Source organism: Corynebacterium sp. c8Ua_99 (genome assembly GCF_039907185.1).
Classification (GTDB): domain Bacteria; phylum Actinomycetota; class Actinomycetes; order Mycobacteriales; family Mycobacteriaceae; genus Corynebacterium; species Corynebacterium jeikeium_D.
On the sequence record NZ_JASBOG010000001.1, the window covers coordinates 230687 to 288357 of the forward strand.

The following is a 57671-nucleotide window of genomic DNA, read 5'->3' on the forward strand; positions in this document are numbered from 1 at the left end:
TACGCGTTCTTGAACGTAGACCTCGAGCCCGCAGTGGGTGTCGCGGAGCAGCAACACAGTCGCAGCCAGTTTCGGCGACGCGGGTGTATTCGGGGTTTCAGGTGTCGGAACCGCCATGAGCGTCTACTTCTTCCGGTGCTTTCCAGCAGGCCGTGCCCGGCGCGCAAAGTAGCGATCATCGATGCGATCGACGACGATTTCCTGGTGGAAAGCCTTGGTCAGGTTCTCACTGGTCAGGACGTCGTCAATAAGCCCCTGTGCGATGACATTGCCTTCGTCGAGGAGCATCGCATGGGTGAAGCCGTACGGAATTTCTTCCGGGTGGTGCGTAATCATCACCATCGCCGGCGCATCCGGGTCGAGTGCGAGTTCGCCTAAGTAACCGACGAGGTCCTCGCGACCGCCGAGGTCGAGTCCGGCTCCCGGCTCGTCGAGAAGCAGCAATTCGGGGTTGACCATCATGGCTCGTGCGATGAGTACGCGCTTGCGCTCTCCCTCACTGAGAGTGCCCCAGGTGCGGTCTGCAAGATGCTCAGCACCCATGCGCTCGAGAATCTCGGAGAGCTGTTCGAAATCCATCTCTTCATAGGTCTCACGCCAGCGCCCCAGGACGGAGTAACTGGCGGAAATAACAAGGTCCGCGACCTTTTCATCATTGGGAATGCGGTGAGCAATCGACGATGATGTCAAACCAATCATGGTGCGCAGATCACGCATGTCGGTGCGCCCAATCTGCTCGCCCATCACATGAGCCACCCCTGAAGACGGGAACTCCTCCGCTGCAGCAATGCGCATTAAAGAAGTCTTGCCTGCGCCGTTCGGCCCCATGATGACCCAGCGCTCGTCAAGTTCTACTTGCCAATCCACCGGCCCGACCAGCGTACGGCCACCACGGATGAGGTTTACGTCGCGAAAGTCGAGTAGCAAATCTTCGTTAAAGTCTTCTTCCAATTCAGCCACACATCCATGGTGCCCTAACTTTGCCCAAATGTGCGCTTGGACATTCTCATCTATCCTCGGTAGAGAGCAAATCGAGTTCACTCGAGATGGTTTTGCTTCGATTTTCACCTAGCTCGCCGACAATTAGGAGAACGTCTTTTATGACTGGTCGAATCGGTATTGATGACATCCGTCCTCAAATCAACGGTGGTGCAACTCCATCGAAGGCCGTAGTGGGTGAAGTCGTCCCAACGTTCGCCGTCATTTGGCGAGAAGGCCACGACGCGATGAACGCCACGCTCAACGTCAAGGGGCCGAAGGAATCAGCTTTTGCGTCCCGCTCACAGCGCATTCCAATGCACTTTTCTGACCATGATCCAAATCAGGTCAATGCCACCTTCGTCCCAGATGTTCCCGGGCTGTGGACCATTCGCATTGATGCCTGGTCCGACCCGATGGCAACGTGGCGCAACGCTATCACCAAGAAGTTCGAGGCAGGTCAGAGCGAAGCTGAACTCGCTAATGATCTAGAAATTGGCGCCGCTCTCTTCGACCGCGCCGCCGCTGGTGCCGCTGCTATCCACCGCAACCACCTACGCTCCATCGCCGCAGGTCTGCGCGGCGACGGCGATCTTCGCGCCCGCATTGCAGCCGCGCTTTCCGACGAGACCCGCGCCATTTTGCAGGCGCACCCGGTGCGCGACCTTTTGACCCGCGGAAAGACCCGCAAGATCAAGGTTGACCGCCGCGAAGCCCTGTACTCCTCTTGGTATGAGTTCTTCCCTCGTTCCAACGGTGGTTACGGCGAAAATGGCGAGCTGCTGCACGGCACATTCAAGACTGCGGTTGCACAGCTTGATCGCGCTCAGCGCATGGGCTTCGACACGGTCTATCTGCCCCCGATTCACCCAATCGGTGAAATCAATCGCAAGGGTCGCAACAACACCCTGACCCCGGAACCGAGCGATGTTGGATCTCCGTGGGCTATCGGCTCCGCAGAAGGTGGCCACGACGCCATCCACCCGAGCCTCGGTGACGAGAAGGACTTCAAGGAATTCATTAAGGCTGCTAAGGAGCGCAACCTCGAGGTCGCTATCGACCTAGCGCTCCAGTGTGCACCGGACCACCCCTGGGCTAAGGCTCACCCGGAGTGGTTCACCGTGCTGCCGGACGGCACCATTGCCTACGCCGAGAATCCGCCGAAGAAGTACCAGGACATCTACCCGCTGAATTTCGACAACGATGCCAAGGGCCTGTACGCAGAGGTTCTGCGTGTAGTGAAGTTTTGGGTCAAGCGTGGAGTCAAGGTCTTCCGCGTGGATAACCCCCACACCAAGCCGGGCAACTTCTGGGAATGGCTGATTGAAACCGTCCACGAAACCAACCCGGAGGTCATCTTCCTCGCCGAGGCCTTCACCGCCCCGGCCCGCCTCTACGGCCTGGCCAAGGCTGGCTTCACTCAGTCCTACATCTACTTCCCGTGGAAGACTACGAAGGAAGAGCTGACCGAATTCGGCGAGGAGATTACCCGCCATGCGGACATCGCTCGCCCATCCCTATGGGTCAATACCCCAGATATTCTGCATGACTTCCTGGTCAAGGGCGGCCGTGGCGCCTTCGCCATCCGCGCCGCGCTGGCTTCAACCCTATCTCCGCTGTGGGGCATGTACTCCGGCTTCGAGCTGTTTGAAAACGTTCCGGTCAAGGAGGGCTCCGAGGAGTACCTCGACAGCGAGAAGTACCAGCTCCGCAGCCGCGATTACGACCAGGCACTGGCCACCGGCACCTCGCTGGAGCCGTTCATTGCCACGCTGAACAAGATTCGCCGCGAGCACCCGGCTCTGCAGCAGCTGCGCAACCTGCACTTCCACGACATCGACAATGACAACCTGCTGGCTTACTCGAAGCTCGATCCGGTCACCGGCGATGCCATCCTCGTTGTTCTCAACCTCGATCCGTGGAATGCCCAGGAAGCTACCGTGCACCTCGACATGGATCGCATTGGGCTCCGCAACCACGACCGCATGGATGTCACTGACCTGATTACCGGCAACCAGTTCAACTGGGGCAAGGACAACTACGTCCGCCTGGCACCGTGGGAAAACGTCGCGCACATCATCAAGCTGCCGGAAATCGACGTCAAGCTCCGCCACAAGTTGGCTTGGCGCGACGTCCCCGACTACGAGGGCTAGAACGCTTGCTGGGAACTTTCGGGGTTAGTGGGCCGCTGACCTGACCACTGTCGCAACGATTCGTCGTTAGGCTGGCGGGTGAGTTAGCAGCCCACTGTCCCCTACCTCCCTCTATTTCTTTAGAACTGAACTCAACAACTTCACATTCACCTACCTAGAAACGCTTCGGAAGGACCTTCCATGGGAGCCCACACAGATCCCCGCCTCGCAATTGATTCCGGCGATATGGATCGCCTGCGCTACTGCACCCATCACGATCCGCACAGCATCTACGGCGCACACGTCGTGGACGGTGACACGGTTATTCGCACGAGGGTCTTCGGCGCACAGGCAGTTACTGTCGTCAGCACGCGCGGCGAGTTTGAAGCGGAGAACCTGGGCGACGGTTTCTTCACCGCCCTCGTCCCCGGCGGCGATGACTTCGACTACCGTCTGCGCATTACGTGGGACTCCGGCGAGACCGTAGAGCGTGCCGACGGCTACCGTTTCCTCCCCACTATCGGCGCTGGTGACCTACACCTAATCGGCGAGGGACGTCATGAGGAACTGTGGAAGGTTCTCGGTGCTCACCTTCGCAGTTACGACACAGAGCTGGGTACGGTCGAAGGCACCTCGTTTACGGTCTGGGCTCCGAACGCACGCGGCGTCGCCGTGGTCGGTGACTTCTGTATGTGGAACGGCGCGCAGTACCCAATGCGCTCTATGGGTGGCGCAGGTATCTGGGAGCTGTTCATCCCGGGTGTGGGTGAGGGCGAAGTCTACAAGTTCGCGATCACGACACCGGAGGGACAGCGTCGCGATAAGGCCGACCCGATGGCGCGTGCTGCTGAGCTCCCACCGGCTACCGGGTCGATTGTTGCGACCTCCGACTACGCCTGGAGCGACCAAGCGTGGATGGAAAAGCGCGCCAACACAGACTGGACCGAAGAGCCCATCTCTATCTACGAGGTCCACTTGGGTTCCTGGAAGCAGGGCCTGAGCTACGAGGTTATGGCGGAGAAGCTGGTGCGTTACGTGGTCGACATGGGCTACACCCATGTGGAGTTCATGCCAGTATGTGAGCACCCGTTCACCGGTTCCTGGGGTTATCAGGTTTCCGGCTACTACGCTCCGACCAGCCGCTTCGGCACCCCAGATCAGTTCCGCGGTCTAGTTGATGCCTTCCACGCCGCTGGCATCGGTGTCATCATGGACTGGGTTCCGGGGCACTTCCCGAAGGACGAGTTCGCACTTGCCCGCTTCGATGGCACGGCTTGCTACGAGCACCCGGACTGGCGCCGCGGCGAGCAGCGCGACTGGGGCACCTACGTTTTCGACTTCGGCCGCAACGAGGTACGCAACTTCCTCTACGCCAACGCACTGTACTGGGCAGAAGAGTTCCACATCGACGGTCTGCGCGTCGACGCAGTGGCTTCCATGCTGTACCTGGACTACTCCCGCAATGAAGGCGAGTGGCTGCCAAACCAGTACGGTGGCCGTGAAAACCTCGATGCTGTTCAGTTCCTGCAGGAATTCAACGCCACTGTACACAAGCACAACCCGGGCTTCCTCACCGTGGCCGAAGAATCCACTTCTTGGCCGGGGGTGACCGCACCTACCGAACACGGTGGCTTGGGCTTCTCTATGAAGTGGAACATGGGCTGGATGAATGACACGCTGGAGTACTTCAGCAAGGAGCCGATTTACCGCTCCTACCACCACCATGAGCTCACCTTCGCTATGGTCTACGCCTACTCGGAAGAGTTTATTCTGCCGATTAGCCACGATGAGGTCGTGCACGGCAAGGGCTCGCTGTGGGAGCGCATGCCGGGCGGCGATTGGGATAAGGCCGCAGGCCTACGTACTTTCCTGACCTTCATGTGGGCACACCCGGGCAAGCAACTTCTATTTCAAGGTCAGGATCTTGGCCAGAACCACGAGTGGAACCACGATGAGTCCGTGGCTTGGGACAACCTCGAAGGTTGGAGCGGCGAATTCCACCGCGGCATTCAGCTGCTGGTTAAGGACATCAACGCCATCTACAAGGAAAACCCGGCGTTCTACACCCAGGATGACCGCCCAGAGGGCTTCCAGTGGATTAACGCGGATGATTCCACAAACAATGTTGTGTCCTTTGTCCGTTACGGCACCGATGGATCGGTCGTCGCCTGTGTCTATAACCTGTCGGGAACCACGCAGGAAATCTACAAGATTGGCGTACCGCGCGGTGGCCAATGGACGGAGATTCTGAACACAAACGCATCGCGTTACGAGGGCTCCGGCTACGGTGAAAACGGTACTGTGACCGCGGTTGAGCACGGTTGGAACGGCCAGGCTCACTCGATTGATTTGGTGCTGCCGGCCAACACCGCCATTTGGCTGAAGTGGCAGGGCTAGTACCGAATCAAGCCAAACAAAAGACAATCTCATAGGAATTGCCCGTGCTGCACGGTTTTCAGTGATCTGAGTTTCGGCCTGAAAACCTGACTCACGGGCAATTTTGTTTTAGGGAGCGTATCCAGGTTTTATCCTCGGAACGGATTGAACCAGTCAGGTTCCAAAGATTCGTTGTAATTCGCAGAATCTGAATCATCGGTGTACGCGGATCCATCCATGCTGTCGGTTCCGATACGATCCGGAATGCCGTCGCCATCCTCATCCGCGCTCCACGTCGCAGCCTGCTTGGCAGTCAGTGGCTTGCCATCCTTACCAAGGCGATTGTAATCCGGCAGAAGCGGGGCTATTTGGGAACCCAGCTGGCCGAGCAGTCCGTCGGTAAGCTCATTGAGCGGCACCTCATCAAAGCGCGTCGTAATGGCGTAAGCGATGGGTCCGGCTGCGGTGTACAAAATACCGTGGTCATTAACGCCCTCGGCAGTGTCACCGGTCTTCTGGACTGCGGAGCCGACGTACATCACAAACTTCTGCGAACCACCGTAAGTGAGGTAGGTCAATGCAGTTTGTGCCGTGTCCTTGGTAATGAAGTTGTGCTTTGAGGTGCCATCGGCCACTTCCTGGAGACGTGCCATGAACAGCGCAGCTTGAGAGGGAGTAAACCAGGACCGATCACCGCTGGGATTGGGGATGTTGAACTTGTTGCCCAGGTGGTAGCGCTTGTCATCAACACCGGCTTCCTTGATGGTTTTGTTGACCTCGTCGAAACCACCGACAGCGTCAATCAACCCATTCGCCGCGGTGTTGTCCGAATACCGCATCACGTACTGCAACAGCCCGTCGAGCGTGTATTGGCCAGGGCCAATCACGCTTCCGCCAACACCATTGTCCCAATCGACCGTCACCGTCTTGTCTAGGTCATCGCCGAATTTCTTCAGCGCAGTAACCACTAACGGAGCCTTGATGGTCGATGCGGAGTACTCCTTCGTATCCTCGCCTACCGACGCCGTGAGCCCTTTGTATGGACCGTCAATGACACGCAAATAGACACCTAAATCAATGCCATAGTTGTCGGAGAAATTCTTAGCCGCAGTATCGAGGACGTCCTGTGCATCAGACCAGGTGACTTCCTCGGAAGCATCCCAACCGTTATCTGGAGCATTAGGTTTTGTGGTAGCAGTGGTGGCCTTGGACCCGGTGGTGCTTGGGACATCGATGGTGCACCCCGCCAACAGAGTCGAGGCCGAAAGCGCAACAATGACCGAGGCGGAAGTAGCGCGAAGGGCTTTGGGGCGAAGTCGCATGCAAAACTCCTGGCTGCAGAAAACTGAAGACCAAAGGCACCTAGCGCAGTATGAACTGTCTGAGGTGAACAGGTGGATGAGATGCAGTGGTAACTGCTGTAAACCACTGAGAACTGTTGGAAGATTACCACCTTCCGAAAAATCTCGTTGCACTGGGGCGCAGCTTTTGTGCAACAATGGATTAAATATAGACATGATTAAAAGAATCAATGTCCAACGGTGCACCCAGGCAGTTGAGCTGCACATTTGATGCTTAATGCTTCAACGATGCCTCGTCCGAGACCGCTGCTAGAAATAGCGCACGGCACCGAAAATCGGAGGAAGTGAATCGCAATGAAGGAAAAGGTACATCGCTTGATGGACCGCATGCAGATTCGCCATGCCCATATGCGCAACACCTGGTATGGGCCGGTACTCTCCCCGGTTCTTCTCGTCGCAGGCTTCGTATTGCTCATTGTTGGCATTATCATTTTGCCAACTCCTGCTCCCGGATGGCTCTGCATCTTTGTTGCACTGGGAATTCTCTCGTTGGTGCATCCGCCGACACGTCGCCTGAACATCTGGTTGGCAGCAAAATTGGACGCCTTTTACGCCTGGTATGCGGAGCGTCATGTGGCAATGAAAGCAACACTTTTCCTGTTGCTAATGGCGTTTATGGCCGCTGTAATGGGCAGCGTCTACTACTTCATGGCTCCGGATGACTGGCCATACACCGACGCTTCAAGCTAGGAGCCTGAGCGCTTTCCAGGCTCCTAGTACAGTGCCCCTAGTCCAGTACTCCTAGTACAGTGCGCTAGCCATCCTCCGGCGTGCATCCAATGCCACTGGATCTGCGGTATCGAATAGCACAAGCAGCTCTAGTAGACGCGACTTGATGGCCTCACGGTCATCGCCAAACACCTGCGGGAGCAACTTCAACAAACGATCGAGCGCCTTCGCTGGATCGTCGACAAGCATCGTGACATCCGCGGCATCGAGGGCGAGCGCGACGTCCTTCGGCGCAGCGTCGGCCTTTGCAATTGGATCTGCGCTGCGATCGATTTTGGCAGCGCGGGCGAAGAAGGACACATTCGCGTGAGCGCGCTTCAGCCCCTGATTTGCGGGCTCGGACTGCAGCATAGCGTCATACAGCTCCAACGCTCCGTCGAAATCGCCCTCCTCGAGCAACTCTTCAGCCTGCTCCAAACGCGGGTCATCGGTGGGTACGGGATTGCCGAAGAAGTCAGTCGGCTCCGGAGCCTCCGGCCCGCTGCCCTCCCCAGCCATACGAGTTCCCGCCGGCAACCCCTTGAGACGACCCCGAGTGGCCTCCATAACCTGCGCCAGCCACTGCTCCAGCCAATCCCTGGTTTTCTCGCCGACAAACATGCCAATGGGACTGCCCATAGCCACAGCCGTGACTGTCGGCACTGCCTGCACACCGAATGCCTGGGCCAGCTGCGGATGCTCCTCAGCATCTGCCCACGCCAGGATCCAGTTCAAATTAGCCTCACGGGCCATGCCTTCTAGCTCAGCCCGAAGACGCAACGAATCAGCTGCTCCAGCCATGCCGATCAAGACAATAACCGGGACCTGCTCCGAGCGCAGAACGACTTCTGCCTCAAGGGTCTGCGGGACAATCTCAACTACAGGAGGAAGCCCATTTCCCTGATCACTGGTTGCCCGCTCGATCTCCTCTCGGCGCTTACGTTCGGCTTCGGCGCGCTGGTGGAGCTGCTCCAAATCAACCGTGCCGGGTGGTGGCGGCGGAGTCGAGCACTCGCGGTGACCGTGTGCTCCATGCGAGTGACCATGAGAATGGCCATGTGCGTGACCATGTCCAGCTGGCATCGTCAAAGGGGTTCCTCTCCAGTGTCGTCGTAAAGCCTATGTGAAGACCTATGTAGAGCCTACGTGTCCAATCCGAACAAGAGACTAGTCGGTGGCTTTTAGCACATCCTCGACCGCATCCACTTTCGCACGCAGCTGCCCGGTATATCCGTTACGAATGTCCGCCTTGATGACCAGAGAAGTGCGCGGACTGACACGGCTGACTGCTTCCGTGGCTCGCTTAATGACATCCATCACCTCATCCCATTCGCCTTCAACAAGGGTGAACATGGCATTGGTCTCGTTGGGCAGGCCAGATTCGCGCACAACACGCACGGCTTCAGCAACGGCCTCAGCCATTCCCTGCTCAGGATCGGAGAAAGTGGGGGCAACAGAAAATGCGACAATCATGGCGCCGATAATAGCGAGTACCCTGGAAACTATGAGTGAGACACAGATTCCCGTTCCCCATAAGTACGTAGTCGCTGTCGATCACGTCGGCGTCGCAGTCCCGGATTTTGATGCCGCTATTGAGTGGTACCGCGCGAACCTTGGTTTCATCAACTACCACGATGAAGTCAATGAAGAGCAGGGCGTCCACGAGGCCATGGTCGGCCCGGCCGACAAGGTTGAAGGTGGCACTCTGGTTCAGATTCTCGCGCCGTTGAATGACCAGTCCACGATTGCAAAGTACCTGGACAAGAAGGGGCCAGGAATCCAGCAGTACGCAGTTCGCGTCACTGATCTGGAGGCGCTGATGGCGCACCTGAAGGAGCAGGGCACCCGCGTGCTGTACCCGGAGCCGAAGATCGGCACCGCAGGCTCGCGCATCAACTTCATCCACCCGAAGGATGCCGGTGGCGTCCTGCTGGAGCTCGTTGAGCCGGCTAAGTAAATCTATCCCCAGCGGCGCGTGATAGTGCGGTGAGCTCTATTGCGCCAGCAGTTGGTGTGCCAATGGCGCCGGTCATCGGCGCCTGCACCATAGTCCTGCGGCCATGCCACGATGTGCGAGGTCCCGGGCATGATTTCCTGGTCGCACCCCGGACAGCGATAAACCTTGTTCGACTGGCCAGCGCTGATGTTACGCACCGCAAAGTCCACGTCCTGCCAACCGGCAGGCCCAGATTCAGTGCGAGTGTTTTGGAAAGTACTGCCAAATGCGGGCAGGCTGCCGCGATTATGGCCGTGGTTATTACGCCCGCCGCGTTGATTACCTCGTTGATTACCGCGCCGCTTGTGGTTTCGCCTAGGCATGGCTAGAACAACCGCAATTCATTGGACTCCAGGCCACGCAGGGCGTCGTAATCCACGGTCACACAGCGAATCCCACGATCCTCTGCCAGAGTCTTGGCCTGTGGCTTAATCTCCTGGGCAGCAAAAATCCCTTCCACCGGTGCCAGCAGCTCATCGCGGTTCAGCATCTCCAAGTAACGGGTTAGCTGCTCAACACCATCGATACCGCCCCGACGCTTAACCTCGACTGCAACGGTGGCGCCGTTTTCATCGCGGCCAAGCAGATCCACCGGTCCGATCGGGGTTGGGTATTCGCGCCTAATCAGGGTGTAGCCCTCGCCAAACGTTGTGAACTGATCTGCAAGGAGTTCCTGTAGATGCGCTTCTACCCCGTCCTTCTCCAGGCCAGGGTCCTCTCCCAGTTCGTACGTGCTATCAGCCAGCACCTTGCCGATAGTGATACGAAGTTGCTCGCCCTTCTTATTCTCAACGACCCAGAGCTTTTCACCAGTGTCTTCCCCCGACTCGTCGAGAATATCCTTCTCCGTCAGCGTGCACGGCGGTGTCATCCAGTTCAGAGGCTTATATGCACGGTCGTCGGCATGCACAGAAACTGACCCATCTGCTTTCACCAACAGCAAGCGCGGGGCATGAGGCAGATGGGCATTCAAGCGACCGACATAGTCAACAGTGCATTCAGCAATCACAAGGCGCATTCCCCTACCCTAACGTGACTGCCGCGCGGGAGAAAACAATACCCACTAGAGCCTTAGCAATAGCCTGTCGTAAGAGACTAGTACTGACTTCCCCGGCCACGGTTATAAGCCGAACGGAAGCGTCGCTCAATATCTGTAGGAAACTCACGAGTCTGGCGTGACGACGGCTTCGACTCCACCCACGCCACCAGCGCAGTGTCCGAGGACGAGTCCACGGCAAACTCCCATTCGGTATTTTTCCCCGTTTTAATCCTGACTACCCGAAGCCCGGGCGCGAAAAAACCCGCCTCGATGTCAGTCGGATCTCGGCGATCCACAATAGTGACATCGTGACGGGCAAATTCGGCATCACAGCCAGGACGCAGCGAACGTAGCTTGTACATCTTCAACGTCGACTCTGAATAAACAATGACACCATGGCGCCAATGACTGCCATCACCTGCAGGAAGGCGACGAGCAATAACAGGAGTACCTTTTGCATGCAGGCTGGCGAAACGCCACAGGGCAAGGACCCCGCCGACGATCAACATCGCACCGATAATCATGAACATGATTGACATCATGGTTACGCTTGAAAACACTATCTGCCAGCCTCGCATCCGGGTGAATAGACGACGAACCTTGGTTCAAAAGCGCTTTAGAGGCTTTTTACAAACCCTACCCGATTGTTGCACTGACATGAAAAATAACTAAGAAAAACGGGGCGGGAAGCTGGCAAGATTTCTCTTGCGAGCTCCCCGCCCCGTTTAAAGAAGCAGGAAGAATACGGTCGTGCGACCGGATGTTCAGGCGAAAAGACTAGTTGGTGGAAGCGCGACGAGCCGCGCGGACCTCCGACTCAGCCTGTGCCTTTACTGCAGGGTCATCCGAAGTCAGGTTGGACTCGGCCTCGGAGAGGTTAACCTCGTCAGCCCAGATTGCCTTATCCGCGAGGATCGAAACCTTCGAGGTAGACACGGAAATGAACCCACCCTGTACCGAAGCGACAAGAACCTTGCCGTCTGCGGTCTTGATGGTCACCGTGCCGTTGTTGACCAGCTGGCCAAGCAACGGCTGGTGTCCGGGCAGCACGCCGATCTCACCCTCGGTGGTCTGGGCAGAGACCAAGGTGGCCTTGCCCTTCCAGAGCGGTCGCTCAACGGCAACCAGTTCAGCGGTGATTTCAGCCATGAGGATGCCCCTTACTTCTTCTGCATTTCAGCGTACTTCTTCTCGACATCGTCGAGGCCACCCAGGCCGTCGAAGGCCATCTCCGGGTAGTTGTCGAAGTCGCCCTTGCAGATGCGGTCGAAGGCAACAATGGTGTCCTTCAGCGGGACGTACGAACCAGGCAGACCCGTGAACTTCTCAGCAACGAAGAAGTTCTGACCCAAGAATCGCTGGATACGACGTGCACGCTGCACGGTCACCTTGTCCTCCTCAGACAGCTCGTCCATACCGAGGATGGCGATGATGTCCTGGAGTTCCTTGTTCTTCTGCAGGATGTTAATAACCTGCTGAGCAACGCGGTAGTGCTCGTCACCGACGATCGACGGCTCGAGGATACGAGAAGTCGAAGTCAGCGGGTTCACTGCCGGGTAAATACCCTTCGATGCGATCGAGCGGTCGAGCTCGGTAGTGGCATCGAGGTGGGCGAAGGTCGTTGCCGGAGCCGGGTCGGTGTAGTCGTCGGCAGGCACGTAGACGGCCTGCAGAGAGGTAATCGAACGGCCCTTGGTGGACGTAATGCGCTCCTGCAGAACACCCATCTCGTCAGCCAGGGTCGGCTGGTAACCCACAGCGGAAGGCATACGACCCAGCAGGGTCGAAACCTCAGAACCGGCCTGGGTGAAACGGAAGATGTTGTCAATGAAGAGCAGCACGTCCTGGTGCTGAACATCGCGGAAGTACTCCGCCATGGTCAGACCCGACAGCGCGACGCGCATACGGACTCCCGGAGGCTCGTCCATCTGGCCGAAGACGAGGGCGGTGTCCTGGAGAACGCCCATCTCTTCCATTTCCAGGAAGAGGTCGGTGCCCTCACGGGTACGCTCACCAACACCGGCGAAGACCGAAGTACCGGAGAACTCGCGTGCAATACGAGTAATCATCTCCTGGATCAGAACGGTCTTACCGACACCGGCACCACCGAACAGACCAATCTTGCCGCCCTTAACGTACGGGGTCAGCAGGTCGATGACCTTAATGCCGGTTTCCAGAATCTCGGTCTTACCCTCGAGCTGGTCGAAGGCCGGTGGCTCACGGTGGATGCCCCACTGCTCACCATCACGGCCCAAGCCCGGCTCATCCAGGCAGTCGCCCATTGCGTTAAAGACGTGACCCTTGACGACGTCACCAACCGGAACCGAAATCGGCTTACCGGTGTCCTTGACCTCTGCACCGCGGACAAGTCCGTCGGTCGGGGCCATAGCAATGGTACGAACCATGTTGTCACCGAGGTGCTGTGCAGTCTCGAGGACAATGGTCTTAGCGACCGAAGGAAGGGTAACTTCCACGGTCAGCGCGTTGTAAAGTGCCGGCAGTTCGTTACGCGGGAACTCCACGTCGACGACGGCACCGATGACACGCACAACACGGCCCACAGCCGTGGTGGTGTTCTGCTCACTTAGAGCTGTGCTCATATCTAGTCACTTTCTCCGCTGTCGTCGAGCGCACCGGCGCCACCGACGATTTCTGTGATTTCCTGGGTAATCTGTGCCTGACGTGCCTGGTTAGCAACACGCGAGAGGTCCTTGACCAACTCGGTAGCGTTGTCCGTCGCAGACTTCATAGCGTTACGACGGGCAGCAGACTCAGAGGCAGCGGCCTCGAGCATCACTGCGAACAGGGTGCGGGACACGTACTGGGGCAGAAGCTCTGCCAACAGGGTGTCTGCATCAGGCTCGAATTCATAGTCCGGCTTGAGGTCATCTGATCCATCGGACAGCATGTCCTCGCCCTGAGCAATCTCGACATCCTCGTACACAGGCTCAATCGGGAGCATCTGATGTGCACGCGGAATCTGAGAAAGCATCGACACGAATTCCGTGTAGACAACGTGGACCTGGTCGAAGCCCTGAACGGCCTCGCCGTTGGTGCCACGCAGGCCTTCGCGGTACTTGGCAGTGCCCTCGGCCGTAGCGTTGAAACCATCAATGAGGTGACGACGCACGTCGTGGGTTGCGGCGTAGTCCGGATCCTGGGAGAAGCCCTCCCACGTACCGGCGAGCTCGACACCACGGAAGTCGTAGTAGTCGGTGCCCTTACGGCCAGTCACGTAGAGAACGACCTCATGCCCCTGCTCTTCCAGAGCGGTACGCAGCTCTGCAGCCTTCTTCAGGACGTTGTGGTTGTAGCCGCCACACATGCCGCGGTCACTGGTGACAACCAGGACTGCAACACGCTGGTTACCCTCACGCTCTACGAGCATCGGGTGATCCAACGACGAAGCCGATGCGAGACGTCCGATGACCTTCTCGATTTCGTCGGCGTACGGCTGGGAGTCTGCTACGCGACGCTGCGCCTTAGTAATGCGCGAGGTTGCGATAAGCTCCTGGGCCTTGGTGATCTTCTTTGTCGAGTTCACCGACTTGATTCGGGCTCGAAGTTCACGAAGATTCGCCATGTCCTATTCCCTCCCTTCAATTGCGAAAACGGTCATTGAGTAGCTCAACCTGCCTAGTTCTGGGCAGTCTTGCGGGAGACCGTAATCTGCTGCTTCTTGAGCTCGCCCTCGTCGAGTGCCTCGACCGGAGCCTCGGAAGCCAGCGGTGCACCCTCAGAAGTCTGGAAGGACTTCTTGAAGTTAGCGGTAGCGGACTTCAGAGCAGCCTTGGACTCGTCAGAGAAGGCAACGCCGCCGTCAATCTGCTCGAAGACTGCAGGCTGAGTGTCCTGCAGGTGCTCAAGCAGCTCGGCCTCGAAGCGACGGACATCCTCAACGGGGACATCGTCGAATTCGCCCTCACCAGCGAGGTAGATGGAGGTCATCTGGTACTCGACCGGCTGCGGGTGGTTTTCCTTCTGCTTCAGCAGCTCAACCAGACGCTGACCGCGCTCCAGCTGACGCTTGGAGGCATCGTCCAGGTCGGATGCGAACATTGCGAATGCTTCCAGGTCGCGGTAGGACGCGAGGTCCAGACGCAGGTTACCGGAAACCTTCTTCATGCCCTTGGTCTGAGCGGCACCACCAACACGGGAAACCGACACACCGACGTTAATAGCCGGGCGGACACCCTGGTTGAAGAGGTCGGACTCGAGGAAGACCTGGCCGTCGGTAATGGAAATGACGTTGGTCGGAATGAAGGCCGACACGTCGTTTGCCTTGGTCTCGATGATCGGCAGTGCGGTCAGCGAGCCTGCACCCATGTCGTCGGAGAGCTTTGCAGCACGCTCCAGCAGACGGGAGTGGAGGTAGAAGACGTCACCCGGGTAAGCTTCGCGTCCCGGCGGGCGACGCAGCAGCAGCGAGATGGCACGGTAGGCCTCTGCCTGCTTAGTCAGATCATCGTAGATGACCAGGACGTGCTTGCCCTGGTACATCCAGTGCTGACCCAGTGCGGCGCCTGCGAATGGTGCAAGCCACTTGAAGCCTGCGGCATCCGACGCCGGGGCAGCAACGATGGTGGTGTACTCGAGTGCGCCCTGCTCCTCGAGGGTCTGGCGCACACCAGCAATGGTGGAGCCCTTTTGACCGATAGCAACGTAGATGCATCGCACCTGCTTGCTCGGGTCACCGGACTCCCAGTTAGCCTTCTGGTTCAAAATGGTGTCCAGGCAGACCGCGGTCTTACCGGTCTTACGGTCACCAATGATCAGCTGACGCTGACCACGACCAATTGGGGTCATTGCGTCGATGGCCTTAATACCAGTAGCCATCGGCTCTTCAACCGGCTGACGCTGCAGCACGGTCGGTGCCTGCAGCTCGAGGACGCGGTCCTCTTCAGCCTCAATGTCGCCCAGGCCGTCAATCGGCTGGCCCAGGGGGTTAATTACGCGACCGAGGAACTTGTCCCCGACCGGAATCGAAAGGACGTCACCCGTCCGCTTTACCTCGTCACCCTCTTTAAGCGACTCGAAGTTACCCAGCACCACAACGCCGACCTTGTCGGTGTCGAGGTTCTGAGCGACGCCAATAACGCCGCCCGGGAACTCCAGAAGCTCATTCGTCATGACCGACGGCATTCCCGAAACCTGGGCGATACCATCAGCTGCACTGATAACAACGCCAACCTCCTCGCGGGAGGCCTCCGGGGAGTAGCTCGAGGTGTAGTTCGCAATCGCGCTACGGATCTCGTCGGAGGAGATCGTCAGCTCCGCCATGTTCTTCCTGCTCTCGGTAATATTCTTCCAGTGATTAATCGTCTAAACCATCCGTCAGCCGAGGCCGACGCGCAGCTTCTCAAGCTTTGTTGAAAGGCTACCGTCGATGACCTCGTCGCCAACCCGGATGACCAGTCCACCGAGAATCGAGTTGTCGATCACGGTGTGGATGGACATCGCCTTGCCGTAGACTCGGCCGAGCTTGTCCGCCAGTGCTCGCTCTTGCTCGTCAGAGACGGCAGTGGCACTGGTCACGCGAGCGACGACGTGGTTCCGCAGGCCGGCGGCTAGCCGGGACAGGGAGTCAATGTCGTCCGCGGGGCGCTTGGATGGGCGACCAACAGCCTGCAGTGCCAGGGTCTCGGTCACGGAAGTGACCTTGCCGTACAGCACAGAGGCAAGGAGCCCACGCTTGGCTTCGGGGGTTGCGGCCTTGTCGGCCAGCAGCTGTTCAAGCTGCGACTGCTCAGCCAGGATGTGTCCCAGTTGGAACAGCTCAGACTCAACAGTCTCAAGCTGTCCCTGGCCTTCGGCAGAGCGAAGGAGGGCTCGACGGCCCAGCTCTACCAAACCCTCACGCATTTCACGCGGGGTGGACCATACCTGCGCGGCAGCATCCACGACGAGGTTAAGAGTCGTCTCAGATACCTTGCCCGCGAACAGGCTCCGGACAAGGCCGGAACGCTGTTCCGCAGTCGCCGAGGTGTCGGCGACAGCGACACGCAGGCCGCGGTCGGAGTCCAGGACCTCGACGATGTCGAAAAGCTCGGAACCAGTCTGAGCAGCCTGAGCAACAGCGACATTGTCACCACCGATAGCGGCGTCCAGTCGCTGGCTAAGAGCTGCCAGGGATTCGCGGCTTGCTGCGTGCATGTCGCCTACTTTCCGGCCGGGGCCACGGTGTCAAGGTTGGACAAGAAGTTGTCAATCGTCGACGAGTTACGAACGTCGTCGGAAAGCTGCTCGCCCAGAAGGCGCTCAGCAAGATTGATGGAGTTCTGGCCCATTTCCTTGCGCAGCTCTGCGACTACCTGCTCACGCTGGGCAGCGAGCTGCTTTTCACCGGACTCGATGATTCGTGCGCTCTCGTCATTGGCCTTGGTCGTAGCGTCTGCAATGATGCGCTGACCCTGTGCACGGGCTTCGTCGCGAATCTTTGCTGCTTCAGTACGGGCCTCTGCGAGCTGACTGTTGTACTTTTCCAGAGCGGCCTTCGCCTCGGCCTGTGCAGCCTCAGCGCGCTCAATGCCGCCCTCAATCCGGTCCTCCCGCTCGGTCAGGACCTCCTGGAACTTCGGAAGAACGAGCTTCCAGAAGAGAACCAGGATAATAACCAGCGGGACAACGGACCAGACGATGTCATAGGTCTTTGGCAGCAGCGGGTTGATGGACTCTCCCATCGGGAGGTCACCCGCAGCTAGCAAAAAGGTGAAATCTGTCATGGTTTACGTGTTCTCCGCCTGAGGTCCGGACTTAAACAAAAACGAAGCCTGCGACCAGGCCGATTAGGGCGAGAGCCTCAGTGAAGGCAATGCCCAGGAACATGGTGGTACGCAGCTGGCCGGCCATCTCAGGCTGGCGTGCCATACCCTCAACGGTCTTGCCGGCGACGATGCCGATGCCGAGGCCCGGGCCCAGGGTGGACAGACCGTAACCGATGGTCTTCAGGCCAGCGTTGGTGTCGACAGCCTGGACAGCGTCCTGAGCGGAGAGGATGACGTCGTTCATTATGAACCGTTCCCTTTCTTAAAGGATGGCCCCGGATTAAAGATTGTTCTAAGTAGGCCCGGGGCTTTTGTGGGTCAAGTGGGTCTTGCTATTAAATTTGCGAGGCCTTGTTGCCGAAGTTGCGGCCTCATTAGTTATGGGTTAGTGCTCGTCTGCGTGCAGCGACAGTTCGATGTAGACGGCGCTCAGCAGGGCAAAGATGTATGCCTGCAGGAAAATCACCAGCATCTCGAACAGCGTGAATGCTACCGCAGCGACAAGGGTCAACCCGGACAGGGCGGTCCAACCATTCAGCTGCCAGAAGAAGAAGTTCGTGGCACCGAAAAGCAGGACTAGAACCATGTGGCCCGCCAGCATGTTGGCCATCAGACGGATGGTCAGCGTAACTGGGCGGAGAACGAAGTTGGAGAAAATCTCGATCGGCACCACGATGAGGTGGAGTACCGGTGGCAAGTTCGGAATAACGACTGCCGACTTCACAAACTTGAAGAAGCCCATCTTCTTCGAGCCCGCGTAAATGAAGGCAACGTATGCGAACAGGGCCAGAACCAGTGGCATACCGATTCGGGCGTTCGGCGAAATATTGAGGCCAGGAATAATAGCCGCAATATTCATCGAGATAACAAGGAAGAAGATGGTGGCCAGAACCGGAAGGAAACGACGCCCCTCCTTCTTACCCAGAATCTCCTCCGCGATGTGGATGCGGACGAAGTCCAGCATCAACTCCGCAACGTTCTGCAGACCAGTCGGCACGAGCTTCGGACGACGCATTGCGACGACGAAGAACACGGCGACGATCACGGCCATCAAAAGACGAACAATCATCAGGCGGTCCATGGCGTACCAGTCGCCACTGCCACCTAGAATGAAGTCGCCAAATTGTTCACCCGGGAAATACTCCTCCTGCAAGTTGGGTGAGTGAAACTCACCCCGCATCTCGGCAAGTGTTGTAACGCTCAGCGTTCTCTCCCGTGATTGGGCCGCTAGAACTATTGTCAAGCGGTGCGAAGGACGTCATTTAACGTGTCGCGCCGCGGATTCCATTCGCTCATCAGCACGGCGCTCACGGGGACCGTACCTGTGGAAATGATAGTTATTTCGCTACAGGCCGTCTTACCCGAAACTCAGGATAACAGTTCTGACTCATTTTCCCCACCCGGTACACCCCCGCGTTTCCGACCCCGAATCCAACAAAGAGGCCGACCCCCTCTGTGGGTTTCGGCCTCTATTTGTGGCATCTTCTGCACAAACTGGACAATATGCTTATTACCTGCGGTTTTAGAAGCGTATTGCAGCCTCTCAGCAGGTCAACAAGTTATTAACGAGCTATTCGTCCTTCATTGGTTGCACATAAGTGAGGTTAGATTGCGACATTCCCCACACTTCTGCACCGAGTGTCACCATCAGAGTGAGTACAACAGTGACGAAGAAAGTCATGTTGTCATAAAACTCAAGATTTCTAATAACAACCAGGACACCGATTAGTACGACAATCTTCAACAACCAACCACCCAGTACAACGGCAAGCGTAACGGACGGCGAAGTTCGAGCAGTAAAGAGGATGCCTAGAACGGTAAGCAATACGAAGCTTCCGCTAATGCCCGCTCCAAGGAGTACGCCCCAGACACCGGGCATACCGTTTTTGCCACCCCAGACCAGCAGCGAAAGCACGGTAATCACAGCGAGCGCGATTGCGCCCGAGCGAGCAGCAGCCAGCAGCGGTCGCCGCGAATCATCGTATTTAGACTCGGGCTCCGGAGTTGTTTTTTCAGTCACGGTCGAAGATTGTACCTTCTGCGTCCACGTCGACGTCTTATAACCTGCCGGACCCCACTTCCACTTCTGGGACGCGCTCCCCTTGAACGGTCGTCGGCAAGCGCATTGCGACGACGGAGGGTGAAGACAACCGCGATGATAAGCAGGACCCCGAAGGTGAGAGCGACGAATTCAAAGGGGAAAATGGTGGTGGCAACGGCGGCGTACGCGACGACCGACACCCATAGGTAAAGCACTAGCACCACGCGGCGATGACTGTGTCCCATCGACAGGAGGCGGTGGTGAATATGCATTTTGTCGGGCGAGAAGGGTGACTTGCCCTGACTGACGCGGCGAACAACAGCAAGCAACAAGTCGAGCATTGGCACGCTAATTGCTGCGATGACGACCACAACCGGCGAGATTAGAGCGATGACGTCAGCGGTGCCGTACATGGAGGGCGCGATGCGTCCCGACGCCGACACCGATGCCGCTGCGAGCAGCAAGCCGATCATCATGGCACCGGAATCGCCCATGAAAATGCGTGCGGGCTCGAAGTTGTGCGGCAAGAAGCCCAGGCAAGCGCCGAGGAGGCACGCGGAGATCATCGCGGGTGGATAGGCAGACACGGTTCCGCCTTGGTCGTGAAGCAGGACCATCGAATAGACAAGGATTGCAGCTGCGGCAATCATGCCGAGTCCAGCTGCGAGACCATCAATTCCGTCAACAAAATTGAAGGCGTTAATCAATGCCACAGTAAATAGGACAGTCAAGACTGTGGACATGATTGGATCGAGAATGAGCGTAGTACCGCCACTAAAAGGGATATAGAGCAGATACCAGTTGACGCCCATAAATGACATCAAAAGTGCCGCCGCGACCTGCCCCACCAACTTCGTGAGGGCATCTAAGTCAAAGAGGTCATCCCAAATACCGACGATTAGCAAGAGCGACGCGGCCGCCACAACTGCCCTCATATCTGGAGTCATGGGCGGAAAACCACGGTTGAGGGCCGGCATCACCGAGGCAAGGGCGATAGCTGCGACCACCCCGGAGTACATCGCCACGCCTCCGAGCCTGGGCTTCGGAATATCGTGGACATCGCGCGTGCGGGGCGCATCCAACCAGCCCGAGCGAACCAGCACATAACGCACTACTCCAGTGAGCAAATAGCTGACAGCAGCGGAAACTAAAACGAGCATGGCGAGCTCGCGGATGGGCACACCTGCCCCACCCGACTGGGCTGCCAATAAGCTCATAACCGCCACTAGGTACTACTCACCCACACAATCGCTGCAGATACTAAACAGGAAAGACTTTAAGTAGCCAAGACTACTGCCCCAGCAGTCGCTCGGGCGTAGTACTCAATACCTCGGCAACCGCCGCTGCTGACACAGCGCCTTCGCGCAGAATCCGCGGCACTGGAGTCGAGATATCGACAATCGTCGATGGGGTGCCAATCGTGGCTTCGCCGCCGTCGACGTATACAGCCGCTTCCCCACCCAACATCTGCTTGGCACGCACGGCATTGGTGGCCGGTGCCTGGCCGGAGATGTTCGCACTGGACACTGCCATCGGACCGGTGCGGCGCAGAATCTCGATGGCGATTGGGTGCAGCGGCATGCGCAGCATGACCGTACCCGCAGTATCACCAAGGTTCCACGGCAAGCTCGGTGCCTGGTTCACAACCAGCGACAGTCCGCCCGGCCAGAAAGCCTCCACCAGCGTGCGAGCAGCTGGTGAGTATTCGCGGACGAGCCCCTCAATCGTGTTCCAGGAACCCACCAGCACCGGTACCGGCATATCCGGGCCGCGGTGCTTGGCACGCAGCAAGGAGGCAACGGCTTGGTTATCGAAGGCATCACAGCCAAGGCCGTAGACGGTATCGGTAGGCATAACGACCAGCCGTCCTGCCTTCACAGCATCTACTGCTGCTGCAATTGCGCGTTCGCGGTTTTCATCTGTACTGCAGTCCATAATCCTGCTCATCAGATTTTTGCTCCTGCTTCAAAGTTTGCTTTTAAGATCAATTTTTGCGTCCCACCGTAAAACGATCACGGCCTGCAAAGTCACGGCGGACCTCTACATCAGCGTAATCCCAGGTGTCCTTCAGCAGTGAACTGACATCGTCTCCCGAAGAGTCATCGTGCTCAATGCCGATGACTCCGCCCGACCGCACCAGCGCATCCACTAGGTTCATCATAGGTCGAATGACATCTAGCCCATCGTCGCCGCCAAAGACCGCAGAGTGCGGATCAGCTCTCACCTCGGGGGTAACCTCGGTGTCTTCGGGCACATATGGAGGGTTGGACACAACAATGTCGGTCTCGCCTACCCAATCTGCGAGCTCACCGCCATCATCAATCAGCTGATCATCCGTGACATCGCCAGCAATCAGACGCACACGCCCATCGCCGTACGTCTCGATGTTCTTCGCAGCCCACACCCGTGCCCGCTCAGAGAGCTCCACAGCCACCACGGCCGCTTCGGGTACGGCATCGGCAATCACCAACGCAAGCGCACCTGATCCAGTACACAAGTCAACGATTTTCGGCTTGACGACGCCACTTGCGACCAGTTCACGGGCTCGATCGATCGCCCACTGCGCAAGCAGTTCCGTCTCCGGCCGGGGCACAAAAACTCCGGGCCCAACCTGTAGTTCCAAGCTCATCATCGGCGCTGTACCGAGGATGTGCTGCAGTGGCTCACGAGCCACTCTGCGGGCCAGAATCTCGGCAAGATGCTTGCGACCGTCCTCATCGGTGTACGGTTCGTCTCCGCGAAAGATGATGTCTGCCGGTCCCGCATTGAGTGCGGCTGCAAATAGCGCCCGCGCGTCGGCATCCGGAGAAGCCAGCGCCGCGTCGTCAAGCGTGCGACGCGCATAGCGAAACAGCTCGCCGAGAGTACGGACGGAATCCGGTAACGTCGGCGAGCTATTTTCTGCGGGCGTGGGACTACTCGGCTTCAAGACGCTCAGCGCGCTCCGCGTCGTGGAGGGCCTTGAGCAGGTCATCCATGTCGCCGCCCAGCACCGAGTCCAGGTTATGAGCCTTGTAACCGATGCGATGATCGGATACGCGGTTCTCCGGGAAGTTATAAGTGCGGATGCGCTCGGAGCGATCCATGTTGCGCACCTGAGACTTACGCTGGTCAGAGGCGGCCTCGGCGATCTCCTCCTCCTTCATCTGCTGCAGTCGAGCAGCAAGGACCTGCATAGCGCGGGCCTTGTTCTGAATCTGAGAGCGTTCCTTCTGACAGGTAACAACCAAACCAGTCGGCAGGTGCGTCAGGCGAACGGCGGAGTCAGTCGTGTTAACACCCTGACCGCCCTTACCGGAGGAGCGGTAGACGTCGACACGCAGATCCTTTTCATCAATCTGGATGTCTTCGACCTCGTCGGGCTCCGGGTAGACCAGCACACCAGCGGCGGACGTCTGAATACGGCCCTGAGATTCGGTAACCGGCACGCGCTGCACGCGGTGAACGCCACCTTCAAACTTGAACACGCTCCACGCACCGTCACGGGACGGAGTCTTAGCTCGGATGGACATAGTCATGTCCTTCACGCCGCCGAGATCAGACTCGGACAGCCCGAGAATCTCGGTGGTAAAGCCGTGCTTTTCTGCATAGCGCTGGTACATGCGAGCGAGCTCACCTGCGAAGAGCGCTGCCTCCTCACCGCCGGCACCGGACTTGAGCTCCATAACGATGTCATCGCTGTCGTGCGGATCGCGCGGAGCCAGCAGGTCGGCGAGCTTCTCCTCGAGTTCCTCTGCCTCGGCAGCGAGACGCTCAGCCTCAGCTGCGAACTCGGAGTCCTCGTATGCCATCTCGCGAGCTGCCTCCAGGTCATCCTGGACCTCAGTCAGCTTCTTGTGAGTCTGAATGACCGGCTGCAACTCATTGAAGCGCTTGCCGACCTTACGGGCAGCCTTCGGGTCGTTGTGCAGCTCGGGGTCAGCCAGCTGCGCCTCGAGCCCGTGGTATTCGGAGAGGATGTCGTCAACTGCGGAAACCTGATTAGCCATTGAATATTCCTTCAGATTGTGATGGGTGAAATGCTGGTTGGTGCTGTGGTTTGCGGCTAACCCCAGCTAAAGCATGTCGTCCACATCAACGTCGGCGGCCATTGGTGCAGAAGAAGCCACCTGCATCAGGAATTCCTTATTGTTCCGGGTCTTCTTCAGCTGCTTAATCAACAGGTCAATAGCAGCCTGCGACTCCAGCGCGGAGAGGATGCGGCGCAGCTTGTGCATAATGCGAGCCTCCTCCGTGCTGAGCAGCAGCTCATCCTTACGAGTACCCGACGGGTTGACATCCACTGCCGGGAACACGCGGCGCTCGGAGATTTTACGGTCGAGCTTCAGCTCGGCGTTACCGGTGCCCTTGAACTCCTCGAAGATGACGGTGTCGCCTGCGGAGCCGGTCTCCACCATCGCGGTGGCGATGATGGTGAGGCTGCCGCCTTCCTCGATGTTTCGGGCAGCACCCAAGAAGCGCTTCGGTGGGTACAGAGCGTTGGAGTCCACACCACCGGAGAGGATTCGTCCCGATGCCGGCGAAGAGTTGTTGTACGCACGGCCAAGGCGGGTAATGGAGTCCAGCAGTACGACGACGTCCTGCCCCTGTTCCACCAGACGCTTTGCACGCTCAATAGCCAACTCGGCCACTGCCGTGTGATCTGACGGCGGGCGGTCGAAGGTAGAAGCAATAACCTCGCCACGGACACTGCGCTGCATGTCGGTGACTTCCTCCGGGCGCTCGTCGACAAGCACGACCATCATGTAGCACTCGGGGTTGTTCGTCGCGATAGCGTTCGCGATGTTCTGCAGGATCGTGGTCTTACCGGCCTTCGGCGGCGAAACGATGAGCGCACGCTGACCCTTACCAATCGGCATAATCAGGTCGATGACGCGAGTGGTGAGGATCTTCTGCTCGGTCTCCAGACGCAGGCGACGGTTCGGGTACAGCGGGGTGAGCTTAGCGAAGTTCGGCCGCTGCTTTGCCTGCTCCGGATCGATGCCGTTTACAGTTTCGACCTTGACCAGCGGGTTGTACTTGCGGCGATTACGGCCGTTGCCATGAGTGACCTGGCCCGAGCCATTCTCACGCGGCATGCGGACCTGACCAGTGACGGCGTCGCCCTTGCGCAGACCGTATTTACGAACCATTTGCGCGGACACCAGCACATCGTTAGAGCCCGGCAGGTATCCGGACGTGCGCACGAATGCGGTCTTGTTATCTAGCACATCGACGATGCCAGCCACCGGCTGGAGAACGTCATCCTCGCGGATCTCGTCCTGACCGCCGTGTCCCCCACCGTTGTTATCGCGTCCGCGACGGTCGCGGCGATTGCGACGGTTGCGGCGGTTACGGTTGCCACGACCGTCATCGTCATGGTTATTGCGATTGTTGTTGCGACCGCGGCGGTTGTTGCGGTTGCCGCGGCCTTCATCATCGTTGTCTCGATCGTGGTTGTTGCGATCGTTGCGGTTATTACGGTCGTTGCAATCACCGCGGTCATTACGATCATTACGATTGTTGCGATTGTCGTTACGCTCACCGCGGTCGTTGCCGTTATCGGAATCGTCGCGGCTATCGTTGCTGCGATCGTCCTGATTCTCCTGCTCGCGCTGACGAGCACGGTTACGACGATTTCGACGCTGCTGAGAACGGGACATCTCCTCGCGACCATCCGCGTTGGCGTCGTCTCGCTTGTCGTTGCCCTTGTCGCTCTTGTCGGCGCTCTTACTGGAACCCTTATCCGCGCTTTCCGACGGCGATTCCTTGGCATCCTTCGCTTTGGAGCCGGTATCCGCAGCCCCAGCCGCAGCCTTCTTCGCGCGGGATTTCCGAGCTGGAGCGGAACCAGCAGCCGGGGCACCATTCTTAATGGCCTCAATCAGCTCATGCTTGCGCATGGCGGAGATGCCGCGAATGCCCTTGCTGGAAGCGATTTCACGCAGTTCTGCCATTCGGAGGGCCGCAAGATTCTCTGGGCCGCCTGCCGTGGCAGTGGTGTCCGTATCGGTCACGGATGTCCTTTCATCGACCTTCCCTGCAGTCACTCTCTGCAGGGGGCTATGTCATTGACACTTTTTCGCTCTTACTGCCCGCCACCGCGTGTGCTCCGTCGTCGAACCTTTACCACGTGCCGAAAAGTAGCCGCAGCTGACGGGAAATTATCGAAAAAGCCAGGCAAAAGACCTCGACGTTGAAACTAAACCGAGGCATCTTGCCTACATTATTTCCGCATCTCAAACCCGAGCGTCCGGGCTGAAGATGGTTAGGAAATTCTAGGTCCACAGCACCGCAAGACTATGTAGTCGCACTACTGATTTATGTGTTTTCAATGTCACGTTGCGCCATCGCGTTGTGTGAACAACTGCGAAGGTCAACGGCATGCGGAGTACATGAAGAAGTACGTATCTAGCCGCGTATTGAAAACGACCTATTGCCCAAGGATAGTCACCAAATAGTCAGGTAGCAACACTAGTTCTCACCTGCGTTTCGCTAGGTCGCGGGGCTGCGAGTCGGTACTGTAGAGCTCATGCGCAGTACGATGCCTCATATTCCTCTCAATATCGCTCAGATTGTGGAATACGGTCGCACCATTCACGGTCGGACTCCGGTGACCTCCTGGAACAGTGACGGACCTGAGACCACCACTTTTTCCGCCATCGCCGCGCGCGCTAGTGCGCTGGCACATGCACTTCGCGATGAGCTCGGCATCGACGGTGACCAGCGCATCGCTACCCTGATGTACAACTGCACCGAACACTTCGAGGTCTTCCTCGGCGTCGCCTCCATGGGCGCGGTATTCCAGCCGCTGAACAAGCAGCTCATGCCGGATCAGATTGTGCACATTATCAATCACGCCGATGACCAGGTCATTATCGCGGACCCGACCGAGATCGAACTGCTCGCCGAGGTTCTTCCCCACTGCCCGCGCGTCCGCGCCGTTATCATTATCGGTATTGGTGATCTGTCGGATGTGGCTGAGCAACTGCCGGCTGGCATCCCGTGGTACTCCTACGAATCACTCATCGACGGACGCCCCAGCCGCTTCGACTGGCCTGAGCTCGACGAAAACTCCGGTGCAGCCATGTGCTATTCGACGGGCACCGAGGGCGCACCTAAAGGTGTCGTCTACAGCCACCGTTCGCTGTACTTGCACAGCCTGAATATGCGCACCACTGACTCCTTTGCCATTTCGCATGGAAACCCGTGGCTTTGCTGTGTGCCCATTTACCACGTCCTGTCCTGGGGCGTGCCGCTAGCCTCCTTCATGTGCGGGGCATCGCTGATCTTCCCCGGCGCGGACCTGTCCGCACCGCGTCTGGCAGAAATCATCGAAACCTCAATGCCGCGCGTAGCTCAGGGCGTGCCGACGCTGTGGATTAACCTCATGGCGCACTACCTCAGCAATCCTCCGAAGCGCATGAGTCTGCAGGAGATTTTCTCGGGCGGTTCTCCTGTCCCACCTGCACTGATTCGGCTCTGGGAAGAGCGCTACGGTGTCGATGTCATCCACTTCTGGGGCATGACCGAGACTTCGCCTATCGGTACCGTGGCACGACCTCCGTACGGCGCCTCCGGTGAGGCCCGCGAACGCTACCGTGTCAGCCAAGGACGTTTCCCGGACATCATGCAGTTCCGCATTGTTGATGACAACGACCGCGTGCTCGACCTGCATGACCGCAACCAGGGTGAGCTGCAGGTGCGCGGCAACACGGTCACCGGAGGCTACTACAGCTCTCCGGAGGCTCAAGATGGAGGCGCCGCGCACTTCTTCCGCGGTGCGGAGGTCGACGAGGCTAGCGAACAGTTCACCGAGGACGGGTGGCTCCGCACTGGCGATGTCGGCTCGATTACTCACGACGGCTACCTGACTATTCATGACCGTGCTCGCGATGTCATTCGTTCCGGTGGTGAGTGGATCTACTCCGCTCAGCTGGAAAACTTCGTAATGGAAAGCCCACAGGTACTCGAGTGCGCGATTATCGGCATGCCAGATAAAAAGTGGGGTGAGCGCCCACTGGCCATTACGGTGCTGATGCCGGAAGTTGAACAGAGCAAGGAGACCGCTGAAATGCTCCGCGATGAACTGCGGCCAAAGCTGCCAAAGTGGATGCTGCCGGAGTACTGGGCCTTCGTGGACTCAATCGATAAGACCTCAGTGGGCAAGTTCGACAAGAAAGACCTGCGCTCGCACTTGAGCGCAGGTCAGTACAGCATCGTGAAACTGAAGGGGCCGGGCGAAAAGTAGGTAGCAGGCTAAGCCACTGGCCCGGCACCTGGCCGCAGCTGCGGCTTAGCCGTCGACCACGACCTTAACCGGCTCACCGATTCCCAGCTCCATGACCTTGATGCCAGCCTCGCGGGCATCGTCCAAGATCTTCTCATCTACTGCAGTAGTTCCCAGAACCATACAGGTCGGACCAGCACCCGAGAGGAATGCCGCGTAGCCACGGTTGCGCAGGCGGTTGACCCACTCTGCGGTCACCGGCAGCACGTCGGAGCGGTACGGCTGGTGCAGGCGATCTCGCGTTCCCTCCCACAGCAGTTCCGGGTGGGACTGCAGCGCTGCGGTCATAACCGCAGTACGGGAGACATTGAAACGAGCGTCGACATGCGAAACATCGCTCGGCAGCACCTGACGGACTGCATTCGTGGAGGCGTGGAATGCCGGTACGAGTGCGGTCGCCTGAATGGACTCATGCACCGGAATGCTCACTGCTCGGTACTGAGGTGCGGTGCGACCATCGACAGGCTTGTCAGTCCAGCTGACCACTGCCCCGCCGAGAACGGATGCGCCAGCGTTATCCGGGTGGCCTTCGAATACCGAGGATTCTTGGATTACCTGGTCATCGGTAAGCGGGAAGCCCGCCAGACCGTTAGCGGCAGCGACACCAGCAACGGCGGCGGCTGCGGAAGAGCCTAGACCGCGCGACTGCGGAATGGTGTTGTGGCAAATAACCTTCAGCCCCGGTGCCTCGACACCTGCGGCGCGAAGGCCCGCGCGAATCGCGCGCACAACCAGATTAGATTCGTTGCGCGGCAGGTCGACTTCGCCCTCGCCGTGAATTTCAACGACGACACCGGACTCGATGACCTCGACCTCGACGATGTCGTAGAGCGCAACTGCCAACCCCAGGGTGTCGAAGCCCGGGCCCAAGTTCGCTGACGAACCTGCAACCGTGACGGTGACCTTCTGACCCGGGAAAAGCTCCTGTGCCATTTAGATATCCATTCCTTCGATACGAATGACGTTGTTGACGGCCAAAACCGCGTCGTTGGCGCGCAATTCATCGACCGTTGCTTCCAAATCCTTCTCCAGTGCCTTGTGGGTCACGATGACCAGGCGAGCGCCGTTGGCGCCCTCTTCCTGGCGGACGGTGCGCAGGGAGATGTTGTGATCAGAGAAGGTACGAGCGACATCGGCAAGCACTCCGACGCGATCGTCGACGTGCAGGTCGATGTGGTAGCGGGTGCGAACGTCACCGAAGTCGAGAATCGGCAGGTTAGCGTAGGTGGAATCTCCCGGTGCGCGACCACCGTGGACAATGTTGCGAGCAGCTGCAACGAGGTCACCGAGCACTGCGGAGGCGGTCGGATTACCACCAGCGCCGTTGCCGTAGAGCATCAGGCGACCAGCGGCCTCGGCCTCAATGAAGACAGCGTTGAAAGACTCACGCACAGTTGCCAGCGGGTGACGACGTGGAATCAGCGCTGGGTACACGCGGGCGGAAATGGACTCCTTGCCATTTTCGTCCGTAACCCGCTCACAGGTAGCCAGCAGCTTAATGGTGCAGTCTGCGCTCTTGGCGGCTGCGATGTCGTCAGCGGTGATCTCGGTAATACCCTCGCAGTGAACATCATCAGCAGTCACGCGGGTGTGGAATGCCAGGCTGGCCAGAATAGCTGCCTTGGAAGCGGCATCGTGGCCCTCGACGTCTGCAGTCGGGTCGGCCTCGGCGTAACCCAGGCGGGTGGCCTCTGCCAGCATCTCGTCGTAGTCCGCACCAGTGGAGTCCATCGCATCAAGGATGAAGTTGGTAGTGCCGTTGACAATACCCATGACCTTATTGACAGTGTCACCGGCCAGCGAACGGCGCAGCGGCCCGACGACCGGGATAGCTGCAGCCACAGCTGCCTCGAAGAAAAGGTCGACACCCGAGGAATCGGCAGCCTCAGAGAGCTCCTCGCCGTGAGCGGCGACGAGTGCCTTGTTGGCGGTCACGACCGACTTGCCGGCACGCAGTGCCTCCAGCACAACGCGACGTGGGTAATCAATGCCGCCGATGACCTCGACTACCAGGTCAACGTCATCGCGCTGAACCAGCGAAAAAGCATCGTCGGTAAGAAGATCCTGATCCACATTCGGACGCGGCTTGGTCTTGTCGCTCACAGCAATACCAACGACCTCGACCGGTCCGCCGATGCGGCGCTCGAAGTCCTCAGCCTTCTCGTTGAGCAGGCGGTAAACCTCAGTACCGACTGTGCCAAGACCTAAAATAGCGACACCAACTTTGTGGCCCTCGCCCTTTCCAGGATTATTCGTTGCGGCAGTCATCGTGGCGTTTCACACTCCAGGCTTAGTAAGTCTTGTACGGTTTCTCGTCTTAATATTTGGGTCACTTGACCATCGCATACCGACACTACTGGTGGTCGCGTCAGCATGTTGTAGCGGCTGGCCATTGCGTAACAGTATGCCCCAGTAGCAGCGAGCGCGAACAGATCACCCTCGACAATGTCGTTCGGGTAGTTCGCATCGTTAATCAGAATGTCTCCCGATTCACAGTGCTTTCCGACGACGCGGGTGGGAATCCTGGAACCGGACACCTCGCGATTAACAACGCGACCATCATAGTTCGAGCCGTAAAGCGCCGGACGAATATTGTCGCTCATGCCGCCATCGACCGATACGTAACGACGGGTCATGCCGTCATCGATGGTCACATCCTTCAAAGTGCCCACTTCGTACACCGTGACCATCGACGGGCCAACGATGGCACGACCTGGTTCAACAGCCACTGTCGGAGTCGCAATGCCGATACGCTGCGCAAGCTTGTCTACGGCAGTGAGGATCTCGTCGGCAAGCGGAGCAACGTCGAGGGGCTGCTCGCCTGCGGTGTAGGCGATCCCGAAACCGCCACCGAGGTCGAGGGTGTTGAAGTGTTCCGAGATTTCAGTGCCGTGGCGTTCGACCAGCTTTTCCACCAGTGAGAACACGCGCTCGGCGGCGAGAATGAAACCGTCGGAATCGACAATCTGGGAGCCGATGTGGCAGTGCAGACCAACCAGGCGCAGATTGTCGTCCTCTTCTACGAGGTTGGCAGCTTCCAGCGCCGAACCGGACGCGAGGGAAAAGCCGAACTTCTGATCTTCATGCGCAGTAGCAATGAACTCGTGGGTGTGCGCTTCCACACCGGGCTTCACGCGAACGAGCACGTCCTGCACCACGCCTGCTTCAGCCGCCACCTGGGACAGGCGACGCAGCTCCGAACGGGAGTCAAGCACAATCTTGCCCACGCCAGCGGAGATAGCATCACGCAGCTCAGCGGTGGACTTGTTGTTGCCGTGGAAGGTCATGTCCTTGGCTGGGAAACCCGCCGCCAGAGCGATAGCCATCTCGTTGCCCGAGGCGACATCGAGATGCAGCCCCTCCTCCATTACCCAGCGGGCAATGGTCTTCGACAGGAAAGCCTTGGATGCGTAGTGGACATTCTCCGCGCCGCGGAAGGCCTTGGCCATCGAGCGGCAGCGAGAGCGGAAGTCCTGCTCATCGACGACAAAAACCGGAGTGCCAAATTCCTTGGCAATGTCGACCAGGCTCACGCCGCCAATTTCCACCGAGCCGGGATTCTCTTCGTCAGCGCCCCGACGACGGGCGGTAGTTGGCCAGACATGCGGTGGTAGTTCATTAAATTGGGTGGAATCGGGTCGGGTGTAGCCCCCCAGTTCGAAACCATTGCCGTCGATAGGCACGAAACAGCTCTCTTTCTCCGTTACCCGGGCGGAGCAACGGGGTGTAGTTTTACGGGCGCGTTCGACTACATGCGCTCAGGTGCGGTAACACCGAGCAGCTGCAGAGCATTGGCCAGCGTTTGGCGGGTAGCCTCAGCCAGGCCGAGACGAGCACGGTGTAGCTCGGATACCTCTTCGTCTGCCTTTGGCAGAATCTGGCAGGTGTCGTAGAAGCGGTGGAAGACACCGGCGAGCTGCTCAGAGTAACGGGCAATGCGGTGTGGTTCCCGCAGGTCAGCAGCAGACTTGATGATGGCCGGGAACTCACCGATAGTGCGGATGAGCTCACCTTCACGGTCCTCTACCAGCAGGGAGAAGTCAGCGCCTTCGCTGGTCACACCGGCCTCTTCGGCACGGCGGCCGATTGAGCACAGACGAGCGTGGCCGTACTGGACGTAGTAGACCGGGTTGTCGCTGGACTGCGAAGCCCACAGCCCCAGGTCGATATCCAGGCTGGAGTCGACAGAGGAACGGATTAGGGAGTAGCGAGCAGCATCGACGCCGATTGCCTCAACCAGGTCGTCCAAGGTGACCACTGTGCCCGCACGCTTCGACATCCGGACAGCCTTGCCGTCGCGAAGCAAGTTGACCATCTGACCGATGAGCACCTCGACGCCATCGGCGTTGTAGCCGAGCGCTGCAGCGGCCGCGCGCAGACGCGCGATGTAGCCGTGGTGATCGGCACCCAGCATATAGATGCACAGGTTGTGGCCGCGGTCGAACTTGTTCTTAACGTATGCGATGTCACCTGCGATGTAGGCTGCGTCGCCGTCGGACTTGATGACCACGCGGTCCTTGTCGTCACCGTAATCGGTGGACTTCAGCCACCATGCGCCGTCAGCTTCGTAGAGCTTGCCGTTTTCCTTCAGGGAATTGACAGCTGCTTCTACCTGACCGGACTCGAACAGCGAGTTTTCGTGGAAGTAAACGTCGAAATCGGTGCCGAACTCGTGCAGAGACTTCTTGATGTGCTCGAACATCATGTCCACGCCGATGGCGCGGAAGTGCTCCTGGACCTCTTCCTCAGAGCCCTCGAGTGCCTGCGGGTTCTTCTCCAGCACAGCAGCGGCGATGTCCTGGATGTACTCTCCGCCGTAGCCATCTTCCGGAGTCGGCTCGTTGCGAGCGGCTGCAACCAAGGAGTCGGAGAAGCGGTCAATCTGGCGACCGTGGTCATTGAAGTAGTACTCGCGAGTGACCTTGGCACCGGTGGCGGATAGGACACGACCGAGAGCGTCACCGACTGCTGCCCAGCGAGTACCGCCCAGGTGGATCGGCCCGGTCGGATTCGCGGAGACGAACTCCAGGTTCACGTCGAGGTTGGAGTTGAAGTCGGCATGACCCCACTTCTCCCCCGCTGCCAGGACGTCCTCGACGATCTTGCCCTGGGCATCGGAGGCCAGGCGGATGTTAATAAAGCCCGGGCCTGCGATGGTTGCTTCATCGATGCCCTCAGAAGCGCCGAGCGCTGTGGCAATTTCAGTTGCCAAGTCACGCGGCACCATGCCGACGCGCTTGCCCAGCTGCATGGCGATATTGGTTGCATAGTCGCCGTGCTCAGGGTTACGCGGACGCTCGACGGTCGGGTTTTCCGGCACGATAGAGACATCGGCATCGTGGGCAGTCAAAACCTCGACGGTGACTTTTCGGACTAGTACAGCAAGATCAGCAGGATTCACGATTGCCTATCCTATTAGGTCAATCGCAGTCGTGGAAACATCAGCCACCAAAAGATTGATTTGAGGGGTATCTGCAGGCCACCGCGTCCGGCTGTCCTACACCGCTTTCACGGTCCAGCCGAATTCAGGTTGAGAACAGATTTAATCCGGGGCTAGGCGTAGCATTCAGGTAGGAAATTATTGCCTTACCCCTCAACCCTTTTTGGAGCGACCGTGAAAGTAGCACTTTTCGCGACCTGCATCGGGGACATGATGTTTCCAGATGCAGTGAGTGCGACCGCCAGAGTTCTCACGCGCCTAGGATGCGATGTGGTCTTTCCACCACAACAAACCTGCTGCGGCCAAATGCACGTCAACACCGGGTACCAGAAGGAAGTCCTTCCTCAGCTGGACACCTACGCTGATGCTTTTGCAGATTCCTCGATTGATTACGTTGTCGCCCCGTCCGGTTCCTGCGCCGGCGCCGTTCGCCACCAGCATCCGATGATTGCGGGCCGCTACGGTACCCGTGCCCAAGTCCACGCGGCACAGGCCTGCGCGAACAAGACGCTGGATCTCTCCGAGTTCATCACCGATGTCGCTGGTGTGACTGACGTCGGTGCTTACTTCCCCCACTCAGTGACCTACCACTCCACCTGCCACAGCTTGCGGGTACTCAAGGTGGGTGACCGTCCGTGGCGGCTGCTCAGCGCAGTCGATGGAATCGATCTGCGCGAGCTGCCTGGCGCGGCGGAGTGCTGCGGTTTTGGCGGCACCTTCTCGGTGAAGAATGCGGAGACCTCCGCTGCAATGGTTGCCGACAAGACAGCCAATATTCGCGCTACGGAAGCGGAGTTCGTCACCGCTGGCGATGCTTCCTGCTTGCTCAATATCGGTGGCGCGTTGCGTCGCCAGGACTCTGGCGTGCACGCCATCCATATGGCCGAGATTCTGGCCTCCACCAAGGAGACCCCGTTTGATGTGCACAACCGCCAAGAAGCTTCCCTGCGAGGTGAACAGTAATGGTCGCAATTAACGTCGGCATGCCAGCCCTTCCTCCCCGCGCGCCGCACAACGTCGGGCATCTGCGCGGTACGCGCGGGTTCACGGCCGCAGCGCACGAGGAGCTCAAGAACACTCGCATGCGCGAAAATGTCGGTCATGCCACGCGTTCGATTCGTCAGAAGCGCGCGCATGTCGTAGCCGAGAAGAATGACTGGGAGCAGCTGCGGCTCGCGGGCAGCCACATCAAGCGCGATGTTATGGCGCGTCTGCCGGAACTGCTGGAGCAGTTTGAAGAGTCAGTTACGAATGCCGGCGGTCACGTCCACTGGGCGCGCGATGCCGCCGAGGCAAACCGCATCATCACGGACTTGGTGAAAGAGACCGGCGAAGAAAAGGTCGTCAAGATTAAGTCGATGGCCACACAGGAAATCGGCTTGAACGAAGCACTTGCCGACGCCGGCATCACCGCCCGCGAAACCGACCTGGCGGAACTCATCGTTCAGCTTGCCGACGACATGCCGAGCCACATCCTGGTTCCTGCTATCCACCGCAATCGCGAAGATATCCGCGAGATCTTCCTCAATGGAATCCCCGGAGTCGACCCGGACCTGAAAGCCAATCCGGCCGATCTGGCCGAGGCCTCCCGTAAGTTCCTGCGCGAGCAGTTTATGGAGGCCAAGGTTGCGATTTCCGGCGCCAACTTCGGTGTGGCCGAAACCGGTACTGTGGCCGTCGTCGAGTCAGAGGGCAACGGCCGGATGTGTCTCACGCTGCCGGAAACACTGATTTCGGTGATGGGTATTGAGAAGCTGCTTCCCACCTTCCAGGATCTGGAAGTCTTCTTGCAGCTACTGCCACGGTCGTCGACAGGCGAGCGTATGAATCCCTACACCTCTCTGTGGACGGGAACGACCGACGGCGACGGCCCGAAGAATTTCCACATTGTGTTGCTGGACAATGGGCGCTCGGCCACTCTTGCAGATCCGATTGGGCGTGAAGCGCTGAAGTGCATTCGCTGCTCGGCATGCCTGAATATCTGCCCTGTTTATGAGCACGTGGGCGGTCACGCTTACGGTTCGGTCTACCCGGGTCCGATTGGTGCGATTTTGTCCCCGCAGCTCACTGGCATGGATTCCTACGATGATCCGAATGCTTCGCTGCCCTATGCGTCTTCGCTGTGCGGGGCTTGCTTTGAGGTCTGCCCGGTGCGAATTGACATCCCTGCGGCACTGCTGGAGCTGCGTCACCGTAAGGTCACGGAGCACCGCCCGCCGGTGGAGGGCAAGCTGTTTGCCACGCTCGGGTTCATCATGGGCAATCAGAAGCTGTGGAACATGAGCGCAAAGATGGCCTCCCTCGCCCGCGTACTCGGTTTGAAGGACGGCGAGATTCACGCCCTGCCGCTCTTCCTCAGCGGGTGGTCGGATGCGCGTGATACCCCGGTTCCGCCGAAGAAGCCGTTCCGCTCACTGTGGGGTTCGAAGGATTTCTCGGCGCAGCTGGCACGCGAATCGGCCCATCAGGTTCCAACGAAGATTAATGGGCTGTCGGGTTCTGATCAATCTGACTCGTCCGACACATCCGGCAAGGAGGCCTAGCGATGTCCCACTCCTCAGCATCCGCAAACATTGCCAAGAGCGAAATCCTCGAGCGTATCCGCAATGCTCAGAAAATCGCCTTCGAAGGCCGTGATTTGGCCTCTGACGTGGGCATCATCCCTGGCGAGCCCGGCGCGCATTTCGACATCCCACGCGACTACGAGCGCTCCTCCGACCTGACGGCCAAAGAGATTATTTCGCTTGCCGACGAACGCATCGCCGATTACAAAGCCGACGTGCGCCGCTGTGGCAGCTCGGCAACCGACATCAATGAGGCTGTGAAGAAGGCAATTGCTGATGTCGGGGCGTCGTTGATTGGTATTCCCGAGGGTCTAGACCGCGAGTGGGTTGCGGGGTTGGAGTCTGGTGGAGGTAAGGCCACTACCGAGATTCGCGTCGATACCGGTTTCACCGCCGAAGAGCTGGACGAGCTCGATGCGATTGTCACCAGCTCTGCTGTCACCTGCGCCGAGACCGGCACCATTTTCCTGGACGGTTCGGCTACTTCTGGCCGCCGCGCGCTGACCTTGGTGCCGGATATTCACATCTGCGTTGTCCCTGCTTCCACGGTCGTCTACGGCATTCCGGAGGCATTTTCCCGTCTACGCGAGAGTGATCCCACCGCTCCGATCACCATGATTTCGGGGCCTTCTGCGACCTCGGACATCGAGCTTGCCCGAGTCGAAGGTGTCCACGGGCCGCGCACGCTGATTGTGATTATTGCTGAGTAGAGACAGTCGGGTCGGTCCTTGGCTAGCATTTTTGATTGACACGCCAACATTTTGTTGTGGATGATGAATTTAGCTAGCCAAAGGAGCCTGTCATGAGCGCAATCATTCAAAAATTCTCCGTATCCGATAATCCGCAGCTTCCAGGTATGGACCCATTCCTGTTTGCCGTCCACCACTATGACCTATATCCACAGGCCAAGGGCCAAACTATGGCTCCCGATGCCTCTCTGCTCGGCCGTAATATCGGCATGGACTTTTCCGGCAAGGACGGCTGGTCCATGTACCACGGCACAACCGTCCCCGGCTTCCCCTCCCACCCACACCGCGGCTTTGAAACTATCTCGATTGTCGAGGAAGGTTACGTCGACCACACCGACTCCGAAGGTGCACAGGCTCGTTACGGCGATGGCGACACTCAGTGGCTGACCACCGGCGCAGGCACTGCGCATGCTGAAATGTTCCCGCTTCTGCATAACGACGGCCCCAATCCTCACCACATGTTTCAGATTTGGCTGAACCTGCCGCCCGAAGGCAAGGGGGCAAAGCCGCACTTCCAGATGTTCTGGGCAGAAGACACTCCGCATGTCACCGGCACTGATGACAATGGCCACGGCTACGACATAAAGGTCATCGCGGGCGCATTCGGCGATACTCAGCCGCTTGCTCCACCACCGGAATCCTGGGCCGCTGCACCAGATTCCGATGTAGCCGTGTGGGTGCTGCGTTTGCAGCCGAACGCACAGCTAACGTTGCCACCAACCAAACATGCCGAGACAATTCGGACTCTCTACTCTCTACGCGGCAGCCTCACTATCGAGGGCGAAACGCTGGTGCAAGAGGGCGCAGTGCTGCGCTCAACCGAGGCACTGGACATTTCTGCAGGTGACGAGGGGGCCTTCGCGCTCATGCTCCAAGGCCGACCAATTGGCGCTCCCGTGTATCAGCATGGCCCGTTTGTCGCGAATAGCCGCGAAGAGCTCGTTGAGGCATTCGATGCCTACCAGCGTGGCGAGTTCGGCGCATGGCGGTTTGATTCCAACGATCCGGTTGCACCCTTTGAAGAGGGGCGCTTTGCCCGCTATCCGGACGGTACGGTTCGTCGCCCGGTCAATTAACCGGGATCCCCCGACGGGCTGCACATGTGAAACTGTGTGAGTTTATGACACTTTCAGGCCATTTTTTTGGGTCATTTTTGTCATAAACGCAGTCAGTAACTCGGATTGGCCCGCTTCCGCCAGGTACACCCGAAACAAAAATCCCTCAAGCAACCAGGCGAATCTAATCGAACCTAACCGCTTAAGGGATAAGACGTGCCCCCGAGAGGAGTCGAACCTCCGACCTTCGGTACCGGAAACCGGCGCTCTATCCACTGAGCTACGGGGGCGTGTGGCACAAGTACAACAAGTGCAACGAGAAGAGATGTTACCACTTGGCTGGGGCGATTAGCGAAATGCCCCGCACCCCAGCCAAATCCGCACTATGCGGCCTCAGAAACCTGGTCTTCCTCAATAGGACACACCACAGGAACGCCTCCATCATTAAGCACGCGGGCTCGAATTCCATAGACGCGGGCCAAAAGATCCGGTGTGAGAACGTCAGCAGGACTCCCCTGGGCAACCACGTGGCCGTCGTGAAGCATGACAAGCTCATCGCAGTAGCGGGCTGCGAGATTGAGATCGTGGATTGCGACGAGTGCCAAGGAGCTCCGTGAGGCGACCTCCGCGCGGACGAGCTTTAGGAGTTCCACCTGGTGGCGCAGGTCGAGGGCGGAGGTGGGTTCGTCGAGAAGCATGACCTCGGGATCGCGGACAAACATCTGCGCGACGGCGACGAGCTGACGCTGACCGCCGGAGAGCTCGCCGACGAAGCGGTCGGCAAGGTGCTCAATACCAACCTTCCGGAGAACCGCCGCAGTATGCTCAATCTCGGAGCCGCGCACGCGCAGACGCCCGGCGCGCCGGCCAGAGACCAGTACCGATTCGAATGCGGTCAGCGAGGCACTTGCTGGCAAATCCTGGGGCACGTAGCCCACCACATCGCGCAGTTCGGAGCCGACGACCCGCTCATTGTCACGGGTCAGTGCAATCTCCCCGGCCATTGGCTTTCGAATCCCCGCCAGGGTGGTCATCAGTGTGGACTTACCCGCAGCGTTTGGCCCGAGCAAACCCGTCACCGTACCCGGCTTCAGCCTGCGCATTGACGCCCCGCGCAGCACCTTCCGCTTGCCATAGCCTGCAGCTACGTCATTGACATCGAGAAATACGCCCATTAGTTCCACACCGTCCTCTTACGCAGGAAAACCAAGCCAACAAAAAATGGGACACCGACGATTGCGGTAATGATGCCAATCGGCACTGCCACACCCGGCACCACCGTGATGGATACCGCATGAGCTGCCGCCAGCAGCGCCGCGCCTGCCGCCATCGATGCCGGGGCAAAGAAGCGCTGTTCTTCACCGACCAGCATGCGCGCAATGTGTGGACCGACCAGTCCGATGAAGCCGATGATGCCGGCAAAGGCCACTGCGGTTGCCGCCAGCAGCGAGGCTACAATCAGCGTCGCAATGCGCAGCCTATCCACATTGATGCCCACGGCTTTTGCGCGGGCATCGCCAAGTCGCAGCACCGTCAGCGCCCACGCATAGCGAATGGTGAACGGAATGGCGATCAGCAGTGCCGCCGCAATAATGCCGTTGGCCACCCAGTTCGCGCGCTGGAGCGAGCCCATCGTCCAGAACACAATCTGCTGGAGCGCCTCGGTAGTCGCGCGGTATTGCAACAGCGCCAACAGCGCTTGGAATAGAAACACCAGACCAATGCCGAGCAGAATCATCGATTCCTTACCCGAGCCGCGCCATACCGACGCCGCCGCCACAATCGCCACAGCGACGACGGATGATACCCAGGCCACGGCCGCCAGGTTGAACTGCGCATGCGGAATAATCACCCAGCCCAGCACAATCGATGCCGCCCCACCGAACGCCGCTGCAGCCGAGATACCGAGCGTAAACGGCTCCGCCAGAGGGTTATCGAGGATTGTCTGCATCTGTGCACCGGCAAGCGACAGCGCTGCACCAATCAGCACTGCCATCACCGATGCAGGCAGACGCAGCTTCCACAGCACCGTACGAGTGGTTTCGTCCACATCATTCGGGCTCACGATGCCACGGACGACGTCCCCCACGCTCAGTGCCATCGGCCCCACAATCGTCGCCACCACAAACGCGCACACGGCCAGCCCCACCAGCACCGCAATGATGGCGATTTTCCGTGCCGAGCGTCGTCGGTACTGTCGCGCAGAGTCGTAGGTCGTGCTTGACGACGGACACTCGTGCTGTTCGGTGGCGGGCTGCGACTCTTGACCTCCACTGCCGTTGGTGGAGGTGGACTCGCGGGGTTCGTCGTCAAGCCCTGACGCGGGAGCGTGCAGATTGGTGTAAGTCATCGGATTCCTTCTTCGATGGTGGAAGATGGGTTACTTGGTCGGCTCCAGCGCGGTGAAGAAGGTGCCGCTGAGTTCGAAGGGCAGGTAGTCCTTGTGGAACTTGGCGAAGTCAGCGACCGGGTCGAGGTCAGCGAACTCCTCTGGGTGAATCCACTTGGCGAATTGCTCGAGCGCGAAGACGTTGTACGGCGAGTCGTAGAACTGGTGGAAGGCGGCGTACAGATCACCCTTCTTCGGCGCGGTCAGGGTGTCAAAACCCGGAGTCTTCAGCAGGCCTTCCAGAGTGCGCTGTGCGGTCTCTGGGGTGGCGGTGTAGCCGAGTTCGACGTGTGGCAGCACTTCCGGCTTCTTCGGATCGAGCGCCCAAGAACCACCGGTGGCGATGATCTTCTCCGGCTGGACGGACAGGACCTTCTCTGCGGTCACGTCGCCCGATTCGGTGTCGAGGAGGCTGTCTCCGAGGTTCTCACCGCCGGCTGCTGTGACAAGGTCACCGAGGTTGGACTTGTTGACGGTCGAGCAGCAATCCTTGAGACCGGCTGCTCGCCAGACGAAGGTCTTTGGCTTGTCTTCGAGCTTGGCGGCACGTTCGGTGATCTCGTTGACGCGCTTTGTGTAGAAGTCGGTGAACTTCTTGGCATTGTCCTGCTCATCGACGATCTGGCCGAGGAGCTCGACGGACTTGGCGGTATTCTCCAGGGGCTTTTGCCGGAAGTCGGTGAATACGTACTTCAGACCTGCCTGATCGAGCTTGGTGAGGAAACCGGACTGCTCCGCGGCCTTCTTGTGGTCAAGGGTCATGACGACCACGTCTGGGTCGTGGGAGATGAGGTTTTCAACTGTGACATCGCCCTTGGCGATATTGCCGATGGTCGGCATGTCTTTCAGCTCGGGGTTCGTCTCGAAAAGCTTGGTTTCAAACGACGGTGCGCCCGAATGCAAATCGCTGCCCATGGCGACAACGTGGTCACCCGGGTTTTCTTGGTCAAGCATCGCGGTGACAAACATGGCGCGGCCTTCACCGAGCACGACTCGTTCTGGCTGCTTGTCGAAGGTCACAGTGCGACCTGCGACATCAGTGACAGTGAGTTCTCCTTTGTTGTCGGCAGCCTCGTTCGACTCTGCGTCCGCACCGCATGCTGTAGCGACGAAGCTCAGCGCTGCACACCCGATTGCGGCCAGAGTTTTGGTCTTTGGCGCGGTTTTAGCCTTGGCGAAAATATTGACTCTCATGCGTTTCAGTTTCTGCCTTGTTTATTTCTGCGTAATTTTTGGTACTTAGGGTGCACAAAGAGAAGTGAACAGTCACCCCTTTGCTTTAGGCACGCCTTACCTTACAGCTTGAAACGTAGAGAAAAAAGCGCCCTGCTAGTGGTTGTTTTACTAGCAGGGCGTGGAAGTCTTACTTCCTTTCGAGAACCGACTGGAAGCACCTCAGCATCACTTCGCGGTCTTCATTAGCAAGTGGTGAAATAACTTCCTGGCGAACAGTGTCTACATAATCCGGCGCCGCCTCGGCAAACACGTGCCGACCAACGCCTGTTAAGACGACGACATAATCCGAGTCCGGGTCTTCGCCGTGGTCTTCGGTGTGAATAAATCCGCGCTTTTCCAACCTGTTGGTATGCAGCAGCGCGCGGGGATGGTTCCACTTCAGTCGATCACAAATCTTGTCAACATGCAGAATCCCATCCTCTACCTCATGCAGAGCGATGAGCAGGGTAAAGTCCGCGAACGTCAGCCCGGTTCGAGTGCGTAGGCTTCGCTCGATATTGCGCTCTACCTCGCGAAAAGCAGCTACCATCGACTGCCAAAAGAGCTGTTCATCATCACTCAGCCATTCAAATGAGTTCATACTGCTCTAGGCTAATGGTGAGAGCCTCGTAGCGGAGACAAATGAGAAAACACTCACAAAAAACTTCTGGCTACTCTGCTTTTCCGTCGACTGAATCGGTGACCGTAGCATTGGCGGTCTCTGCAATCTTATCGAGCACAGCGGAAATCCCCTGATAGTCGATATTCTCACCGAGCACATCAAACAAAACATGGCGCACAAGCTTCACATGGTTCGGCGCCGCCTTCTCAATCACGGTTCGACCGTGTTCAGTAAGCGTGACATCAATACCACGGTTATCGCAGGCGCAGCGTTCCTTAGTTACTAGCCCGCGTCGCTCCATGCGAGTAATTTGATGCGACATTCGGCTGCGGTCCCATTCCAGGGATTCGCACAGGGTGCGCATGCGCACTACATTGTCTTCAGTCTCGGAGAGAACAACCAGAACCGAAAAATCTGCAGTGGAAATATCGAGAGAATCTTGCAGCTGAAGGTCGATTGACCTGTCAACGGCCCGTTTAGCGTTCAGAATTGAGCGCCATAACCGCTGCTCTTCATCACTTAACCACGGAACATCTTGCATATGTACAGAGCCTACTATCTTGAAACCAAATCCTGAATTTTCATAAACTCCGCTCCTGTCACACGATCAAAGCGGGCTTCATCGCACGTCAGGACTAATACCTGCATATCGCGCCCCGCTTTGGCAAGAGCATTATTCATCCGCCGCAAACGGTGTTCGTCTGAATAACCTAATGCATCATCAATAATCACCGGAGCGCCCTGCCCGCCCTCCATGACACCGGCAACGGCCAAGCGCAGCAGAATGTCCAGCTGCTCCTGCGCTCCACCAGATAGCTCATCGACATCGAACTTGCCATCGGCATTGGACCGTGACTCAATCTGCAAGTCCTCATTCATCGTGAACTGAGTTCCCGCACCGAACACACCGCCACCGTACTCTTCGAGCTTGCGCAGCAAGGGGTCAGCCAGCGCATTCCGCGATGCCACGCGTGCCTGTGTCATTACCTCCATGAGAGTCTTGGCGGCAGCTGCACGTCGACGCATTGAATTCCGATCTCGCTGTGTTCGCTCCACTACTCCCTCAGCTGCTGCCAGTTTCTCATTCGCGCTGTCGAAATAGTCCAAGTGCACCCGAATCTCTTGCCGACGCTTTTCCAGCTCAGCCAGGCGATTCTCAACTGCATCCCGTCGCTGCTTAGCGCCCGCGAGCGATGCTTCCACGTCGTCGGCATCCCGCTGCGCCAGCTCCTTCTGAGCCGCAGCCAGTTGCTCTTCTGCCGCCTCATAGTCCTTGCCTCGGTTTTCCACCGCAGCAAAGATCTCGGCATCCGAGGCTTTTTCTCGCGTCGCCGTGAGCGAATCTTCGCGCACCTTCAAGACGGACCGAGCCCCTTCAAGCTCGCTGCTAGCCTTCGTATAGTTGGCGTGTGCAGGACGCTTTTCCAGCTTCGACAAGCGCATATCGGCATTGTCACGCTCCGACTCGGCATCCCTACGCCCCACTGCAGCTTCTTCCAGCCGCGACTTTGCCGACACCAAGTCAATCTCCGTCGGCGCATCCTCGCCCGCAAGTTCCCGATACCGCTCGCCCTGTACTCGTGCTTCTTCCTTCGCATCGTCTAACTCTGCGGTGAGCTGGTGATACTCCACACCGTCGGACACCGCAGTTATGGATGTCTCCACCTGGAATTTTGCTTTTTCCGCTTCACGACGTCGAGTGTGTGCCTTTTGTGCTTCCGCGACGGAATCAGCGCCTGCCGCCTCAAGCTGTTCCTTGAGCGAAATCTCTGCTTTTCCTAGCTTTCGCTGCTGCGAATCTGAGCCGTCTCCGGGCTGGACAGCAACCGTGACGTCGCCAACTTCGATGGCCAACGGCTTAGTAACCGCATGTTGAACTGACTCAGCCTCCGGCGCTAGCCCCACTTTCTCGCCGTCGACCGTGACCTCCTGCGCACTACTAGCCGAGAGCTGCACACTCGGGCTCGATGCCTCCAGCACAGCGGTGGCTGTTACAACTTCGCGTTCGCAGGTCAACAGTTTTTCCAGTACCTCCTCGGTAACGGAATTTCGTGCAATTACCTCCTTGTGCTCTGCCAATTGTGCACGGAGCTCATCGAGCTTCTCCACTCGCTTCGACAGAGCTTCGACCAAGCCGCGCTTCTCCCCCAATGCGACTTCAGCTGCAGCCAGCTCTTCTGCTTTTCGAGCTTCGCGGTACGCGGTCACAACCGCATCGCGATCCTCCTGCGCCTTCTTTAAAGCTGCGACCTCCTTATCGAACGCTTCCTTAAGTTCAGCAACTCTCTTCTCTGCGACGGAATGCTGGTCCTTGGCATCTTGTGCCTGCTGAATGAAGGTTTCCCGCTCTTGCTGAGCCTGTTTAGCTAAGTCCAGCTGCTGCTTCGCCGCTGCAGAGACCTCCTGTGCCTGGGACACGGCAACCCTGAACTTTTCGAGTTCTTCGAGTGCCTGCGCCCAATGCTCGACTTCGTTTTTGGCTTCTGGCAACGATGCCCGCTGCGTGTGTTGGCTTTCTTCATTACGAGCAGCTTCCTCATTGAGCGCTTCGAATTCCCGGACCTTTTTCGCCGCTTCGTCGCGCACCCGCTGGGCTTCCGCCAGCTCCTTGTCTACGTCGGTAAGCTGCTTGCGCTCTTTGCCATTTTTTTGGAAATAGTTGCCGTATTCAGCTTCAACGGCTTCAAACAGGCCTACCTCTTCTGCGGTTTCCGCGCGCTGCCCCGATGCCGACTGCAGTGCGCTTGTGACCTGCGCATAACCGCCCAAGGAGAGTGTCTTTTGTGCTTGCCCCTGCTCGGCAACGAAGACCTGCCACAGGTTCTTGGTGTCTGCATTGTGCATTCGGGCGGCCAGCCACTCTTCCGCCTGGTCATCTTTAAGAACCTCGGCTGTCGGAGAGTGGACGGTGACGATTGTGCCGGTGTCCTTGGTGCTACCAAAGATCTTGTCCAGCGTAAATTCGTAGCCGTCAAGCTCCAGCCGGAGCTTAACCTGCGGCTTTTCCTGGCTGGAGTGACTGTTCAGACTAAGCGCTTCGCTTGCCCTGGACTTCCATTTTGTCGTCAGCGCAACGTGAATAGCTTTGGCGATTGTCGTCTTACCTGACTCGTTTTCACCGGAAATCACTACCACGCCCCGCTCGGCGAGCCCTGTGATTGAGAGTGAATCAATCGCACGTACATTGTGTAATTCGATGTCGTGAAAACGCATGATTTATTCCTTCTCTCCGGCCAGGCGCGCCAGCAAGCGAAGCGCATCGGCTGCTGCGGTGGTTTCAGATTCTGATAGCGGGCTGCCGCTCTCGGTTCGCCCTTTGCTCAAGACCGTTAGTTTTTCTGCAGCTATGAGCGGATAACCGGTGAGATTGAGATTAGAGATATCCCCCTCGGACGGAACCACCGTCAAATCGGAACCACTTTCCCGGCGATAAAGTGCAGCGAAAAGCTGTTGATACTGCTCAAGTCGTTTTTCAAAGGTAGTCGACTCCGACAGTGTCACGGTTCCTCGCAATGAATACTTCACCGCTGTGTCTGTCTTCGCCTCGATACCGTCCAGTTCAGCAAAGAACTCATCGAGGTCTTCCGCGCCAGTGATATCCATGTCAATGGCATGAAAAGCCCACTGCCCCACTCGGTGGGAGGCCACGGTAACTGAGTCCTTTTCGGGGCCGCTCTCTACAATGTCGACGACGAGTGCATTGCCGGAATCCCGTTCTTTGTCGTCGTACGCTGTGGTTTCGTGTGCGCCGGAGAAATAAACTCTGCCAGCATGATCGAGTTGGCTCGTGGAGTGGGAATCCCCCAGCGCAACATAGTGCAACGCCCCGCGGTCAATAGCTTGTTCCAAGCTGGTCAGATCAATGGTGGCTCCTGCATCAGCACCAAAGCCTTCTACTTGGCCGTGTGCGACCATCACTCGGATTCCATCGGCGGGCTCAAGCTCCGTGGCTATTTCCGCCACGATGTCGTCTGCCGAATACTTGCCGCGCACTGGCACACCGATGAGTTCCACCCCGTCACGGATTGCAATGGGCGCGCTGTCGCGAATTACGTAAACTCCTCGGTCTTCCAAAGATTCGAAAGCACTACGTCGATAAATGGAAGAAGCATCAAGCGCATCATGGTTGCCGGGTAGGAAATACACCGGCACGGGTAGCTTGGCGATTCGCTCAAGAGCCCGCAAAAACACCTTGTCCGGCAATGTGTTGGAATCGAACACGTCTCCAGCGACGACAATGAACTCAGCGCCTTCGCTAATCGCCAACTCGCCGATGCGATCGATGGCGTTGAGTCGACTTTCGTGGAACCTAGCTTGGGCTTCACCGCCGTCGAGCTCTAGGAACCACCGAGTCATTCCCAGTTGCCAATCTGAGGTGTGAATGAATTTCATGACTAGCGCTCCTTTTGTCCCAGGCTCAGCGATTCCTGCAGATGTTGCCAACAATCTTCCAAATCAGCGACTGCACGAATGGTCTCTCTCGAAATTACGCAGGTTGGCTGCAATGCTTCATGCAGCAAACTGCGGTCGGTAACTGTTAGTGGGTCAATAACCTCGAGCGAAGGAACACTGACTCGTTCCAAATCATTGCCCCAGTAGTCGGCTTCGACAGCGAAAAGTTCGGCAACCTTCTTCTGCTCGTTGTCACCGCTATCTTTTCCACCAGCGTCATTCGACTTCTGGGCGGTTTTATTGGGATTCTCCCGAACCGCGCCACCAAGCCCGAGGCGCTTCGGCGCAGTCCGGTTTCGCAGCTGTGTTAGTTCCTGAAGCCGGCGTTGCAATTCGCGCTGCGGATAATCGCGCAGCTGTAGTAGCGACAGCGGATCGCGGTCGATATCAGCGACAAGTTGAGCGGCAACTGCAACGGTGTGCTTACACACAGGTGCCGGGTCCGGGCAGGTGCATTCGCTGTAAATGTGCTCTTCGCCATCGCACAACAGCATTTCCATCTGCTCATACGGCAACTCGCCGTGCTCAAACTCTGTGAAGGCCGACGGATTGTTCACCAACCACCGCAGTACGTCGTCAGTTTGTTTCTGCTCCCGCCGTGGGAACCGAATAAAGACTGAAAATGGTTCCGGCTGGCTGCCCTGCACTTCACCGATGATGTAGCCATCCGCGATTCGAAGCCCCAGCACATTGCCGTCGAACCTGTACTTCTCACCTCTGTGAACACGACCCGAATCAGCGCCACGGATGATGAACTCCCACACCCACCGGGCAAAAGTAGTACGGGGCTCGACCGCCACGCGCGCTGCGGTTCCACGTCGCTGCTGTCCGGTAAATGCACCAGCCCAGTCCTGGGTGGCCAGGAGCTTTTCAATCGTCGAGCTGGTTGCTGGCGCGCTTCGCGCCGTAGTCCTTTTACGACCACGCTTTCCAGAGGGCCCCTTGCCAAACTCGGCAAAGATGACATTGTCGCCCCATGTCACGTCTCCGTCACCGGCCATCAGTACCACCTCTTCTGGACCCTAAACGGGGTCACATTGTTGGGAATCGAATCGTCATCCGAGATTGTGGAGTCCGATGCCGTGCCCTCCGGGTTCACCCCATCGGTCACCGTCCCACCGGACTTTGACTCCGCTGCGTCCATCGATTCACGCAGTGACTGAATCTTGTCCTTGTCCAATTGCCACAGAGACCGCAAACGGTGAAAGTCCATCTCCGTCAGCTTGGTTTCACCAGCGCGCACAACCGCATCCGCCAATTCTGCCTTCTCGAAAATCAGCTCGTCGATACGCTCTTCAAGCGTTCCCACACTGACCAGCTTGTGCACGTGTACGTCTTTACGCTGACCGATGCGGTAAGAGCGGTCCGTGGCCTGGTTTTCAACTGCTGGATTCCACCACCTGTCAATGTGAATGACGTGGTTGGCGGCAACCAGGTTGATGCCAACACCTGCCGCGAGAGTAGACAGCAAAATGATTGGTGGGCCGTCCGGGGCATTAAACTCTGCCACTACTTTCTCGCGCTGTGCCGGAGTCATTGCCCCTTGGATAAACGGAATGTCCACGCCCAGGCGCTTGCTGAAATGAGGGGCGAGCATCTTGCCGAACTCCACGAACTGCGTGAACACAAGCGCGCGTTCACCGTTTTGGACAATCTCATCGACGAGCTCTTCCAGCCGTGCAACCTTGCCCGAGCGATGCTGCCCATGATTAAGCAGCCCTGAGCCGTCGTGCTGGTAGTGCGCTGGGTGGTTGCAAATCTGCTTCAACTTCATGATGCCGCCGAGGATGATGCTCTTTCGCCCGAAGTTGCCAGAGCGATTCCGCTTCGAGCGCTTGAGCTTGTCCTCGATGTCCTTCACAGCTTCCTGATACAAGAAAGCCTGCTCCGTCGTGAGAGGAACCATCTCCACCTGCTCATTCTTCTTGGGCAGGTCCGGCGCAATAGCTGGATCCGACTTGAGTCGGCGCAGAATAAAAGGTGCTGTAATCGACTGCAATTGCAGTAGCATTTCCGCATTCCCATCACGCTCGATGGGAATCGCAAACTTGTTGCGAAATGCATTCGCCGACCCCAGCATGCCTGGATTACAGAAATCCATGATGGTGCGCAGCTCGCCCAAGTCGTTTTCCACCGGAGTACCAGTCATGGCGATGTTGTGCCGCGAGCCCAGGCTCCGCAGCGCTCTGGATACCTGGGCGTTGGGGTTCTTAATTGCCTGCGCTTCGTCAGCAATCACATGATCCCACTGCACTTGGGACAGTTCGTTCACATCGCGGGTAGCAACACCATAGGTCGTCACAACAACATCGTGTTTCCCGATAAATTCCTGTAGTTCTTCACCATGAGGACGGTTTGAACCATGCAGCAGCCCAACCTTGAGCTCTGGAGTGAACTTTGCCGCTTCTGCTGCCCAATTGCGCAGCACACCTGTCGGAACGACCAGAAGCGAAGCCTTGTGCTCTTGATCCTTCGCATCCGCTTGACGACGGCAGCGCTCATACTCCAACAGCGCCAGAATTTGCACAGTCTTACCAAGCCCCATGTCGTCAGCGAGAATGACACCAAAGCCGCGGTTGGACATATCCGCCAGCCACTCCACACCGCGCTGTTGATACTCCCGCAGCTCACCGACAAAACTCGGTGGCACCTCGACCGACTCTGCGAGGGCCGTGGAACCGTCTGAGTACTTCGACACCAACGCCTTGAGCCAAGAGGGATCCCTGGGGGCGACTGGCACTGCTGCTGGAGCTTGCGACTCCAAGCCACCGTCGAAGACCAGCTCTTTCAGGGTGGCTTGCCCCTTACCGGTCTCCTCCCCGGCCTTGGTCTGCTCCACCAAAAACTTCAGGGCTTCTCTAGCTACCTCTGGGTTCGCGTGCACCCAGTGGTCTCGCAGATGCACTAGCCCCGTACTCGATGCAGCGAGCTCACGCATTTCCGCTTCCGTCAGTACGGCATCCCCCACGGCCAGCTTCCACTCGTAATCAACCAGTTGGTCAAATCCGAGTTTCGGTTCCGAACGGCGCCCAGCAGGCCCCGTCGGATCTAACTGGACGACTTCAGTGTGCAACTGCAGGGTGGTCTCCACTGACTTCCAGTTCGGCGGCAGCATCACATCGATATCGACCTTTGCCAGCTGCGAGATGCCATCAGTCATAAGCTCTATCAGCTGCTCTGAGGTCAGCAGCAGATCTAAGCCCGGGTGGCCCGCTGCTTTCGCATATTTGAGCGTCGGGAATGCCTCTTGTGCAGCCAATAGCTGCGGGCGAAGTAGCGACAGCACGGACCGGCGACACATTTCTGGGTTCAGGCGCTCTGGAGCTGCGACACCGATGCGGTAGTACATCCGCAATGGCCATAGAGTCTCATGTTCCACCGCAGCTGAACGAGGATTGAGGCGAGTTACTGAGCCGCCTTCGTCATCCGCTCGATCCCGCAACTCCAACAGCTGCGGAAGATCCACATCCGGCAAGTCTTCCAGCTGGCCTTCAAAACCAACGGGTTCCTGCACCATTAGCTGCAGGCGAACATCCTCACCATCGGCCGACAGCCTCCACTTTGCCAGCGACTGCGCCACCCCCGGTGTCGCACGCCCCAGGGACTCCGACTGCAACAACGACCGCACGAAACTCTGACGCTGTTCTGCCGGTTCATCCAAATCGGCCAGGAGCGCGTTGGTGACCCAATGAAACATCCGATTGATGAAATCCTCAGCCACCGTGGCACCTCCGTTATCAATCAACACCGGTGGTGTACGGGAAATGACCTGACTCTGCCAGGCAATCTCACTCAACCCCTCCGACATCCGCCACGTCGGCCACCACTCATTGTCTTCCCACGTCAGCGCCACCAATGCCCGCCCAGAGCGTGCGAAAGCATCCAATCCCTGCACAACATCTACAAAGAACCTAAGATCCGGCGCCATCGCCGCCGAGGAAACTTCCTCCTGCAATTGCACCAGTGCTGTCACAGCAGCCCATGGCGGGAACACCCATGTGGGTACCGTTTTCTCTACTGCCCGCCCCTTCGGTGTGCGCAGTTTTAGCGTCAGCTGCGCTCGACTCCCCCGGTCCAGGACTGCAAAAAGCCGACGCTGATGCGCCGGGACTTCCAGCAAATCCACGTCCGCAATAATCCGGTGCCCCTCTGGCCGCTCCACCCATAGGTGAAGACCCGAATCATCCTTCCAGACCGCGTGCAGCAGCAACGGCACCGCTGACTTAGCAACTTGGCCCATTACTTCCTCCCCACTGCTTGCTCAGCCATCACCGTCTAATCACCCGGCGACTTCGCCACCAGATATTTCTTCAATGAAGATTCTGCCACGCACCCCGGAGCAGCTTTTCCATCACACCACAAGATTAGCACGCGTGTTCGAATTATGTATCTTGCAAAAATTACTTCACCTCCACCCAAATACCCCTTTTCCCAGGTAATTTGTCGCACTTAACCGATTTTTAAAGCCTTTTTCAACGCTTCTTATCTTGCAATGCAGCGCATCACATGCAAACGTCGTATGAGCTACAAGAATTAAAAATGTGTGACTCGTGCAATAGTTCTGCCATGGTTCGCATGTGCCAGTAGGCTCCGCTGACTGACGTAGACAGCCTGGAAGCCGAAGTTGTGTTTCATTGCGAATCGCAGGTTCCGCTGTTTCTGTCGGCCACTTTCTGGTTCGATGTTGCTGCGACGCTGTGAACGTCGTCAAGCGGACTGACTCAATTGAAATTGAGTGATGCGCCAGGAAACGGTTTCCGGCGTGCTGGGCAGTGCGTGAGTCCGACTGTACGATTAATAAATAATGAGGAGTTGCCCTGTGGACCAACACACATGGTTCATCATCGCACTAGTCATTTATCTGCTGTTGATGGTCTACATCGGTTGGACCGGATGGAAAAAGACTGCAGAGTATGACGAATACATGATTGGCGGCCGCGGCCTACATCCGTTCGTCGCGGCACTGTCAGCGGGTGCATCGGACATGTCCGGCTGGCTGCTGATGGGTCTGCCCGGCGCGATTTACCTTTCGGGTCTGAACCAGACCTGGATTGCAATCGGCCTGGTCGCAGGAGCATGGCTGAACTGGAAGTTCACCGCACCACGCCTGCGTAGTTACACCAAGATTGCTCGTAACTCGATTACCGTGCCGTCGTTCCTGGAGAATCGTCTGCACGATACATCGAAGGTGCTGCGCGTTGCCGCAGGCCTGATTATTTTGCTGTTCTTCACCTTCTACGTGTCCTCGGGCATGGTGGCAGGTGGCCGTTACTGGGAGTCGACGTTCGGTGGCAACTACCTCGTCGGCATGCTGTTGGTAGCGGCTATCACTGTCGCGTACACCCTGTTCGGTGGCTTCCTGGCTGTGTCTTACACAGACACGGTGCAGGGCATCATTATGTTCATCGCGCTGCTGACGGTTCCGACTGTCGGCATCATCTACCTAATCAACAATGGCAACTCCGCCTCGGACATCTTCAGCTTCGCTGCAAACGACCCCTACCCGGGCAGCGAGGGACAGCCGGTCGAGACCTTCTTCGATCCGTTCGCTGGCATTCCGCTAATCACGATTATCGGTCTGCTCGGTTGGGGTCTGGGCTACTTCGGCCAGCCGCACATTATCGTTCGCTTTATGGCTCTGCGTAGCGCGAAGGACGCAACCGAGGGCCGCCGCTGGGGCGTTGGCTGGCAGGCACTGTGCATGCTCGGCTCGGTCCTCGTGGCTCTGACCGCGACTGTTTTCTTCGCTACGAACCCAGATGCTTCGGTCACTGATGCGTCTTCCTACGAGACTATCTTCCTGGACATGACCCGCATCCTGTTCCACCCGCTGATTGCAGGCCTGATTCTGACTGCGGTTCTGGCAGCAATCATGTCCACCATTTCCTCGCAGCTGCTGGTGTCTTCCTCCGCGCTAATCGAGGACTTGTTCAAGGCAATGGTCAACAAGTCCCTGCGTCCGAAGACCTACATGACTCTCTCCCGCGTCGCGGTTGCGCTGATTGCCATTATCGCCGCAATCATCGCTGCGAACCCCAACAGCTCCATTCTGGATCTGGTTGGCTTCGCGTGGGCCGGCTTCGGCTCGGCATTCGGCCCGGTGCTGCTGGCCGCCCTCTACTGGTCGCGCCTGAACACGCCAGGTGCTGCTGCCGGCATGATCACTGGTGCGGTTGTCTCCTTCGCATGGGGCATGAGCTCGCTCAGCGACACTCTCTACGAGATCGTCCCGGGCTTCGCCGCTGCAACTGTCGTGATGATCATCGTCACGCTGGCTACGAAGGAACCGAATGAGAAGATCAAGGAAGAGTTCGACCACGCAGCAAAGCAGGCTCTGGTCTAACACTTCGATTTAGGCTTGGCCTCCGCTAGCCCCACAGGCTAGCCCCGGCGCATACCTACAAGGAACCGAAAAAGTATTTTTCGCGCCCAACTAGGTATGCGCCCTTTTTTATTTGCCATCCTAGCCGCCGTCTTGACCGCCGCCTTTGTCTCATCCTTTGCACTTACGCGAGTTCTCGTCACATCCTCCCCCGCTGGGCCGGACGCCGAAGCCGTCGTCAAACAACTGCGCACTGTGCGCGTCGTCGCAGGCCGCCCCACCGTCACCGGGTACAAGCGCGAGCGCTTCGACGTCTGGGCAGGTTCTGCCGATTGCAATACACGCCATAAAGTGTTGGCGGCGTGGTTCGGGGGCTCTGTATGTTCGCTTGACGACGGCGCCCTGCGCGAAATCCCCGACCCTTACACGGGTGACCCGGTGGGTGCGCATGAGGTCGATATCGACCACATTTATCCGTTGGCAGCGGCGTGGGATTTCGGAGCCTACGCCTGGGATGCCGAGCGGCGTCGGCGATTTGGCAACGATATCGAGGCCAACCTCGCGCCCACCCGAAGTGCGGTCAACAGGGATAAAGGAGATGCCAGCCCGGCGGAATGGCTTCCCGAAGATGCGAAGGCGTGTGACTATTCGCAGCGTTACTTAGCGGTGGCCATTAAATGGGACCTGCCCGTATCTTCGGCAGACTGGACGGCGCTGGCAGCTGCGTGTGGGATCCGCGCTGGGAAAGGCACGAAATAGAGAAAATAGTGCGAGCACGTTAAGTTAAGGACTGGTCTTAATAAGGAAATATCCAGGCCACTCCTCGCTTGAACGCGAGGCCTACATTCAGTCGTGGAAAGGTAATACGTGCAAAACGTAGTTCTTATGGTTCACGTCCTAGCGGCAATTCTGCTGCTTGGACCGGTGACTGTCGCAATTTCGGTGTTCCCGAAGCTCGCGCTTGCAGCCCGCGGCGGAGAGGCTGGAACGGTCGGCTCCGCGCGCACCATGCACGCCATTTCGCGCACCTACGGCATGTGGTCGCTGCTCGTGCCGCTGCTCGGCTTCGGTGTCATGTTCACCGATGTGTCGACCTACATGAAGTCCGGGGCAATGCACGCCGCAATCCTGCTGGCAATCATCGCCTGGGCACTGCTGTTCTTCCTGATCATTCCGCGTCAGCGTCTGATGATGGCCGGCCTCGGCATCGCTGATGAAGACGAGGATGTTGACGATCCGAAGTTCATCGAGCGTCGCAAGAAGGCTGACGAGCTCGACTGGGACAAGCAGAAGGGCCAGCTGGCCATGTTCTCCGGCATCTTCTCCCTGCTGTGGGTTGTCGCCGGCATCCTGATGTTCTTCATCTAAGGATTGAGCTCTAGCGCTTAGGCCCCGCGCCTACGCACACGCTCAGACACAATAAACTGCCGGTGCGCCTGTACGTTTCGGCCCGACTTTTAGGGCTGGGAAGTACATGCGCACCGGCAGTTTTTTTATTTTCTAGGTCAGCGCCACGGACAGTGGTCGCCTGACGACGCCCCCCCCTGCTCGCCTGCCTAACAGGTCTAGCGGCGTCCGCCTCGGTAACCACCGCGGCGGTCATCCCGGTCACCACGGTAGCCACTGCGACCGCGTCCGCGACCACGACCGCCGAAACCGTCACCGTCATCGAAGTTTCCACGGTAGCTACCCCGGCCACGTCCGCCACCACGGCGGTCATCGCGGCCACGACCACCACGGTATCCTCCGCGACCGCGACCGCCATCACGACGATTGCCACGGTAGCCACCACGGCCACCGCGGTAGTCATCGCTGTCGTCGACCGAGGTGCCGTCGTCAAGCTTCAGCCCAATGAGCTGGCCGGAAATGCGGGTATCGGAGAGGTTGTTGATGACTTCTTGCGGCAGGTTGGCCGGCAGTTCGACCAGGGTGTGGTCGCCACGGATGTCGATGTGTCCGAAGTCCTTTGATGACAGGCCGCCCTCGTTGGCGATGGCGCCCACAATGGCACCCGGGCGGACGTGCTGGCGACGACCGACGCTGATGCGGTAGGTTGCGGTGCCCTCGCGTTCGAATTCGACCAGGTCGGCGCGCTTGCCCTGACCGCGCTCACCACGGGAGCGACCATCGCGGCCACGGTTGCGGTCGCGGTCGAAACGATCACGGTCACGATCATGACGACGGCCACGCGGTGGCTCCTTCATCAGGAAGTCGCCCGACTGTGCCTGCGCAGCGATAGCAGCGGCGATATCGACCAGCGGAGTGTCGTGCTCTTCAGCGTACTCCTCGATGAGCTCGCGGAAGACCGGAACCTGCGAATCAGCAAGTGCCTCAGTCAAATCATCAGCGAACTTCTGCTTACGGGAGTCGTTGACCTCATCGACGGTCGGCAGCTTCATCTCGTGCAGCTGGGACTTGGTCGCACGCTCAATCGAGCGCAGCAGGCGCCCCTCACGCGGAGTGACAAACAGCAGCGCCTCACCGGAGCGGCCAGCGCGACCGGTACGACCAATGCGGTGGACGTAGGACTCGGTGTCGTGCGGAATGTCGTAGTTGACCACGTGGGAAATGCGGTCAACGTCCAGGCCACGAGCAGCCACATCGGTTGCCACCAGGATGTCCAGGCGGCCGTCCTTGAGCTGATCAATCGTGCGCTCACGCAGGGTCTGCGGGATATCGCCGTTGATGGCGGCAGCGGAGAATCCGCGGGCACGCAGCTTCTCAGCGAGCTCCTCGGTCTCGTGCTTGGTACGCACGAACATGATCATCGCTTCAAATTCCTCGACCTCGAGGATGCGGGTCACCGCGTCCAGCTTGTTGCGGTGGCTGACCATCAGGAAGCGCTGGCGAATATTGTCCGCAGTGCGAGTCTGGGACTTGACGGTGATCTCTTCCGGCTCCCTCAGGTACTGCTTGGACAGGCGACGAATCGAAGCCGGCATGGTAGCCGAGAACAGTGCGACCTGCTTGTCATCCGGAGTGTCGGCAAGAATGCGCTCGACATCCTCCTGGAAACCCATCTGCAGCATCTCATCGGCCTCGTCCAGTACCAGGAAGCGCAGGTCGGAGATGTCCAACGAGCCCTTTTCCAGGTGGTCAATGACACGACCCGGCGTGCCGACGATGATCTGTGCACCTCGACGCAGACCCGACAGCTGCACTCCGTAGGACTGACCACCGTAGATTGGCAGGACCTGAATCTTGCCCAGGTGATCAGCAAACGACTGGAAGGAATCCGCAACCTGCAGTGCCAGCTCACGGGTCGGAGCGAGCACCAGCGCCTGCGGTGCGCGGACGGAGCGATCAATGCGAGCCAGAATCGGCAGCGCGAACGCCGCGGTCTTACCAGTACCAGTCTGAGCCAGGCCGACGACGTCGCGGCCGCTCATCAGAGTCGGGATAGTTGCAGCCTGAATTGGGGAAGGAGTCTCAAACCCAACCTTGCGAACTGCATTGACAATGTCATCCGGCAGCTCGAGCTCATCGAAGCCGACGGTGTCGTCATCGTTGTCGTGTTTGTTCTTTTCGGCCTTCTTTTCGGCCTCGGCAGTCTTTTCTACCTTCTCGGTCTTTTCCTCAGCGGCCTTCTCTCCGGCCACTGGTGCTTCCCCGGCCACTACATCCTCGGCCTTCACAATTGCGTCCTCGCGCTGGTTTTCGCGCTGATCCTCGCGATTTTCCTCGACGCTGCCATTCATTTCATTATTAGCCATTTGGGGCTCTTCCTGGGCCTTTTCGCCCGCACACTCAATATTCAACAGTTGATTACTCACAGTTGGGTCGCACATACATGACCCGCCCAATTTACGTTCTTGTTTTCAGTGCTCTCACGTCGGAATTGCGATGACATCGCTTCTCTTGCACATACTTCGAAAAATTGCGCCCAAACCCAATTCAGCTTTTACTTCCGAGGAGGGGCGCCCATCATGCACTATGCACTCTCAAGCGTTTCACCAGCGAATTTATACCGCTGCCAGATTCTCTGCGACATTGTCGTCAGGATTTCACACCGATTGCCCAGACTACGCCACCGTCGGTCAAAAAACCATTTCCTGTCCGCAAGGTCACGACAATGGGAACGTCGTCAAGCGAGCGCATTGCACCCACTTCGGGGTGCCTACTTTGTAATTTCCTAGGGTGAGCTGGCTAACATTTTCCCTACAAGTTTGTACACATATCAGCTATTTTCCGCCGTGGAACACCAACCGTTCGGCGGATTTTTGCAATTTCGCAACGCATAAGCCCAAGGTCGCTAGAGAATGTCCAGCTATAACAACGCACCAGAAACGCAGCCGTCTTCGCCCCGGCAGTCCCCGCTAAAACCACATTCTCCCGAGGAGATTTCTGGGAATGGCAGGCAGGAAAATAAGGCACCGTCGAAGCTCTCGGCAATGATTGAAGTTCTCGGGTTTCCGGGCTTTATTTTGGCGGGTTCGGCGCTGGCATTCTTCTTCCCCGCCCCGTTTACTCCGCTGACGGATTACATCACGTACTTCCTGATGATCATCATGTTCGCGATGGGCCTCACCCTGACCATCCCGGACTTTAAGCAGGTCGCTAAGCGCCCGTTGGCGATTCTCTTCGGCGTTATTGCGCAGTTTGTCATCATGCCGCTGCTGGCGATTGCCGTGGCTAAAGTCCTCGGACTCAACCCGGCACTCGCTGTTGGTCTGCTCATGCTGGGCTCTGTTCCGGGCGGCACTTCGTCGAATGTCATCGCATACCTGTCGCGTGGCGATGTCGCGCTGTCCGTCGCCATGACCAGTGTGTCGACACTGGTCTCGCCGATTATGACGCCGTTTCTTATGCTCGTGCTTGCCGACGCGCACACGGATGTCGACGGCCTCGGGATGGCCTGGAGCCTCTGCCAGACAGTCCTCCTGCCAGTGATTGGCGGTCTGATTATCCGCTTTGTGGCCGATACCTTTATTAACAAGATCCTCCCGATCCTGCCGTGGATTTCTATTCTCGGTATCGGTGGCGTGGTCTTCGGTGCCGTGGCCAAGAACGCAGAGAGCCTGGCAAACATTGGCCTGATTGTGTTTGTGGCTGTGATCATCCACAACGTTCTGGGCTACGTGCTCGGCTTCTTTGCAGGCCAGCTGGTGGGGATGCCGACTGCGGGCAAGCGCACGGTGGCGGTGGAGGTCGGCACACAGTCCGCTGGCCTGTCCTCCGGTATGGCAGCGAAGTTCTTTA

The 57671-nt window shown here is 58.2% G+C and carries 49 protein-coding genes and 1 tRNA gene (2 of these 50 running past the window's edge); 13 read left to right on the top strand and 37 right to left on the bottom strand.

The genetic code is table 11. The annotated features are described in order from the left end of the window. Together QKE19_RS01015 and QKE19_RS01020 are read right to left on the bottom strand one after the other, a co-directional pair. A protein-coding gene (locus QKE19_RS01015) for an NUDIX hydrolase (RefSeq protein ID WP_070546741.1) crosses the window boundary here: on the bottom strand, positions 1–117 show its beginning. Its footprint begins 723 nt before the window's first position; the window shows 117 of its 840 coding nt (coding positions 1–117); its start codon is at positions 115–117; the stop codon falls past the left edge of the window. Positions 118–123: 6 nt separating this feature from the next. Next, on the bottom strand, positions 124–960 hold the full coding sequence (locus tag QKE19_RS01020) for an ABC transporter ATP-binding protein (RefSeq protein WP_048735276.1): 837 nt from the start codon (positions 958–960) through the stop codon (positions 124–126). Between the two features lie 140 nt (positions 961–1100). Between QKE19_RS01020 and QKE19_RS01025 the strand changes: the two genes are divergently transcribed. Both QKE19_RS01025 and glgB read left to right on the top strand, forming a co-directional pair. Then, positions 1101–3131: a maltotransferase domain-containing protein gene (locus tag QKE19_RS01025; protein WP_347890133.1), complete on the top strand. Its 2031-nt coding sequence runs from the start codon at positions 1101–1103 to the stop codon at positions 3129–3131. A gap of 180 nt (positions 3132–3311) precedes the next feature. Further along, a complete protein-coding gene (gene glgB, locus QKE19_RS01030; protein WP_347890134.1) occupies positions 3312–5507 on the top strand; it encodes a 1,4-alpha-glucan branching protein GlgB in 2196 nt (731 codons plus the stop codon). 128 nt (positions 5508–5635) lie between these two features. On the opposite strand, the gene QKE19_RS01035 is transcribed toward glgB, so the two are convergent. Beyond that, complete coding sequence (locus QKE19_RS01035; protein ID WP_347890135.1) at positions 5636–6808, bottom strand: serine hydrolase; 1173 nt, start codon at positions 6806–6808, stop codon at positions 5636–5638. 333 nt (positions 6809–7141) lie between these two features. On the opposite strand from QKE19_RS01035, the gene QKE19_RS01040 reads away from it, so the two are divergent. Further along, positions 7142–7537, top strand: a complete 396-nt coding sequence (locus QKE19_RS01040) for a TIGR02611 family protein (RefSeq protein WP_016422463.1) — start codon at positions 7142–7144, stop codon at positions 7535–7537. Positions 7538–7588: 51 nt separating this feature from the next. Here the strand turns inward: QKE19_RS01040 and QKE19_RS01045 are convergent, their stop codons facing one another. After that, the gene (locus tag QKE19_RS01045) at positions 7589–8638 is read right to left on the bottom strand and encodes a tetratricopeptide repeat protein (protein WP_070595727.1); all 1050 of its coding nucleotides are present in this window, start codon (positions 8636–8638) and stop codon (positions 7589–7591) included. Positions 8639–8722: 84 nt separating this feature from the next. Further along, positions 8723–9028 (bottom strand): thiamine-binding protein, encoded by a 306-nt coding sequence (locus QKE19_RS01050; protein WP_016422461.1) that lies wholly within the window; start codon positions 9026–9028, stop codon positions 8723–8725. Positions 9029–9059: 31 nt separating this feature from the next. Here QKE19_RS01050 and mce point away from each other — a divergent pair, with 31 nt between their 5' ends. Further along, positions 9060–9512 carry a methylmalonyl-CoA epimerase gene (gene mce, locus QKE19_RS01055; RefSeq protein WP_005509354.1) on the top strand — a complete coding sequence of 151 codons (453 nt, stop codon included), beginning with the start codon at positions 9060–9062 and terminating at the stop codon, positions 9510–9512. A 2-nt stretch (positions 9513–9514) separates the two neighbouring features. On the opposite strand, the gene QKE19_RS01060 is transcribed toward mce, so the two are convergent. The 17 genes from QKE19_RS01060 to rho form a co-directional block, all read right to left on the bottom strand. Next, complete coding sequence (locus QKE19_RS01060) at positions 9515–9874, bottom strand: hypothetical protein (RefSeq protein WP_083229177.1); 360 nt, start codon at positions 9872–9874, stop codon at positions 9515–9517. A gap of 2 nt (positions 9875–9876) precedes the next feature. Beyond that, a complete protein-coding gene (nucS, locus tag QKE19_RS01065) occupies positions 9877–10569 on the bottom strand; it encodes an endonuclease NucS (protein WP_005509457.1) in 693 nt (230 codons plus the stop codon). 77 nt (positions 10570–10646) lie between these two features. Next, a complete protein-coding gene (locus tag QKE19_RS01070) occupies positions 10647–11150 on the bottom strand; it encodes a DUF2550 domain-containing protein (protein WP_016422460.1) in 504 nt (167 codons plus the stop codon). Between the two features lie 217 nt (positions 11151–11367). After that, the gene (locus QKE19_RS01075; RefSeq protein ID WP_016422459.1) at positions 11368–11739 is read right to left on the bottom strand and encodes a F0F1 ATP synthase subunit epsilon; all 372 of its coding nucleotides are present in this window, start codon (positions 11737–11739) and stop codon (positions 11368–11370) included. 11 nt (positions 11740–11750) lie between these two features. Beyond that, on the bottom strand, positions 11751–13190 hold the full coding sequence (gene atpD / locus QKE19_RS01080; protein ID WP_347890136.1) for a F0F1 ATP synthase subunit beta: 1440 nt from the start codon (positions 13188–13190) through the stop codon (positions 11751–11753). A 2-nt stretch (positions 13191–13192) separates the two neighbouring features. Further along, positions 13193–14173: a F0F1 ATP synthase subunit gamma gene (locus QKE19_RS01085; protein WP_038628474.1), complete on the bottom strand. Its 981-nt coding sequence runs from the start codon at positions 14171–14173 to the stop codon at positions 13193–13195. Between the two features lie 53 nt (positions 14174–14226). Beyond that, entirely contained in the window at positions 14227–15870 is a 1644-nt protein-coding gene (gene atpA, locus QKE19_RS01090) for a F0F1 ATP synthase subunit alpha (protein ID WP_005509387.1), read from the bottom strand. 54 nt (positions 15871–15924) lie between these two features. Beyond that, positions 15925–16743 carry a F0F1 ATP synthase subunit delta gene (locus tag QKE19_RS01095; RefSeq protein WP_070841312.1) on the bottom strand — a complete coding sequence of 273 codons (819 nt, stop codon included), beginning with the start codon at positions 16741–16743 and terminating at the stop codon, positions 15925–15927. A 5-nt stretch (positions 16744–16748) separates the two neighbouring features. Then, complete coding sequence (locus QKE19_RS01100; protein ID WP_070841313.1) at positions 16749–17312, bottom strand: F0F1 ATP synthase subunit B; 564 nt, start codon at positions 17310–17312, stop codon at positions 16749–16751. A gap of 31 nt (positions 17313–17343) precedes the next feature. Further along, positions 17344–17598 carry an ATP synthase F0 subunit C gene (locus tag QKE19_RS01105; RefSeq protein WP_005509463.1) on the bottom strand — a complete coding sequence of 85 codons (255 nt, stop codon included), beginning with the start codon at positions 17596–17598 and terminating at the stop codon, positions 17344–17346. Positions 17599–17739: 141 nt separating this feature from the next. Next, entirely contained in the window at positions 17740–18534 is a 795-nt protein-coding gene (gene atpB, locus QKE19_RS01110; RefSeq protein ID WP_016422455.1) for a F0F1 ATP synthase subunit A, read from the bottom strand. 390 nt (positions 18535–18924) lie between these two features. After that, positions 18925–19374 (bottom strand): hypothetical protein, encoded by a 450-nt coding sequence (locus QKE19_RS01115; protein WP_005509564.1) that lies wholly within the window; start codon positions 19372–19374, stop codon positions 18925–18927. Continuing rightward, complete coding sequence (locus QKE19_RS01120) at positions 19371–20603, bottom strand: MraY family glycosyltransferase (protein WP_347890182.1); 1233 nt, start codon at positions 20601–20603, stop codon at positions 19371–19373. The genes QKE19_RS01115 and QKE19_RS01120 overlap by 4 nt, the downstream gene beginning before the upstream one ends. An 82-nt stretch (positions 20604–20685) precedes the next feature. Beyond that, a complete protein-coding gene (locus tag QKE19_RS01125) occupies positions 20686–21342 on the bottom strand; it encodes an L-threonylcarbamoyladenylate synthase (RefSeq protein WP_005509411.1) in 657 nt (218 codons plus the stop codon). 37 nt (positions 21343–21379) lie between these two features. Then, entirely contained in the window at positions 21380–22324 is a 945-nt protein-coding gene (prmC, locus tag QKE19_RS01130; protein ID WP_347890137.1) for a peptide chain release factor N(5)-glutamine methyltransferase, read from the bottom strand. Further along, positions 22311–23384, bottom strand: a complete 1074-nt coding sequence (gene prfA, locus QKE19_RS01135; RefSeq protein WP_005509382.1) for a peptide chain release factor 1 — start codon at positions 23382–23384, stop codon at positions 22311–22313. Before prfA ends, prmC begins: the two co-directional genes overlap by 14 nt. 66 nt (positions 23385–23450) lie before the next feature. Then, the gene (gene rho, locus QKE19_RS01140) at positions 23451–25391 is read right to left on the bottom strand and encodes a transcription termination factor Rho (protein ID WP_347890138.1); all 1941 of its coding nucleotides are present in this window, start codon (positions 25389–25391) and stop codon (positions 23451–23453) included. Between the two features lie 515 nt (positions 25392–25906). Between rho and QKE19_RS01145 the strand changes: the two genes are divergently transcribed. Beyond that, complete coding sequence (locus QKE19_RS01145; protein WP_347890139.1) at positions 25907–27625, top strand: long-chain fatty-acid--CoA ligase; 1719 nt, start codon at positions 25907–25909, stop codon at positions 27623–27625. 45 nt (positions 27626–27670) lie between these two features. On the opposite strand, the gene thrB is transcribed toward QKE19_RS01145, so the two are convergent. The 4 genes from thrB to argS form a co-directional block, all read right to left on the bottom strand. After that, positions 27671–28597: a homoserine kinase gene (gene thrB / locus QKE19_RS01150; protein WP_005509404.1), complete on the bottom strand. Its 927-nt coding sequence runs from the start codon at positions 28595–28597 to the stop codon at positions 27671–27673. After that, complete coding sequence (locus tag QKE19_RS01155) at positions 28598–29932, bottom strand: homoserine dehydrogenase (protein ID WP_347890141.1); 1335 nt, start codon at positions 29930–29932, stop codon at positions 28598–28600. Continuing rightward, on the bottom strand, positions 29929–31347 hold the full coding sequence (gene lysA, locus QKE19_RS01160; RefSeq protein WP_347890143.1) for a diaminopimelate decarboxylase: 1419 nt from the start codon (positions 31345–31347) through the stop codon (positions 29929–29931). The genes QKE19_RS01155 and lysA overlap by 4 nt, the downstream gene beginning before the upstream one ends. A gap of 65 nt (positions 31348–31412) precedes the next feature. After that, positions 31413–33065, bottom strand: coding sequence for an arginine--tRNA ligase (gene argS, locus QKE19_RS01165; protein ID WP_049172039.1), 1653 nt, complete (start codon positions 33063–33065; stop codon positions 31413–31415). Between the two features lie 213 nt (positions 33066–33278). Here argS and QKE19_RS01170 point away from each other — a divergent pair, with 213 nt between their 5' ends. The 4 genes from QKE19_RS01170 to QKE19_RS01185 all read left to right on the top strand — a co-directional run bounded on the left by QKE19_RS01170 (position 33279) and on the right by QKE19_RS01185 (position 37493). Continuing rightward, complete coding sequence (locus tag QKE19_RS01170) at positions 33279–34067, top strand: (Fe-S)-binding protein (RefSeq protein WP_042388597.1); 789 nt, start codon at positions 33279–33281, stop codon at positions 34065–34067. Beyond that, complete coding sequence (locus QKE19_RS01175; RefSeq protein ID WP_347890145.1) at positions 34067–35647, top strand: LutB/LldF family L-lactate oxidation iron-sulfur protein; 1581 nt, start codon at positions 34067–34069, stop codon at positions 35645–35647. The genes QKE19_RS01170 and QKE19_RS01175 overlap by 1 nt, the downstream gene beginning before the upstream one ends. A gap of 2 nt (positions 35648–35649) precedes the next feature. Continuing rightward, positions 35650–36378 carry an LUD domain-containing protein gene (locus QKE19_RS01180; RefSeq protein WP_076771929.1) on the top strand — a complete coding sequence of 243 codons (729 nt, stop codon included), beginning with the start codon at positions 35650–35652 and terminating at the stop codon, positions 36376–36378. A gap of 92 nt (positions 36379–36470) precedes the next feature. Continuing rightward, positions 36471–37493 (top strand): pirin-like C-terminal cupin domain-containing protein, encoded by a 1023-nt coding sequence (locus QKE19_RS01185; RefSeq protein ID WP_070858441.1) that lies wholly within the window; start codon positions 36471–36473, stop codon positions 37491–37493. A 196-nt stretch (positions 37494–37689) separates the two neighbouring features. Here the strand turns inward: QKE19_RS01185 and QKE19_RS01190 are convergent. The 10 genes from QKE19_RS01190 to QKE19_RS01235 form a co-directional block, all read right to left on the bottom strand. Further along, positions 37690–37762 (bottom strand) — tRNA-Arg (locus QKE19_RS01190). 93 nt (positions 37763–37855) lie between these two features. Then, entirely contained in the window at positions 37856–38647 is a 792-nt protein-coding gene (locus QKE19_RS01195; protein WP_347890147.1) for an ABC transporter ATP-binding protein, read from the bottom strand. After that, positions 38647–39822 (bottom strand): iron ABC transporter permease, encoded by a 1176-nt coding sequence (locus tag QKE19_RS01200; protein ID WP_038628438.1) that lies wholly within the window; start codon positions 39820–39822, stop codon positions 38647–38649. Before QKE19_RS01200 ends, QKE19_RS01195 begins: the two co-directional genes overlap by 1 nt. A 30-nt stretch (positions 39823–39852) precedes the next feature. After that, the gene (locus QKE19_RS01205) at positions 39853–41055 is read right to left on the bottom strand and encodes an ABC transporter substrate-binding protein (RefSeq protein WP_070429338.1); all 1203 of its coding nucleotides are present in this window, start codon (positions 41053–41055) and stop codon (positions 39853–39855) included. Between the two features lie 169 nt (positions 41056–41224). Continuing rightward, positions 41225–41677, bottom strand: a complete 453-nt coding sequence (locus QKE19_RS01210; RefSeq protein WP_070437896.1) for a MarR family winged helix-turn-helix transcriptional regulator — start codon at positions 41675–41677, stop codon at positions 41225–41227. Between the two features lie 70 nt (positions 41678–41747). Then, positions 41748–42239 (bottom strand): MarR family winged helix-turn-helix transcriptional regulator, encoded by a 492-nt coding sequence (locus QKE19_RS01215; protein WP_070595719.1) that lies wholly within the window; start codon positions 42237–42239, stop codon positions 41748–41750. 14 nt (positions 42240–42253) lie between these two features. Further along, positions 42254–44911 carry an AAA family ATPase gene (locus QKE19_RS01220; protein ID WP_347890151.1) on the bottom strand — a complete coding sequence of 886 codons (2658 nt, stop codon included), beginning with the start codon at positions 44909–44911 and terminating at the stop codon, positions 42254–42256. 3 nt (positions 44912–44914) lie between these two features. After that, complete coding sequence (locus QKE19_RS01225) at positions 44915–46090, bottom strand: DNA repair exonuclease (protein WP_347890153.1); 1176 nt, start codon at positions 46088–46090, stop codon at positions 44915–44917. Between the two features lie 2 nt (positions 46091–46092). After that, positions 46093–47151 carry a hypothetical protein gene (locus QKE19_RS01230; RefSeq protein WP_070429342.1) on the bottom strand — a complete coding sequence of 353 codons (1059 nt, stop codon included), beginning with the start codon at positions 47149–47151 and terminating at the stop codon, positions 46093–46095. Further along, positions 47151–50390 carry a DEAD/DEAH box helicase gene (locus QKE19_RS01235; RefSeq protein ID WP_258225146.1) on the bottom strand — a complete coding sequence of 1080 codons (3240 nt, stop codon included), beginning with the start codon at positions 50388–50390 and terminating at the stop codon, positions 47151–47153. Before QKE19_RS01235 ends, QKE19_RS01230 begins: the two co-directional genes overlap by 1 nt. 579 nt (positions 50391–50969) lie before the next feature. Here QKE19_RS01235 and putP point away from each other — a divergent pair. From putP to QKE19_RS01250, 3 genes are all read left to right on the top strand, one after another. Continuing rightward, positions 50970–52493, top strand: a complete 1524-nt coding sequence (gene putP, locus QKE19_RS01240; RefSeq protein ID WP_347890155.1) for a sodium/proline symporter PutP — start codon at positions 50970–50972, stop codon at positions 52491–52493. A gap of 132 nt (positions 52494–52625) precedes the next feature. Beyond that, entirely contained in the window at positions 52626–53231 is a 606-nt protein-coding gene (locus QKE19_RS01245; RefSeq protein ID WP_235191244.1) for an HNH endonuclease family protein, read from the top strand. A 108-nt stretch (positions 53232–53339) separates the two neighbouring features. Then, a complete protein-coding gene (locus QKE19_RS01250; protein WP_347890158.1) occupies positions 53340–53840 on the top strand; it encodes a DUF2269 domain-containing protein in 501 nt (166 codons plus the stop codon). A gap of 197 nt (positions 53841–54037) precedes the next feature. Here the strand turns inward: QKE19_RS01250 and QKE19_RS01255 are convergent, their stop codons facing one another. Next, positions 54038–56185: a DEAD/DEAH box helicase gene (locus QKE19_RS01255; RefSeq protein WP_038628407.1), complete on the bottom strand. Its 2148-nt coding sequence runs from the start codon at positions 56183–56185 to the stop codon at positions 54038–54040. 678 nt (positions 56186–56863) lie between these two features. On the opposite strand from QKE19_RS01255, the gene QKE19_RS01260 reads away from it, so the two are divergent. After that, positions 56864–57671: the 5' portion of a bile acid:sodium symporter family protein gene (locus tag QKE19_RS01260; RefSeq protein WP_347890183.1), read on the top strand. The gene runs 125 nt beyond the window's last position; only the first 808 of its 933 coding nucleotides appear in the window; the start codon lies at positions 56864–56866; the stop codon falls past the right edge of the window.

Excerpts from the sequence above, each read along its gene's own strand:
- QKE19_RS01025 (WP_347890133.1), top strand. The coding sequence starts at position 1,101 with ATGACTGGTCGAATCGGTATTGATGACATCCGTCCTCAAATCAACGGT.
- glgB (WP_347890134.1), top strand. The coding sequence starts at position 3,312 with ATGGGAGCCCACACAGATCCCCGCCTCGCAATTGATTCCGGCGATATG.
- QKE19_RS01035 (WP_347890135.1), bottom strand. The coding sequence starts at position 6,808 with ATGCGACTTCGCCCCAAAGCCCTTCGCGCTACTTCCGCCTCGGTCATT.
- QKE19_RS01040 (WP_016422463.1), top strand. The coding sequence starts at position 7,142 with ATGAAGGAAAAGGTACATCGCTTGATGGACCGCATGCAGATTCGCCAT.
- QKE19_RS01045 (WP_070595727.1), bottom strand. The coding sequence starts at position 8,638 with ATGCCAGCTGGACATGGTCACGCACATGGCCATTCTCATGGTCACTCG.
- QKE19_RS01050 (WP_016422461.1), bottom strand. The coding sequence starts at position 9,028 with ATGATTGTCGCATTTTCTGTTGCCCCCACTTTCTCCGATCCTGAGCAG.
- mce (WP_005509354.1), top strand. The coding sequence starts at position 9,060 with ATGAGTGAGACACAGATTCCCGTTCCCCATAAGTACGTAGTCGCTGTC.
- QKE19_RS01060 (WP_083229177.1), bottom strand. The coding sequence starts at position 9,874 with ATGCCTAGGCGAAACCACAAGCGGCGCGGTAATCAACGAGGTAATCAA.
- nucS (WP_005509457.1), bottom strand. The coding sequence starts at position 10,569 with ATGCGCCTTGTGATTGCTGAATGCACTGTTGACTATGTCGGTCGCTTG.
- QKE19_RS01075 (WP_016422459.1), bottom strand. The coding sequence starts at position 11,739 with ATGGCTGAAATCACCGCTGAACTGGTTGCCGTTGAGCGACCGCTCTGG.
- atpD (WP_347890136.1), bottom strand. The coding sequence starts at position 13,190 with ATGAGCACAGCTCTAAGTGAGCAGAACACCACCACGGCTGTGGGCCGT.
- QKE19_RS01085 (WP_038628474.1), bottom strand. The coding sequence starts at position 14,173 with ATGGCGAATCTTCGTGAACTTCGAGCCCGAATCAAGTCGGTGAACTCG.
- atpA (WP_005509387.1), bottom strand. The coding sequence starts at position 15,870 with ATGGCGGAGCTGACGATCTCCTCCGACGAGATCCGTAGCGCGATTGCG.
- QKE19_RS01095 (WP_070841312.1), bottom strand. The coding sequence starts at position 16,743 with ATGCACGCAGCAAGCCGCGAATCCCTGGCAGCTCTTAGCCAGCGACTG.
- QKE19_RS01100 (WP_070841313.1), bottom strand. The coding sequence starts at position 17,312 with ATGACAGATTTCACCTTTTTGCTAGCTGCGGGTGACCTCCCGATGGGA.
- QKE19_RS01105 (WP_005509463.1), bottom strand. The coding sequence starts at position 17,598 with ATGAACGACGTCATCCTCTCCGCTCAGGACGCTGTCCAGGCTGTCGAC.
- atpB (WP_016422455.1), bottom strand. The coding sequence starts at position 18,534 with ATGCGGGGTGAGTTTCACTCACCCAACTTGCAGGAGGAGTATTTCCCG.
- QKE19_RS01125 (WP_005509411.1), bottom strand. The coding sequence starts at position 21,342 with ATGAGCAGGATTATGGACTGCAGTACAGATGAAAACCGCGAACGCGCA.
- prfA (WP_005509382.1), bottom strand. The coding sequence starts at position 23,384 with ATGGCTAATCAGGTTTCCGCAGTTGACGACATCCTCTCCGAATACCAC.
- QKE19_RS01145 (WP_347890139.1), top strand. The coding sequence starts at position 25,907 with ATGCGCAGTACGATGCCTCATATTCCTCTCAATATCGCTCAGATTGTG.
- thrB (WP_005509404.1), bottom strand. The coding sequence starts at position 28,597 with ATGGCACAGGAGCTTTTCCCGGGTCAGAAGGTCACCGTCACGGTTGCA.
- QKE19_RS01155 (WP_347890141.1), bottom strand. The coding sequence starts at position 29,932 with ATGACTGCCGCAACGAATAATCCTGGAAAGGGCGAGGGCCACAAAGTT.
- QKE19_RS01175 (WP_347890145.1), top strand. The coding sequence starts at position 34,067 with ATGGTCGCAATTAACGTCGGCATGCCAGCCCTTCCTCCCCGCGCGCCG.
- QKE19_RS01180 (WP_076771929.1), top strand. The coding sequence starts at position 35,650 with ATGTCCCACTCCTCAGCATCCGCAAACATTGCCAAGAGCGAAATCCTC.
- QKE19_RS01185 (WP_070858441.1), top strand. The coding sequence starts at position 36,471 with ATGAGCGCAATCATTCAAAAATTCTCCGTATCCGATAATCCGCAGCTT.
- QKE19_RS01195 (WP_347890147.1), bottom strand. The coding sequence starts at position 38,647 with ATGGGCGTATTTCTCGATGTCAATGACGTAGCTGCAGGCTATGGCAAG.
- QKE19_RS01200 (WP_038628438.1), bottom strand. The coding sequence starts at position 39,822 with ATGACTTACACCAATCTGCACGCTCCCGCGTCAGGGCTTGACGACGAA.
- QKE19_RS01205 (WP_070429338.1), bottom strand. The coding sequence starts at position 41,055 with ATGAGAGTCAATATTTTCGCCAAGGCTAAAACCGCGCCAAAGACCAAA.
- QKE19_RS01210 (WP_070437896.1), bottom strand. The coding sequence starts at position 41,677 with ATGAACTCATTTGAATGGCTGAGTGATGATGAACAGCTCTTTTGGCAG.
- QKE19_RS01215 (WP_070595719.1), bottom strand. The coding sequence starts at position 42,239 with ATGCAAGATGTTCCGTGGTTAAGTGATGAAGAGCAGCGGTTATGGCGC.
- QKE19_RS01220 (WP_347890151.1), bottom strand. The coding sequence starts at position 44,911 with ATGCGTTTTCACGACATCGAATTACACAATGTACGTGCGATTGATTCA.
- QKE19_RS01225 (WP_347890153.1), bottom strand. The coding sequence starts at position 46,090 with ATGAAATTCATTCACACCTCAGATTGGCAACTGGGAATGACTCGGTGG.
- QKE19_RS01230 (WP_070429342.1), bottom strand. The coding sequence starts at position 47,151 with ATGGCCGGTGACGGAGACGTGACATGGGGCGACAATGTCATCTTTGCC.
- QKE19_RS01235 (WP_258225146.1), bottom strand. The coding sequence starts at position 50,390 with ATGGGCCAAGTTGCTAAGTCAGCGGTGCCGTTGCTGCTGCACGCGGTC.
- QKE19_RS01255 (WP_038628407.1), bottom strand. The coding sequence starts at position 56,185 with ATGGCTAATAATGAAATGAATGGCAGCGTCGAGGAAAATCGCGAGGAT.